The organism is Gemmatimonadota bacterium (genome assembly GCA_009838645.1).
GTDB lineage: Bacteria > JAAXHH01 > JAAXHH01 > JAAXHH01 > JAAXHH01 > JAAXHH01.
Genome location: VXRC01000029.1, coordinates 17,233 through 74,903, shown reverse-complemented (window position 1 = coordinate 74,903; position 57,671 = coordinate 17,233). Strand labels below are relative to the sequence as shown.

Below are 57,671 nucleotides of genomic sequence, written 5' to 3'. Positions count from 1 at the left end.
TTCGGGCAGGCCGTCATCTACCAGGTCGTCCACCGCGTGCTGGACGAAATAGAGGAGTTCCGAAATTGACCGGAGCCGAACTGCGAAAGTCCTTTACCGGCTATTTTGCCGACCGCGGCCACACGATCGTGCCGAGTGCCAGCGTGGTGCCCTGGGATGATCCCACGTTGCTCTTCACCAACGCGGGAATGAACCAGTTCAAGGACGTTTTCCTCGGGCGGAGCACCCGCGAATACGTGCGCGCGACGGATTACCAGAAGTGCATTCGCGCCGGCGGAAAGCACAACGACCTCGAAGACGTGGGCCGGTCGCCCATCCACCAGACCTTCTTCGAAATGCTCGGGAACTGGTCCTTCGGCGACTATTACAAGGAAGAAGCCATCGCCTGGGCCTGGGAGCTGCTCACGGAGAGGTGGGAACTCCCTGCCGAACGGTTGTGGGCGACCGTGTTCCGGGAGGACGACGAGGCCGAGGACCTCTGGCAGCGCCACACCGGCATCGCCGCCGACCGGGTCCTGAGATTCGACGAGAAGGACAACTTCTGGGAAATGGGTGAGACCGGTCCCTGCGGTCCCAACTCGGAAATCCACTACGACCTGGGTCCGGGAAGGTGCGGCCGGGAAGGTGATCCGGACCATGTCTGCGGCGTCAACAGGGACTGCACACGATACGTGGAAATCTGGAACCTGGTCTTCATCCAGTACGACCGGGGCGCCGACGGCGCGTTGACGCCCCTGCCTTCCCGTCATGTCGATACGGGCATGGGCTTCGAACGCATGCTCAGCATCCTCCAGGGCGTGGATACGAACTACGAGACCGACGTGTTCCGCCCGCTGATGGACCACATCGGAGAACTGTCGCAACATCCCTACGCGGAAGGGGATACGGCCGTGGCCTACCGCGTGCTCGCCGACCACGTCCGGGCCCTGGTCTTCGCCATAGCCGACGGCGCCCTGCCTTCCAACGAAGGAAGGGGCTACGTCCTCAGGCGCATCCTCCGCCGCGCGGCGCGGTATGGCCGCAATCTCGGCCTGGCCGATCCCTTCCTCTACCGGCTCGTTCCGACGCTCACCGAAGAGATGGGCGCGGCCTACCCTGAACTCTCCTCCGCGCAGGAGAAGGTGGAGCAGGTGACCCGGTCCGAAGAGGAGAGCTTCGGGCGCACGCTCGATCACGGCATCGAACTCTTCGAGGATATCGTCAAGCGGGCGGGCGCCGAAGGACGAAATGAAATCCGGGGCGAAGAGGCCTTCAAGCTGTACGATACCTATGGTTTTCCGGTGGATCTGACGCAGCTGATGGCCCATGAGAAGGACATGACCGTGGATATGGCCGACTTCGAGGCGGAGATGGAGGGGCAGCGGGAGCGGTCAACAAAAGCGAGGGTTACGGCTGGCACGCCATCATTCACCGCTGATGTTCAGGTTGAAAACCCAAATCCTACCGTGTTCCTGGGATACGATCAGCTCGCTGTCGAAGATGCCGAGGTCGTAACGGCTGAGGGTGATTTCGTCATCCTCACCGAAACCCCCTTCTACGCCGAATCGGGGGGACAGGTGGGCGACGCCGGATGGCTGGAGACGGAATCGGACGGCCGGATCGCCGTGATGGACACGACGCGGGAAGGCGACATCGTCATTCACCACTGCGACCCGGACTGCGCCGCCGATCTCAAGCCAGGCATGACCGTCACCGCGCGGGTCGACGCGGCGCGCAGGCAGTCCATCATGCGGAACCACACAGCGACCCACCTCCTGCACGCCGTGCTTCGGGAGACCCTGGGCGCGCACGTGGAACAGCGGGGCTCCGTGGTAGCGCCCGACCGCCTGCGTTTCGATTTCTCGCATTTCAGCGCCGTCACGCCCGATGAACGGAACGCGATCGAACGCCGGGTCAACGAGCTCGTCTGGGAGAACATCGGCGTCGAACCGTTCGAGACCGACCTGGAAGACGCGAAGCGCCAGGGCGCCATGGCGCTTTTTACGGAGAAGTACGAGGACCGGGTACGCGTGGTGCGCATCGGCGAGGTGAGCCTGGAACTGTGCGGCGGCACCCACCTCGGCGCCACCGGCGAGATTGGGTTGTTCCGGCTGGTCCGGGAATCGGGCATCGCCGCCGGCGTGCGGCGGGTGGAGGCCCTGACCGGCGCCGGCGCTTACAAAGCCGTCAAGTGGGACGAAGGACTCGTCGCGGGGGCCGCGGAAGTCCTCAAGAGCGAGCCGGAGGACCTGGTAAAAAGGGCGGGAGACCTGACCGCGCGGGTTCGCGAGCTGGAACGGCACATCCGCGAAATGGACCGATCCTCGACGCAGAACTGGGTCGACGACATGATCGGTGGCGCCAAGGACGCGGACGGCGTCGCCGTGGCCGCGGGCCGGGTGGACTGCCCGGACATGGACACCCTCCGCGCCATGGGAGACACGTTGCGCGAGCGCCTTGCGGGCGCAGCGGTCGGCGTGCTGTTCGCCAGCTTCGAGGAACGCCCCGTCTGCATCGTCGTGGTGACCGACGGCGCGATTTCCGGGCGCGGCCTCCACGCGGGCAAGCTGGCGCGGGACGTAGCCGCGTTCATCGGGGGCGGCGGCGGGGGCAAGGCGCATATGGCGCAGGCCGGAGGGAAGGACGCGTCCCGGATCGACGAGGCCGTCGAGCAGGCGCCGAAGGTCGTCGAGCAACACCTGCGGGACGCCTGATCGACAGGTGACAGGAGTAAATGCGCATCCTCATAACCGGATCCCGGGGACAACTGGGTACGGACCTGCAGCGTTCGCTGGCCGAACACGAACTGATTCCGTGTACCCACGGCGAACTCGACGTCACCGAGAAACACCGCGTTTACGGCCTGCTGAAGGACCACCAGCCCGATGCGGTGATCAATACCGCCGCGTACCACCGGGTCGACGAGTGCGAGTCCCATCCCGACAAGACCTTCGCCGTCAATGCCTTCGGCCCCTGGCACCTGGCCATGGCCTGCCGCATGTACGGGGCGAAACTGGTGCACGTCAGCACGAATTTCGTCTTCGACGGCACGGCGGACCGGCCTTACCGGGAGGATGACCTTCCCCTGCCCCTGAATGTCTACGGCACGGCCAAGCTCTCCGGCGAACACCTGGTGCGTTCGACCTGGGACCGTCATTTCATCATCCGCACCACCGGCCTGTTCGGCCACTCCGGCGGGGGCGGGAAAGGCTACAATTTCGTCGAGGCCATGATCAGGGCAGGCACGGAAAGACGGGAAGTGGTCGTGGTCGGCGACCAGGTGATGGCGCCCACGGGGACCGCCGACCTGGCCCGTTCGCTCGCGGAACTGGTGACCACCGACGCCTACGGCACGTACCATGTGACCAGCGCAGGCGCGTGTTCCTACTATGACTTTGCACGGACCATCTTTCAGAAGACGGGCATCGAAGCGGCCTTGATGCCTACGACCACCGAAGCGTACGGCGCTCCCGCCGCCCGGCCCCTGTACACGGTGCTGGACAACGGCCGGATCCGGTCCCTGGGCATCGCGGAGATGCCCACCTGGGAGGACGCCCTGGACGATTACCTGGCGCGGCGGGCGGGCGCAACCGACGCACTCGGGGCAGGCCGCGGCGACGCGCGCGGGACGCACCCGGACGCCACCGACGAAACAACCGGCGGCAATCCATGATTATCACCCAGACGCCCCTGCGCATCAGCTTCGCCGGCGGCCTCACGGATTTCGCCGATTTCTACGAACGGGAGGACGGCCTGGTCGTCAGCGCGGCCATCGACAAGTACATCTTCGTCATCATCAACGAACGGTTCGACGACCGCATCTACATCAACTACTCGAAGCGGGAGGCCGTCGATCATCCGGATGAGATCGAGCACGACCTGATCCGGGAGGCGCTGCGGCTCACCGGCGTGACCCGGGGCGTGGAGATCACGACGCTGACGGACATCCCTTCCGAGGGATCGGGCCTGGGGTCCTCGAGCAGCATCACGGTAGGCCTGCTGAATGCCCTGTATACCTATTGCGGCAACCCGCAGCCGACCGAGAAACTGGCGCGGGACGCCTGCGAGATCGAGATCGAACGGTGCGCCCAGCCCATCGGGAAGCAGGACCAGTACATCGCGGCCTACGGCGGACTGTGCGGGTTCACGTTCCGGCCCGGCGGCGTGGAGGTGGAACGCCTCGGTCTCGCCGACGGCCACGCGGAGCGGTTGAGCGACAGCCTGTTGCTGTTCTACACCAACAAGACCCGCAAGGCGGAGACCATCCTGCGCGAACAGAAAGCGAACATGACCGGCAAGTTCGCCCTGGTGAAAGAGATCAAGTCCGTGGCGCAAAGCGCGCGGTCAGCCCTCGCGGCGGGGGAGATCGACCGCATGGGCGAACTGCTGGACCGGGGCTGGACGTGGAAGTACAAAATGTCCGGGCTCGTGAGCAACGACGAGATCGACACCATGTACCGGAATGCCAGGGACGCCGGCGCCACGGGCGGCAAGGTGTGCGGCGCGGGCGGTGGCGGCTTCCTGCTCCTGTGCTGTCCGGAGTCTTCCCGGTCCCGGGTGCGCGACGCGCTGTCCGACTACCGGGAACTGCCCTTCAACCTGGAACGCGACGGCACCAAGGTGATCTTCAACATGCGAAGGCAGGTATCGAAATGATCCGCGAATACCTCGAACGGACGAAGGAGGTCCGATGATCCGCGAATACCTCGAATGGACGAAGGAGGTCCTCGGCCGGATCGAACCCGGCGAAGTGCAGACGCTCATCGACCTCCTGATGGACGCGCGGAAGAACGGGCGGGGGATCTTCGTCATCGGCAATGGCGGCAGCGCGGCCACGGCTTCCCACTTCGCCGTGGACCTGGGCAAGGGCACGCTCCGCGGCACGGAGGACGAGCCCCGCTTCCGGGTCAGCAGTCTCACCGACAACCTGCCCTACGTCACGGCCTGGGCTAATGACTTCGATTACGACCTGGTCTTCGAGCAGCAGCTGCGCAATCTCGGCGCGCCGGGCGACGTGGTCATCGGCATCAGCGCATCGGGGAACAGCCCCAACGTGGTGCGCGCCATGGATTTCGCCCGTTCCGCCGGGATGGTAACGGTCGCGGTGACGGGATTCTCCGGCGGTAAGCTGAAGGCATCGGCGGAGCATTCGGTCCACGTCCCCGTGGACGACTACGGCATGGCGGAAAACATGCACATGCTCATCGTCCACATCATCATCACGCAGACCACCTCCCGCATAGCGAACGGCGAATGACCCTTCGTTCCTTTGCCAAGATCAATCTCGCCATTCACCTGCTCGGCAAGCGGGCCGACGGCTACCACGAGATCGTCACGCTGATGGAGACCGTGGACCTGGCCGATGACCTGGAAGTGTCCGGGCTGGAGAAGGGAACGACCATAACCTGCTCCGACCCGGCCGTGCCGACGGACGGTCGCAACCTGGCGCACAGGGCGGCCGGACTCCTGCGGGAGCGCTGCGGACTCGGCGACCGGGGCGTGCGCATTCATATCGAGAAGCGCATCCCCGTGGCCGCGGGACTCGCCGGCGGGAGCGGAAACGCGGCCATGACGCTGCACGGGCTCAACGCGCTCTGGTCGCTGGGGTTGGGGGAAGAAGACCTGATGGATCTCGCCGCGGAGTTGGGGTCCGACGTGCCCTTCTGTCTCCGTGGCGGCGTGGCCGTGGCTTCGGGACGGGGGGAAAAGGTCGCCTGGCTGGATGCGCCCCGACCGCGCCACTACGTCCTGGTCTGCCCGCCCCTGGAAGTCGCGAGCGGATGGGCCTACAGCCAATGGAAAATGGAATTGACAAAAAACGCTTCCTGTATTAACTTAATCTCTTCTGTCATGCAGGCCGGAGATGCCGATGGACTGGCCTCCTGCCTGCATAACGACCTGGAACCGGCGGTCCGGGCGGCCCACCCCGAAATCGACAGGGCGAGGGACCTGCTTGCGGACGCCGGATCGAGGGGCATACTGATGTCCGGCAGCGGTCCGTCGGTCTTCGGACTGGCGTCTGGCCGGGCGGAGGCGGAACGGATAGCACAGGTCCTGCGGGGACGGGTCGAACCGTCCTGGCGGGTCTTCGCGGTCTCCTCGTCATCCCGGCGGGATGACGCGGCTTAATCGAGGTACCGGAGGAGGGCGGCACGTGGCGGTCGGTTTGAAGATTCTGAGTGGGAATTCAAACGCACCGCTTGCAAAAGACATTTGCGAATATCTCGGCGTATCCCTGGGCAAAGCCGCCGTTTCACGTTTCAGCGACGACGAGATCCGGATACACATCAACGAGGACATCCGCGGGACCGACGTGTTCGTGGTCCAGTCGACCAACTCGCCGGCGGAGAACCTCGTCGAACTGCTGCTTTTGCTGGACGCGGCCAAACGGGCATCGGCGCGAAGGGCCACCGCGGTGATCCCCTATTACGGCTATGCCCGCCAGGACCGCAAGGCGGGACCCCGGGTGCCCATTTCGGCCAAGGTCATGGCGAACCTGATCGCCGCGGCCGGAGCGGACCGCGTGCTGACCATGGACCTGCACGCGCCCCAGATCCAGGGGTTCTTCGACATCCCCCTGGACCACCTGTACTCGGCGCCGGTATTCACGCGGCGGCTCAGGGAACTGGGGACTTCGGATGACCTGGTGATCGCGTCACCGGACGCCGGGGGCATGGCCATGGCCCGGTCCTACGGCAGGCGGCTGAACTGCCCGCTGGCCCTGGTGGACAAGCGGCGGCCGAGACCCAACGTGTCGGAGGTCGTCAACGTGATCGGCGAAGTGGAAGGAAAGAACGTGATCATCCGCGACGACATGATCGACACCGGGGGAAGCCTGACCGGCGCGGCCGAGGCCCTGAAGAAGAACGGCGCGGAGACGATCTACGCGGCGTGCACCCACGCCTTGCTCTCCGGTAACGCCATGCAGAAGGTGGAGGATTCCGTACTGGACTGCCTGATCGTCTCGGATACGATACGCCTGAAGGATGAGATGCGCAACGGCAAGCTGGAACAGCTGTCCGTGGCGTCCCTCTTCGGCGAGGCAATCAAGCGCATACACGAAGAAAAATCCGTCAGCTCGCTCTTCGAATCGTCGGATCAGACCTGAGACAGGAGAAGGAAATGAACCAGGTATCGTTAAAGGCCCGTCAGCGGACGGACACCGGCAAGCAGGTCGCCAAGTCGCTTCGGCGGGACGGCGCGCTGCCCGCCGTGGTCTACGGCAGCGGGGAGTCTTCCACGCCGCTGACCCTCGACTATCGTGAGTTCGAGAGCTTACTCAGAAAGACCCGGGGCGAGAGCGTCGTCATCAACCTGGAAATCGAAGGCATGGAGGATAAGAAGGCCCTGTTGCGGGATATACAACGGGATTTCCTGAGAAACCAATTGCTGCACGCCGATTTCCAGCAGATCAGGATGAGCGACCGGATCACCACGGAGGTTTCGCTCGTGATGATCGGTGAGCCCATCGGCGTGACGAGAGACGGCGGCGTGCTCGACCAGTCCCTGCGGGTGGTCGAAATCAGTTGCGTCGCTTCCGAGATTCCCGAGCACCTGGAAGTGGATATCAGCGAACTGGGCATGGGCAATACGATCCACATCAGTGATCTTTCCTTCGAGAACGTCGAAATCGTGACCGACGGTGAGGTCGCCGTGGTATCCGTACTGACGCCGATGGCCGAGGAGCCGGAGGAAGAGGAAGTCGACCTGGAGCAGGAAGAGCCGGAAATCATTGGCCAGGCCCGGGAAGACGGCGAGGAAGAAGACGAGGACGAGGACGGCAAAGAAGACTAGGGCGGCCCGGTTATGTGTCAGCATGCCGATTCCGGTTCCTTGCGGCCTGAGGGTCCGTCCATGCATGCCTTCATCGGCCTCGGCAATCCCGGCGTCCGGTATGTGGACACGCGCCACAACGCCGGTTTCGGTGTGATCGACACCTGGCTTCGGCGCCTCGGTCTTGAACTCGCCCCGGTAAGCGAGCGGTTTCACGGCGCCGTCGCGAAAATCGGCGGACTGCCCGTGGCGCTGGTCAAGCCGGTGACCTTCATGAACCGTAGCGGATGCGCGGTCCGGGAGGCGGTGGGACATTACGAACTCGACGTCGATCGCATCGTGGTCGTCTGCGACGACGTCAACCTGCCCTTCGGAACACTGCGCCTCAGGGCGAAAGGCAGTCATGGCGGCCACCGGGGCCTGGAATCCATTATCGAGGCGCTGGGCACGGAAGCGTTCGCCCGTCAGCGCATCGGCATCGATGTCCCCCGGGACGCCGATACGCTGGTCGATTACGTGCTGGAGACGTTTTCCGAAGAGGAAGCAACGGATCTGCCCATCGTCCTCGACCGGGCCAGCGACCAACTGGAGGTGTTCGTAAGCGAAGGTTGCGGCGAGGCCGCGAACAAGTATAACGGTCCTTCATTCACGGACTGAACCGTCATTCACGGACTGAACCGTCGTTCACTGACTGAACCATCGTTTACGGACTGAAGGCCGTCCGGCTTGAGCGAACCCGCAAACAACTTAAGGAGCATGCACGTGCGGTCCTATGAAACAGTAGTGATTATCGATTCCAAACTCGAAGAAGCGCCGCTCGAGGAAGAAATCTCCGCCATCGAGGGGCTCATCGCGTCGAACCAGGGAGAAGTCCTCGACACGGAACGTTGGGGAAGCCGGAAGCTCAGCTACGAGATCAACGACGCCCACCAGGGCAATTTCACGCTGATCCGTTTCGACGGCGAACCGGCCCTGGTGGACGTGCTGGACCGGTCGTTCAAGTTGAACGGTCGCGTGCTCAGGCACATGACGAAACGGGTCAGGAAGCATCCGGCCCATGTATACGAGAAGGCGGAACAGGCCGAGAAAACCGAGCAGGCCGATAAGGCGGAACAGGCCGATAAGAAAACGGGAGCGGAAGCATGAATCAATCCAGGATGACCAGGGGGAGAAAGCAGAAGCGCATACCGGGCCGCATCAAGAACATCGATTACAAGGACCCGAAGGCGCTCCGGCGCTTCGTCACCGAACGGGGCAAGATCGTGCCGAGCCGGATTTCCGGCGCGAGCGCACTTTGCCAGCGGCGCCTGGCAAAGGCCATCAAGCGGGCCCGGGCCATCGGCCTGCTCCCCTTTATCGAAGAAACCTACAAGTAGCCGAGGAGTCGGACGTGAAGCTCATTTTGACCGAGTCGGTGCGGAACGTGGGAAGCGTCGGTGAAATCGTGGACGTTTCCAACGGGTTCGGCAGGAACTACCTGATGCTGACGAAGAAGGCCATTCCGGCGACGCCCGGTAACCTGAAGATGCTTCAGGGCAAACTGAAGCGGCAGTTGGCCCTGGAAGCCAGGACGCGGGAACAGGCCGAAGTACTCGCCGGCGTCCTCGAAGAGGTCTCCATCACCGCCGTCGTCCAGGTCGGAGAAGAAGACCGCATGTTCGGTTCCGTCACCCAGCAGCACATCGCCGATCTGCTGAAGGAGAAGGGCTACGAAATCGACCGGCGCAGGATCCATCTCGACGAGCCCATCAAGGCGCTGGGCATTTACACCGTTCCCATCGCGCTGCACGCCCAGGTAGAGGCCGGCGTGAAGCTCTGGGTGGTCAAGGAATAAAGACCTTCCGCCCGGGCCTTCCACCCGAGCCTTCCCGCCTTGATTTGGACTTGACGCGAAGCGGCGTTTTTCATATATTGGCCGATCGTGGAGGCTTAAGGAGAAATGGCGAGAAGATCGCAGTCAGCGTCCGGTTCAACCCGGTCATCCGGACGGCGGCGCGCCACGGCAACCCAGGCCTATGTCCTGCCGTTCCGTGGTGCTCACCTTCGTCTCCTCGCCATCGTACTCGGCGTCATACTGGCGGGTTTCATCGCGCTGGCTTACGAATCGATTACCCTGGCGCCGCTGCTCATGGTTTCCGGTTACTGCGTGGGCATTCCCGTGATCCTGATCTGGAGAGGGAAGTTCCCGCGGACCGGGTCGGCCAGCGACCGGGAATCGCGTCGACCGTAGCGTGGATACACCTGCGGGCGATTAGCTCAGTTGGTTCAGAGCGCATGCCTTACAAGCATGAGGTCACTGGTTCGAATCCAGTATCGCCCATGCATCAAATCGGGGGCGTAGTTCAATCTGGTTAGAGCACTGCCCTGTCACGGCAGAAGTTGCGGGTTCGAGTCCCGTCGTCCCCGTTTTATATTGACCGATAGCCCGCCTGACGCGCATGTCTCCGGCGGGCTATCTTGATTGTGCTATCTTGATTGTGCCGGAGTGGTGGAATTGGTAGACGCGAGGGACTCAAAATCCCTTGACCGCAAGGTCGTGTCGGTTCGAGTCCGACCTCCGGCATCCTCCCATTGACATCCTCCAACCAAAGAAAGCAGGCTTTAAGCGATGTTCGATCCCCTCCAGGTCACCAGGGAGCTGATCGCGTTCAATTCGATCAGCTCCAACAGCAATGCCGCCGTATCGGATTACCTCCAGGACCAGCTTGACCGTGTCGGTTTCGAGGTCGAGCGCATCACCTACCAGGACGACAACGGTGTGGAAAAGGTCAACCTCATCGGCCGCAAGGGCGAGGGGAAGGGCGGTCTCGCGCTGCTGGGCCATTCGGACACCGTTCCGGTGGACGGTTGGGAAAAGGACCCTTTTACGGCCGAGATCCGGGACAACCGGATATACGGCCGCGGGAGTTGCGACATGAAGGGCGCCCTGTCCACCATGCTGGCGGCGGGGGCGGCCTTCGAGGCGTCGGAACTCTCCGCGCCGATCTGTCTCGTGTTCACCGCCGACGAGGAGGTCGGGTGCTGGGGCGCGGCCGAAGTCAGCGAGCGGTCCGAACTCCTGACCGGCGGCGGGCTGCGCTACGGGATCATCTGCGAGCCGACGCGCATGGAAGTCGTACGGGCGCATAAAGGCGCGGTTTTCATGCGGGGCGAGACGGAGGGCAAGGCGGCCCACAGCAGTACCGGCAGGGGCGTCAACGCCCATCACGCCATGATCCCCTTTCTCGTGGAGATGAAGGCCATCCACGACGAGTTGCGATCGGACGCCAGGCATCTGAACGATGAGTTTGATCCCCCCTTCTCAGACTGGAACATCGGAGTCAACGACGGCGGCGTCGCCCTGAACATGACGGCGCCTAAAAGCACATGCACGGTCTACTACCGACCGATGCCCGGGCAGGACCAGGAAGCCCTCCTGGACCGGACCCGGCAGGCGGCCGAACGGAACGGCGTGGGACTGACGATCCAGAAGATCGGGGACCCCTTCAGCACGCCCGCGGACTCGGAGCTGGTCCGGACGGCGCTGCGGATCACCGGCACGGAGAAGGCCCACACGGTTCCCTACGGCACCGACGGCCTGGTCTTCGGCAGGACGATGGAGCTGATCCTGCTCGGTCCCGGGGACATCCGCCAGGCCCACACGGTGGACGAATGGATGGACCTGGACCAGTTCGACCTGGCAATCGACGCGTACAAGGCGATGATCCGCGCGTTTTGTGTTTGAGGGGAGGACACCGAATTGCAGATCGGCCTTGTCGGGCTGCCCGGTTCCGGGAATACCACGTTGTTCAACGCGCTGGTCAGGGCCAACGCGGAAACCGGCGGTTACGCGGGGCAGAATACGGCCAACCGGGGGACGATCCGCGTCCCGGATCCGCGTTTGGAGCGCCTTTCCACTCTGTTCAATCCACGCAAGACCACCTTCGCCACCGTTGAATACCTCGATATAGGCGGCATTACGGCCGGTTCGGGACGGCAGGAGGAACTGCAGGGCGCAGGGGGACTCGCCGACCTGCGCTCCATGGACGTCCTCGTGCACGTTTTGCGTGGCTTCCCGGACCTGACCGGCACGCCCGTCACACCGGGCGCGGATTTCGAGACGGTTGAGCTGGAACTCGCTATCGCCGACCTCGAGGTCATCGAGCGCCGGCTGACCCGCCTTTCGAAGGAGGCCCGGTCCACGAAGCAGCCCGACCTGGTGCGGGAGTGGGAACTGCTCGAACAGTGCAAGTCGGAGATCGAGGGCGGCGGGAGTATCCGGAATCTCGAGTTTTCGCCTGAGGACGAGAAGAGACTGCGCGGCTACCGGTTCCTCTCGCAGAAGCAGGTGCTTCTCGTGTTGAATATCCCCGAGGAAGATCTGGGCTCGGAAGCGGGCAGACTGAAAGAACTGGGTGAATTCACCGAAGGGCTGGATACGCTGGCGCTCTGTGCGAAGGTCGAAATGGAGATCGCCCAGCTCGACGAGGACGACGCCGGCGCCTTCCTGGACGATCTGGGCATCGAGGAATCGGCCCTGAACCGCATGATCACCGCCTCTTACCAGTTGCTGAACCTGATCTCATTCTTTACCGTGAATGACAACGAAGTCAGGGCCTGGACCGTCACGCGGGGCGTTACGGCGCCCGAAGCCGCCGGGACGGTGCATTCCGACATGGAACGGGGATTCATCCGGGCCGAAACGCTGGACTGGCAGGCGATGCTCGAACTCGGTGGATGGCAGGCCGCGAAGGAGAAAGGCACGCTGCGCGTGGAAGGCAAGCAGTACGTCGTCGCGGACGGGGACGTGATAAACGTGCGCTTTAGCGTGTGACTGTGCGCTTCAATGTCTGACGGATCGCTTCAACGTCTGCCAGCGCCGTCCAGGTCTGACCGCAACGTTCAGGTCTGACCGTGCCGCTCGAAAGGTTTACGATTTCACTTGTCAATCCGCAGGAAAGGTCGATATCATAGATAACCTGACCGGCCCGGGACGACCGGGGCTTCAGTTCACCACCTGAAAATGGATCGATGCAAATGACAAACCGAATCCGCATGATCACCGCGCTGATCCTGGCCGGAGCCCTGTCGTGGGCTTCGCAGGCCGGCGCCCAACTCAACACCAACACCGGCTTCAACCCGGAACCGCTCAGCCTCGTGGACTTCAAGAAGGCGTTCAACGGCGATACGGGCAAGATCCGCCTCGTCGTGATGTTCTCTCCTACTTGAGGCCACTGCATAAGCGGCGCCGGGGCGGTGCAGCAAGAGATATTGAAGAAGTTTCCCTCCGATGACCTCCGGGTCTACGTGGTCTGGCAGCGGATACTCAGGAACGATGCGGTCAATACGGCCAAGATCGCGGCGGAACAAGTGTTCACCGACAAACGGGTCAGCCAGATGTGGGACCCCGCGAACGCGCTGGGGTTCTGGTACAAGAAGTCGGGGGAACTGGAACACAAGGACCCCATGGTCTGGGACGCCTATTTCCTCTACGGCGCGGATGCCGAATGGAAGGACGCGCCTACCGGGCTGATCGACGCCGGTTACACGGTGTGGAATATGAAAGACAGACTTTTGAAATCGGTGGCAACGACGATGGAGACCGTGGACTGATCTCCCTGTAGCGGGGAATCAGGGTTCAACTACAGCACGAAGGAAGACTAATAGACGGGGCGGTTCGGCAAGGACCGCCTCGTTTTCTTTTCGGGATGTGGTCTGGCCGGCATATCAGGGTTCAGTCCTGCAGGTTCGATCCGGCAGGACCGGAGGGACCGGTCGGGTTAGAAGGTCCCGGCCGCCCGGTCAACCCTCCAGGCTGAGCAGGAAGGGTTCCTCGAAGGCCTGTACGAGCCACTGCATGAAGCGGGCGCCGTCCGCGCCGTCTATGAGCCGGTGGTCGTAGGAGATCATCAGCGGCAGCATGAGACGCGGCTGGAACGCGCCATCCACGTAGACCTGTTCCATGCGGCTGCGCGCCAGCCCCAGGATGGCCACGTCGGGCGCATTGATGATCGGCGCGAAGAAGGTCCCGCCGAACCCGCCCAGGTTCGAGATCGTGAAGGTGTTCCCCTGCATATCGTCCGGCGGGAGCTTCCTGTCCCGCGCCCGGGCGGCGACCTCGGAAAGTTCGACAGACAGTTCGACCATGTTCTTTCGGTCCACGTCCCGGATGACCGGCACGACCAGGCCGCGGTCCGTATCGACGGCCACGCCCACGTGGTAGTACTTCTTGTGGATGATCTCCTGGCCAGCCATGTCGACGCTGGCATTGAAGAGGGGAAAGCGCTTGAGCGCCGCGGCCACGATCTTCAGGGCGATGGCGGTCATGGTCAGCTTGCCGCCGGCGGCTTCGGCCGCGGGACCGAACTGCTTGCGCAGGGCTTCCATGTCGGTGACGTCGGCCTTGTCGGCGTAGGTGACGTGAGGGATGTTCGTCCACGCGGCGGACAGGTGTTCCGCGGCGGCACGGCGCAGGTTGCTCATGGGCTCGGTTTCCACCGGGCCCCATTTCGCGAAGTCCGGCAGCGATGCCGGAACGGATGGTGCAGGGCCACCGGGCGCGCGGCCGGCGCTCAACTGCCTGGAATGAGATTTGACGTCTTCGACGGATATGCGGCCGTCGGGACCGGTTCCCGGTACCTGGCCGATGTCGAGGCCGATCTCCCGGGCGAAGCGGCGTACGGAAGGCGCCGCGGGTACCGGCGCGCCTGAAGTGGAAGTGGCCGCGGGAACGACCGGGGCCGGCGGTGAAGGCGCTGCGGTTTTCTCTGGGGAACCCGCGTCCGCGGCAGGCGGCGTACTCGGTTCCGGCGAAGCGGTCGTTGCAGGCGGCGCAGACGGCGTCTGAGAGGACTCTGGGGTGGGCTCGCGGGTTTCCTCGGCAGGCGCTTCGGCTTCCGCCTGTTCATGTGCTTCCGCGGCGGCGGCCTCGCCGGCTGCCGGCGTCGTGGTCTCTACGGCTGCTGCCGCGGCCTCGCCGGCTGCCGTGTCCTCGCCATCAGCCGCGCCCTCCCCCGCCCCTTCTTCATACATCAGGACTGGAGCGCCCACCTCGGCCGTCGCGCCGTTCTCCACGAGGATCTCCGTCACCACCCCGCTGAATCCCGACGGCACCTCGAGGTTGGCCTTGTCGGTCTCGATCTCCAGGACGGGCTGGTTTTCTTCGACTTGATCCCCGACGGCGACCAGGATACCCACCACGGTACCCGCGTCGACGTTTTCACCCAGCGCCGGAAGATTGAAAGGCGTCGCCATAGGTCTTGCTTCTCCCTGCCATTAGCATGAGCGGATTCGGCTAGTAGGCGCCGGTCTCCGGGTCGGACTTCGCCTGTTTCAGCCTGCTACAGCATGAGCGGATTCGGCTTGTCGGCGTCGATCTCCAGGTTGGACATCGCCTGCTTCAGCGTGGAAGCCGGCAGTTTGCCGTCGCGCATCAGGCCGTAGAGCGCGGACAGCGCGATATAGCGGGCGTCCACCTCGAAGAAATCCCGCAGGGCTGCGCGGCTGTCGCTGCGTCCGAAGCCATCGGCACCGAGCGTGATCAGGTGGCCAGGGAACCAGGCGGACACCGTGTCAGGCAGCGCTTTCACGTAATCGCAGGCCGCCACGTAGGGGCCCGGCACGTCGGCCACGCAGGAAGTCACGTAGGGCACGCGCGGCGTTTCCTCGGGATGCATGATGTTCCACCGCTCCACGTCCACCGCTTCGTTGTGCAGCGCCTTGTAGCTGGTGATGCTCCAGACGTCCGCGGCCACGCCGTACTGTTCCTCCAGGATCCGGCCGGCCTTGAGCACCTCGTTCAGGATGGCGCCGCTGCCGAAGAGCTGGACGCGCAGGCCGCCGTCCTCCATTTCCGATTCGCGGAAGAGGTACATCCCCTTGAGGATGCCCTCCCGGGTCGCCTCGGGGTCGCCGGGCATGGGCGGCATGGCGTAGTTCTCGTTGTGCACGGTCAGGTAGTAGAACACGTCTTCCTGTTCCTCGTACATGCGCCGGATGCCCTCTTCGATGATCACCGCCAGTTCGTAGCCGTAGGCCGGGTCGTAGGCCAGCAGGTTCGGCACGGGGTAGGCCAGCAGGTGGCTGTTGCCGTCCTGGTGCTGGAGCCCTTCGCCTGCCAGCGTGGTCCGCCCCGACGTGGCGCCGACGAGGAATCCCTTGCATCTCATATCGCCCGCGGACCAGACCAGGTCGCCGACGCGCTGCAGGCCGAACATGGAATAGTAGATGAAGAAGGGGATGGTGTTGATGTCGTAGGTGGCGTAGGCCGTGCCGGCGGCGATGAAGGACGACATGGCGCCCGCTTCCGAAATGCCCTCTTCCAGCAACTGGCCGTCTTTCGATTCGCGGTAGTACAGGAGCGTTTCGCTGTCCACCGGGTCGTAAAGCTGCCCCACCGGGGAGTAGATGCCGGACTGCCGGAACAGAGCCTCCATGCCGAAGGTCCGGGCCTCGTCGGGGACGATGGGAACGATCAGGTTGCCGATTTCCTTGTCGCGCATCAGGTCCGACAGGATGTTGACGAAGGCCATGGTCGTCGACACCTGCCGGTCGGTCCCCTCGTAGTACTTGCGGTACTTGTCCTGCTTCGGCGCGTGAAGCGGCGTGAAGGTCGTCCGCCGGGAGGGCACGTAGCCGCCGAGGGCCCTGCGCCGCTCATGAAGATACTGGATCTCCTCGCTGTCATCGGGCGGCTTGTAGAAGGGCACTTCGGCCACGTCTTCATCGGAAACCGGGATCCGGAACCGGTCCCGGAAGGCCAGCAGGTCTCTGTCCTCCATCTTCTTGATCTGGTGGGTGCTGTTGGCGCCCTGCCCGCTGTCGCCCAGTCCGTATCCCTTGATCGTCTTCATCAGGATGACCGTCGGCGCGCCATCGTTCTCAACGGCGGCCTTGTAGGCGTGGTAGACCTTGAGCGGATCGTGGCCGCCCCGCCGCAGGTGCTGCAGCTGCGCATCGGACAGGTGTTCCACCATCTTCTTCAGGTCCGGATGGACGCCGAAGAACTTGTTCCGGATGTATTCGCCGGACGCCATGCTGTACTTCTGGTACTGGCCGTCCACCGTCTCGTGCATGCGGTTCACGAGGAGCCCGTCGCCGTCCTTTTCCAGGAGGGGGTCCCAGTCGCTGCCCCAGATGCACTTGATCACGTTCCATCCCGCGCCCCGGAAGATGGCCTCCAGCTCCTGGATGATCTTGTGGTTGCCACGGACCGGGCCGTCGAGCCGCTGCAGGTTGCAGTTGATCACGAAGATGAGGTTGTCGAGGTTTTCGACGACCGGCACGGTAATGGCGCCGAGGGACTCGGGCTCGTCCATCTCCCCGTCGCCCATCATGACCCACACCTTGGAATCGCTCGGTTTCTTGATCCCCCGGTTCTCCAGGTATTTCATGAAACGGGCCTGGTAGATGCCGGTGATGGCGCCGAGGCCCATGGACACCGTGGGGAATTCCCAGAAGTCCGGCATCAGCCATGGGTGGGGATAGGACGACAGGCCGGGCGTATTCACCTCGTGGCGGAAGTTCTTGAGCTGCTCTTCGGAGATGCGGCCTTCCAGGTAGGCCCGCGCGTAGATGCCGGGCGCCGCGTGGCCCTGGACGAAGAGGAGATCGCCTTCGTGGCTTCCGTTCCGGTTGCGGAAGAAGTGGTTGAACCCCACCTCGTAGAGCGTCGCGGACGACGCGTAGGTGGAGATGTGCCCGCCGATGGAGCCGTCGGCCCGATTGGCCCGGACCACCATGGCAAGCGCGTTCCAGCGCACGATGTTCTTGATGCGCCGTTCCAGGTCGCGGTCGCCGGGATAGGCTTCCTGCAGTTCGACCGGAAATGTGTTGACGTAGGGCGTGTTGGCGGAGAAGGGAAGGCGTACGCCGGACTCGGCGGCCCGGGACTCCAGTGCCGCGAGGATGCGGCGGGTCCGCTCCGGGTCGCCCTGCGAAATGACGTACTCAATCGATTCGAGCCATTCGTGAAGTTCCAGCGATGCTACATCGGGTTCCACGTCCGTTGTCATCAAGCTTCCCCGGGGTATTCTGCGCGTCGGCTGCGAGCCATTTTTCCATTCGAAAACAACGAAACAAAATAGGTGCGTGGCACCCCTTCTGTCAATCATTATATTGGTCTGCGGGCGCGTCCCGGACCCCTTCCGCAAGCGTGTCCGGGATACCCCAGGTATGGTACCCGGGATACCCCTGGCGCGACGTGAAAACACGGCTGAGACCGCAGTTCCGATCACAGGAGGTTGGCATGAAAAGCGACGGCCGGCATGGCTGGCACGGCATATTCACCATACCGCAGACGCCCTTTGCCGAGGATGGCACGCTGGACGAGGAGGGACTGCGAAGGCAGATCGATTTCTGCGTGGATACGGGCACCCACGGCATTGTCTATCCCGTCATGGTGAGCGAGTTCTGGCTGCTCTCGGACGACGAGCGGAAAAGGGTCGTGGACGTGGCCGTGGAACAGGTGGACGGGCGCATCCCCATGATCGCGGGCGTGGCCGGGGTGAGTACCGAGGTCGCCGTGATGTTCAGCCGCCACGCGCGCGAGGCCGGCGCCGATGGCGCCATCGCCCTGCCGCCCTACGTGCTCAAGCCCGGGCTGGACGGCCTGGTCGACTACTACCGCCGGGTCGCGGAAGCCATGGGGAAACCCGTTTTCATCCAGAACTTCGATCCGCCGCTGGGTTCCAGCCTCTCACCGGCCGTCATCCGTGAGTTGCTGCTGGACATTCCGCACGTGAAGTACATCAAGGAAGAGATGATGCCGCCGGGCCATTCGGTGACGGCGCTGCTGGAGACCTGCGGGGACGAACTGCACGGCGTCTTCACCGGGTTCGGCGGACGCTGGTTCATCGACGAGCTGAACCGCGGCGCGAGCGGCACCATGCCGGCCTGCGAGTTCACCGACGTGCTGGTCCGCCTCTACGAGCGTTACCGGTCCGGCGACGTGGAAGACGCGCGGGAGATCCACACTCGGCTGTTGCCCCTCATCAACATCGAGAGCCTGCAAGGCGTGATCTTCTGCAAGGAGATCCTGAAACGGCGGGGCCTGATCGCGTCGACCTGCACGCGGGCGCCGGGGAGGCTGGATCGGCACGACCTCGCCGAGATCGACCGGCTCTTGCGGGAAGTGAAGCCATTGTTTATACAGTGACGGTAGAGCCATTGTATATACGGTGACGGTAGTCGGCCCCGGCGTGGCTCGCCCATCGCCCGGCGTGGCTCGCCCATCGCCCTACGCGACTCGCCCGCGCCCAAGGACTTCCCACCGTGACTCTCCCCCGCACGACTACGTCCATTCGTGCAGGGCGTGCCCCTGCCCCGGGAACCAGATCCAGTCCACGACGAACCCGAGGAAAACCCCCGTAGTGTACCCCACGAGCACGCCCCAGGCAAATGGCTGGGCCCTGCGGTAGAACGTCACCCCGCCGAGCCGCAGCAGCAGCATCTTGATCAGCCAGGCCAGGAACAGCGAGAACATGAGGAGCCGGGTGACGTCGGCGAAGGCCACGGTGAAACCCACCGGCGCCAGGGGCCAGCCGGGAAACCGGTAGGTCAGTGCCGTCATGACGAGCATGATGACGCCGCCGAGGGCCATGAACAGGAACTCGGGCGGTTGCAACTGGTTGGCGTTCCGGATCCAGCGCACAATGTCGTCGTAGTAAGACTCGTTGATGCCTCCGAAGGCGTCGCGCTCGCCGAAGTTGTACGCGCCTACGGTCGTATTTCCGATGTAGACCGTGTACAGCACGGAGGTAAGCAGGCTGATAACGAAGGTGGCGATCATGAGGGCGAGGATCCCCCGCTTGTCCTGCCGCAGGTCGGACATCACCTTGTCCGACTGGGCGATCGTGCCGATGCCCATGCCCCGCCAGTTTCGGGCATAGGCGGATCCCAGGCCAAGGGTGGTGAGGCTCTGGTGGTCGATGTTCCCCGATCCCAGGGTCAGAATGGTGAAATGGTGGGCGTTGACCGGCAGATCCAGAAAGGCCAGGCCCGTCTGGGCGATGATCCGCGCCGTGCCCAGGTACAGCACGAAGAGGAAAAACAGGAATACCGGCACCACCTGCCAGGACAGCCCCGAACCCACCAGCCAGGCCACCAGGTACACTACGCTGCCCGCCAGGCCGAGCACGGCGACGCGATAGGACATCAACTCCGTGGGCGGTTGCTCACCGCCGCGCAGAGCCTGCCGAAAGACGTCGGCGATCTGCGCGCGGGCCGTCCACAGGTGCCAGAAGACGAAGACGATGAACCCGCCGAAAAACTGGGCCTTTACCACGGCGTTCACCCCCACCGGACTGTCGGAAAACTGGAGTCCGACGCGGTCGAGCAGGCCGCCTTCCAGCACGCCGCACAGGGCGAAGAACCACAGGCTGAAGGTGATCTCGAGCGGCGCCAGGAAGGCGAAGCAAAGGGCATATATGTTGACGCTGACCCGGATGGCATCGGTGCCTTCCACCAGTATCATCGTGGTTCGGTAAAGCGCACCGATGGGAATGGGCGAGATGGCCCCCCAGAACGCGGCGATGTTCCAGATCATGAGGGCCAGCGTGAGGCCGAAGCCCATCTGGAACAATCGGTCGTAGGCGAATCCCGGGAAAGTCCGTTCCGTCCGGTCGTCGTGGCGGATAAGGTCGACCGCCATCCGGACGAGCGGAAAGGTCAGCCGCTCGTGGGCCACCCACGTCCTCCGCATGATGGTGGACATGCAGGCACCCATGAAGAAGAGCATCACGAAGAAGGTCAGCCACCAGAAGAGGGGCGGGAACCAGGGTCCCCAGATGACGTCGCCGGCCCCCTCCGGGATCCCTTCGTAGAACCACACCAGCGTATTGCCCTGACCGCTCACCAGCAGCCAGTCGGGCAGGTACTCGAAAAAAGTGACCGCCCACTGGTTTTCGGGCCGCGCGAAATAGTACGGCGTCGCGATGACCCCCATGAGATAGGCGACCAGTACCTTGCCCGGCACGAGGGAGGAAACGAACATCATCACGAAGACCAGGGCCAGTTCGTTTCCGGTCAGCACCCAGGTCGGCCGCCACGTTCGCAGGGCGGGGTTGACGATGAAGAGCAGGAAGAAGAAAGGTATGAGGACGGAGATCGGCAGGTGTCCTACCGTCATGCGGGAGGACTGCAGGATGAAGGAGCCGAAGGGCACCCAGATGTTGATCAGGACGGCGAGTGCCAGCCCCAGGACGACGGCGCGGCGGGAAATGCCGGCCGATCGCAGTATGCCGGGTCGCGGTATACCGATTCGCGTAAGGGATGTCATGATTCGGTGCGCCGAAACAGGAAAACAGGTTTTAGAGGGGGAAAAGATCTGGATACTGTACGCCAATCAATATATCCGGTCTCCGTCAGGTGGCACAACCCTAGTTTTAACCGGCGTGTTACCATCCTGTAACCACGCAGGGTCGCGGGCCGGTTCGTGCACGCGTATTGTGTCCCGAGCGCGCGACCCTGAGGCCGTCAGGGGGCCGTCAGGTTTTTGCTTGAACCGTCGTATCATCCTTTTTATATTGCTTTGTTCAAGTATGCGACAACTCACTACGCTCGGGATGAATGCGACAAGATGGGCCTCTCGGCAGTCCCGGGCATACCCATGTTCCCCGGCAATGACTGACGCGGAGGCGGCGGTTCTGCGCGGCTTCCAGCATACGAGACCATCGGTTCCGCAATCGGACTGCATCTCACATACGGACTGCGGCAGCGAAGGTAAGGACTGCGCGGCGCCAGGACTGCGCGGCGCCAGGACTGCGCGGCGCCAGGACTGCGCGGCGCCAGGACTGCGGTGCGGCATGACTGCGCGGCCGCTAATCAGGGATAAATACGCATGTGGTCGAAGATAAAAACGGGCATAGGCATTACCATCGCGGTGCTGATGCTGTCCTCGGTCACCATCTTCCATCCCGAGGATATCACCGAAAATATCCTGATGAAGCTGATCTCCCTGCCGGAACCCCAGGAAGTCCAGCCTTTCCTCGGCCACGACCGCGACCTCGAGGAAGCCCTGGAGTCGGTCAGCGCGGAGTCGGTCGAGAACACGGTGCGTACCCTTTCCTCCTTCCCTTCCCGGGTGGTGGGCTACGCTGGCGCCGATTCGGCCTACCGGTACGTCAGGACCCAGTTCGAGGAAATCGGACTGCAGGACATCCGGACCGAGACCTTCCCGGTCACGGTGCCCATCGACAAGGGATCGAAACTGACGGTGCTGGAGACGGGCGAGGAGATCCCCCTCCATGCCCTCTGGCCCAATCACGTGCGCACGCCAACCACGCCCCTCGAGGGCCTTTCCGGCCCGATCGTCTATGGCGGCAAGGGAGAATTCGCCGACTTCAACGGGTACGAGATGCAGGGCAGCGTCGTGCTCATGGACTTCGATTCCCAGGACCGTTTCATCAATGCCCGGATGCTCGGCGCCAGCGCCATCATCTTCTTCGACAACGGGCGTGTGACCCGGAGCGAGGCGGAGCTCAAATTCATGGGGCTTCCTCTCAACGTGCCCCGTTACTGGGTCGACAAGGCGCACGTGCCCGGCCTGCTGGCCCTGGCCGAACCGGGTACGAACCAGGTGAACGTCCAGGCCCGCATGGACTGGGAGGTGGTGGAAGGGAAGAACATCTTCGGGTGGATTCCCGGCCTCGACGAGGAAATGCCGAACGCCAGGGACGAGACCCGTACGATGTGGAAAGACTACACGATCGTCATCTCGTCCTTCTATGACGCCATGTCGGTGGTCCCGGGCGTCGCGCCCGGTGCCGAAAGTGCCACGGGCGTCGCCGCGCTGCTCGAGGTCGCCCGGGCGGTCAAGCGCTACAACCCGAAGTATTCCGTGGTCATCCTGGCCACTTCCGCCCACTTCATCGGTCTGGAAGGCGCGCACAACTGGCTGTACCGGCACGGCCGGGCGAGTGGTTACTTCATGTCGAGGATCCCCGAGGCGGACAAGATCAATTTCGACATGTTCTTCGGCATCGACCTCTCCAGCCACGAGTCCCGCGTCGGCAGCTTCGCCTTCGGCACCTTCGACAACGCCGCCTGGGCAACCAACCACTATATCAAGAACATCTTCGCGCCCTATTCGCGGAAATTCGCGAGCTATATCCAGGAAGCCTTTGGCGCCGGCGCCGACTCGGCCCGGTACGTCAACGCCATCGTGCCGCCGCAGCGGACCTGGAAGGACTTCATGCCCGTCAAGATCGGGCTGGACAGCGAAGCCGTCACCTACATGGGCAAGAAGGGCATGTCCTTCGTCACGCCGAACGGGACGCGGGGCCTGGTGGACACGCCCAACGACCGCTTCGAATCGGTCAACATCGCCAATGTCACCGAGCAGGCGCGGTCGCTCGCGGTCATGCTCGCCCGGGCCACCACCGACGGCGAACTCTTCGAAGAGACCAAGCTCAAGATCCAGGACACAGCCCACGACTTGTCGGGCACGGTCTACGAGTTCGACCGGGACGTCAACTTCTTCGTGCCCAAGAAGCCTATCCCCGGCGCGCTGGTCACCTATTACAAGGGGCTGACCAATACAGGTGTGCGCGGCATCCTCATCACCAAGGCCGATTCCCTGGGACGCTTCGAATTCCGTCCGCTTAAGCAGCAGAAGGGGCCGATCAGGCTGCGGTCGTACGCGCTGGACGAGGACGGTGAGATCATCTACGCGCCGGACCTGGGCCAGGAGGGCGACAAGACCTTCCCCCTGAACGCCGCGAGCGGCGCGAATGAAAACACCACCCTGCAGATCGTGTTCGGGGCCCGGGCCCTCGACGTGTACGAGATCATCGACTCCCGTTACCTCACGGCGCTGGACCAGCTGACCGTCCTGGCGCAGAACGACGCCGAACCCCAGTGGTACGGCCACAGCTACATTGAAAAGCAAAGCGGCTCGGAGGGCCGCACCATACCCGCGGCGGTCGTCTTCGCCAAGCCGGGCCAGCGCGTCAAGATGCTCATGAGCACAAGCCTCTTCGGCGTCAAATACCTGTTGACCAACGCGCCGGATACCTTTCTGAAGGACCCCGTCGAACCTCAGGAAGTGACCCTGGAACTCCTGGAAGAGGCCCAGGGCCAGGGCTACCCGATCGATATGGGCCTCATCGTGAATCCGTCCTACCAGGGCACGCGGGACATGTGGGTCGTGGATGACGTAAGGCTCAAGCAACTCGCGCGCTTCGGCGTGGAGAACCAGCGCATCGAGCAACTCCACGAGCAGGCGCGCGTCACCCTCCTCGAGGCGGAGGAGCACCTTGCGAACCGGGAATACGACGCCTTTATTTCCAAGTCTCGGGAAGCCTGGGGGCTCGAAGCGCGGGGTTACCCGGAGGTCAAGTCCACGGCGGACGACACGGTCAAGGGCGTGATCTTCTATTTCATCCTGCTCATCCCCTTCTCCTTCTTCATGGAGCGCCTGGTCTTCGGGTTTCCGACGATCAACAAGCGGATCTTCGGGTTCGCCGCCTTCTTCATCGCGGTCTTCCTCGTGCTGCAGCAGGTGCATCCCGCCTTCAAGCTCAGCACGTCGCCCTACGTGATCTTCCTGGCCTTCGTCATCTTCGCGCTGGGGACGACCGTGCTCATCATCGTCCTGTCCAAGTTCAACCAGGAAGTCCAGAAGATCAAGCGGGCGCAGACCGGCATGCACGAGGCCGACATCGGCCGGTTGAGCGCCACGGCCGTCGCCCTGTCGCTGGGGGTTTCCAACCTGCGGAAACGTAAAGTTCGCACGGCCCTCACGGCGGCGACCATCACGCTGCTGACCTTCACCGTGCTATCCTTTACCTCCATCACCACGTCCCTCCGATACTACAAGCTGGAGCGGTACAACGAACCGGCCTACGAGGGGACGCTGGTCCGGGACCGTAACTGGAAAGGACTGCAGCCCTCCGTCTACGACTATCTCAAGAGCACTTTCGAGGACAAGGCCACGCTGATTCCACGGGCCTGGTACATGTCCCAGGTCAAGGGCGAAAAGGGGTTCTTCTCCTTCTCGTCGCCCCAGTCGTCACATGAGAGCTACGTGAACAGCATTCTGGGCCTGACCCCGGACGAGCCCAGGGCGACCCGCCTCGACGAATATCTGCTCGGCGGCAGGTGGTTCGAGCCCGGGGAACGGGACGCGGCCATCCTGCCCGACGACGTGGCCGCGGTGGTGGGCATCAGTCCCGAAGACGCCGGCTCCGCCTACATCGACATGTTCGGCATGCGGCTGCAGGTCGTCGGCGTGATCGATTCAAGGCGGTTCAACCAGCTCAAGGACCTGGACGACGAGAAGCTCACGCCGGTCGACCTGGTCCAGGAAAAGGGCAAGATCGCGCAGCGTATCGGCGAGGACCCCCGGCTGCAGGCCGAGTCGCCGCCGGAGGCCTTCATCCATCTCGAGTCCAACAACGTCATGATCCTGCCGTACGAGACGGTCATGGATCTCGACGGGAAGATGTACTCTGTCGCCATCACGGACTTCGTGGACGAAAGCGGACAGCCGAACCCCGCCTTCGACCGCGATATCGAGGACTTCCTGTCCCGGGTCGCCATGACCATGTTCGTGGGGAAGGACGGCACGGTCAACGTCTACAGTTCCATCGGTTCCACCTCCATCGGGGGCCTCGGCAACTTCCTGATTCCCATCCTCGTCGCCGCCATGATCGTCCTGAACACGATGATGGGCGCGGTTCACGAGCGCTTCCGGGAAATCGGCGTCTACAGTTCGGTCGGCCTGGCGCCGAGCCACATCGCGGCGCTGTTCCTGGCCGAGTCCTCCGTCTTCGCCACGGTGGGCGCCGTGCTGGGCTACCTGGGGGGACAGACCATCACCCTCGTGCTGTCGAATTACGACATCCTCGCGGGCCTGTCGCTGAACTATTCCTCCCTGTCGGCCGTCTGGTCGGTGGTCGTGGTCATGGCCACGGTGTTCCTGTCGACGGCCTACCCGGCCAAGAAGGCGGCGGACATGGCCGTGCCTGACGTGGGCCGGGAGTGGAAGTTCCCCGAGCCCGACGGGGACGACTGGAGCTTCGATTTTCCCTTCACCATCGGCAGCGTCGAGGTGCTGGGCATGTACGCCTATCTCACGCGGGTCTTCGAATCCTACGAGGAGGGTTCCCTGGGCGCCTTCGTCACGGAGAACGTCCAGCTGACGGCCGTGGAAGGCGCCACGGAGCAACCCATGTACCATATCTCGATGATGACCTGGCTTGCCCCCTACGACCTGGGCATCAGCCAGAAGGTCTCGCTCAGCGCCGCGCCGGCGGAGAATGAAAGAGACCTCTACGCCGTATGGGTGGACATCCACCGCGAGAGCGGCGACGTGGCATCCTGGCAGCGCATCAACCGGCGCTTCCTGAGCGTGCTGCGCAAACGCTTCCTGGTCTGGCGCACCCTCCCGCAGGATCTCAAGAACGACTACGCCGCGACCGGCCGGGAAATGACGGAAAGGATGGAAGAGGCGGGACAACCCGTATGAAGTTCGCCTTCTGCAACGAGATGTTCCAGGACGTCCCCCTCCGGCGGATCTTCCAAACCGCCGCGGAAATCGGATATGACGGCGTGGAGATCGCCCCCTTCACGGTAGCGCGGTCGGTGAACGAGGTCGGTCCCGACGCCCGGAAGGCGATACGCGACGACGCGGCGGAATACGGCCTCGAAATCACCGGGCTGCACTGGCTCCTGCTCAGTCCGGAAGGCCTCTACCTCAACCACCCAGACGACGGCATCCGGTACTGCACCCGTCTGTACCTCTGCGACCTTATCAAGTTCTGCGGAGACATCGGCGGCCGGGTCATGGTGGCCGGTTCGCCGAAGCAGCGCGACGTGCTGCCGGACCAGACCTGCGAGGCGACGTGGGACCGGACCCGCCAGGCGTACCAGGAGTGCCTGCCCACGGCGGAGGAAAACGGGGTCACCATCTGCCTCGAGCCCCTGGACGCCGCCCAGACCAACTTCATCAACACCCCGGACGAAGCCGCGCGGATGGTCCGCGAGATCGACCATCCCAATTTCCGCCTGATCATCGACGTCCGGGCGACCCTCTGCCAGGGGCTGGACGTCGCGGCGGCCATCCACGAACACCGGGATATCACGGCCTACATCCACTTCAACGACGCCACCGGCAACGGGCCGGGATTCGGAGATACCGATTTCGTCCCCATCCTGCGGGCGCTCCGGGAAACCGGCTACGACGGATACGGTTCGGTGGAGGTATTCGACTATTCGTACGGCGCGGAGCACATCGCCCGGAAGAGCCTGGAGACGCTGAAGGCGGCCTGGTCGGCTGCGAGCGCGGTGGGCGAGGGGGCAGCCGGAACGGCACAGGACGCGGCGAGCGCGGCGGGCAAAGGGGCGGGCTGATGAGCGAGCAGGTCCTCGACAGGGAAGGCATCGCCCGGGCGTTGTCCCGCATCGCCCGCCAGATCATGGAACGCAACCAGGGCGCTTCCGGCATCGCCATCGTGGGTATCCAGCGGCGCGGCGACTGGCTGGCGCGGCGGCTGGCCGAGGCCATACGGGAGGCGGAAGACACGGCCGTACCCGTGGGCGTACTGGACATCAACCTGTACCGCGACGACCTCCAGGTCCGCGCGGACTACCCCGTCGTCCGCACGACCGACATCCCCTTCGATATCGAGGGGCGCACCGTCATCCTGGTGGACGACGTCCTGTACACCGGCCGCACGATCCGCGCGGCGCTGGACGAGCTTAAGGATTTCGGGCGGGCAAGGCGGATCGAACTCGCCGTCCTGATCGACCGGGAAGGACGGGAACTGCCCATCCAGGCGGATTACATCGGGGAGACCATCGAAGTGGGCCCCGGCCGGACCGTCGTCGTCCACGTCCATGAGCTGGACCGGGACGACAACGTCGCGGTGGAGGAGGTGGCCTGATGGCGAAGAACCGGCCCAGCGCGCTGCGACACCGCCACCTGATCGGCCTCGAGGACTACTCCCGCGAGGAGATCGGGCTGATCCTGGATACGGCGGACTCCTTCAAGGAAGTGATCCGGCGGCCCATCCGCAAGGTCCCCGCCCTCCGCGGGAAGAACGTCGTAAACCTCTTCTTCGAATCGAGCACCCGCACGCGGCTTTCCTTCGAACTCGCCGAAAAGCAGCTCTCGGCCGACACCCTGAACTTCGCGTCCACCGGCAGCAGCGTGTCCAAGGGAGAATCCCTGAGCGACACGGCGCGGAACATCGAAGCCATGCAGGTGGACTGCGTGGTGGTGCGCCATGCCGCCGCCGGCGCGCCCCTCTTCCTTTCGCAGTGCCTGTCGAGCGCGGTCGTCATCAACGCGGGCGACGGCGCCCACGAACATCCCACGCAGGGGTTGCTGGACCTCCTGACCATGCGGGACGCCCTCGGCCGGCTGGAGGGACTGAAGGTGGCGTTCATCGGCGACATCGCCCACAGCCGGGTGGCGCGCTCCAATATCTGGGGACTCCGGAAAATGGGCGCCGACGTGGTCGTATGCGGGCCGCCCACGCTGATACCCGTCGACATCGAGGAGATGGGCGTGGAGGTCAGCTACCGGATCGACGACGCCCTCCGCGGCGCCGACGTGATCTACGCCCTCCGGATACAGCTTGAACGGCAACAGGAAGCCTTCTTTCCGTCCCAGCGCGAGTACACGCGGCTGTTCGGCATCGACCCCGAACGGCTGGAACTCGCCAAACCCGAAGCCATCGTCATGCACCCCGGCCCCATCAACCGCGGCGTGGAACTCGACAGCCGCGTGGCGGACAGCGGGAGATCGGTCATCCTGGACCAGGTGACCAACGGCGTCGCGGTGCGCATGGCGGCCCTCTATCTCCTTAACGGCGGAGGTGAGCGCGATGCGGCCTGACGGACCGGATACCATCGGCGGCGCTGCCGGAGTCGCAGGGCTTGCGGTGGTCCGCGACGGACGCATCGTCGACCCCGCTTCCGGCCGCGACGAGCAGGGCGATCTCTGGATGCGCGACGGAAGGATCGTCGACCGGCCGGCGGACGACGAGGCGAAAGGCGCCGCGGTCATCGATGCGGCCGGCCTGCTCGTCCTTCCGGGCCTGGTCGATCTGCACGCCCATCTCTGCGAACCGGGATTCGAGTACAGGGAGACCCTGGAGAGCGGCGCGCTCGCCGCCGCCGCGGGCGGTATCACCGCCGTGGCGTGCATGCCGGACACCGACCCGGTCATCGACGACGCGCCCACGGTGGAATTCGTTCGGGAAAGGGCGGCCGGCGCGGCGGCGAAGGTCCATCCCATCGCCGCGGTCACCGCGGGACGCCGGGGCGAACGCCTGACCGAAGCCGGCGAACTGGCCGAGGCCGGCGCCGTGGCGCTGTCCGATGCCGGCCGGTCCATCCGGAATCCGGCCATCCTGCGCCGGGCCCTTGAATACAGCCGGATGTTCGACCTGCCCATCCTCGTGCACTGCGAAGACCTGGCGCTCTCGGCCGGCGGGCAAATGCACGAGGGAAGCCACGCCACCCGGCTGGGACTGAAGGGCATACCCTCCATCGCGGAAGAAACCGTCGCCGCCCGGGACCTCATGCTGGCCGAGTGGACGGGCGGACGGATCCACATCACCCACGCCAGCACTGCGGTGACGGTGGATCTCATCCGATCGGCGAAGCAGCGGGGCGTGCGGGTGACCGCCGATGCCAGTCCCCACCACCTGGTGTTGACCGACGAATCCCTTTCAACATACGATACCCGCCTGAAGACCAATCCGCCCCTGCGGAGCAAAGCGGACGTGGAGGCGCTTCGCGCGGGCCTGGCGGACGGAACGATCGACGCCGTCGCTTCGGATCATACGCCGCGTTCCGTGGACGAGAAGAACACGGAGTTCCAGGAAGCGCTGCCCGGCGCCACCAGTCTCGAAACCATGCTGGCCGTCGTGTTTACCGAACTGATCCGGCCGGGCCTGCTGACCCTGGACGAAGGGATCAGGGCCCTGTCCGCATCCCCCGCGGGTATCCTGGGGGTAGAAGGAGGCAGCCTGGCGTCCGGCGGCCCCGCCGACCTCCTGCTCTTCGATCCGGATGGAACCTGGACCGTGGATCCCGCGTCCTTCAGGTCAAGATCGGCAAACTCGCCCTTCACCGGCCGCACGCTGGAAGGGTGCGTAGCCATGACCATCGCCGGCGGCCGGGTAAGCTACCGGCGCGACGCACCCGAATCACCTTGACGGACAGGTGCGAATCACTTTATTTTAGAAGATTCTCTACATCCGATCCACCGGACGCGATCATGAAGATTCAAAACCATGGCAGGCCGCGAATCAGTGTCATGGACGTACCTGTCGAAAGGAGTCCGTAATGTTCTTAAGAAAGGTTTCCATCGGCGTATTGTTTGCCCTCGGCTTCGCCCTGTTGATACCGGTCGCCGCCGACGCGCAGAAAATCGAGCTTCGTTCCGCGAAGATCTACATCCGAGAAACGCCGCCGCAGTGGGACAAGGCCCTGGCGCTGCTCGAGACCGCCCTGGAGAAAGACCCGGGCAACAACGACGCCCACTATCTCCTCGGGCTCATTCATTACTACCGGGGAAATTTCGACACGATGTTCCAGAACTGGAATGCGGTGACCTTCAATGATCTGGACAAGAAGGACAAGGAACAGTTCAGAAACACCCTGGGCACCATGATCCGCACGAACTACCAGACGGGCCAGCAAAACTATGAACAGGGGAAGTACGCGGACGCCGCCCAATTCTACGACCGCTCCGTCAACGCGACCTCGTTGCTCCAGGACATATTGCGCTCCATCGGCAAGAAGAACGAGGCCGAGGAAGCGGACAACCTGGAAGCCGCCAAGCAACAGGGGTACCTGTACTGGGGCTACGCCGCCCTGAACTCGGAAGATTATGAAAGTTCCAGGATGGCCCTCGAGAAGCTCACCGAAGCGGATCCGGACAGGTTCGAAGCCTGGGACGGCCTGATCAACGTGTACTTCAACACCCAGGTCTGGGACAAGGCGATCATGGCCTGCGACAGGGTCATCGAACTGTCGGAAGAGGTCGATATCAACACCTATCTCATCATGCGCAACGCCTACTTCGAAGTCGCCGACACGGCCGGCGTGATCACCACGTACGAGCGGGCGATCGAAGCGTTTCCGGAAGAAAAGTCGATGTACCGGGACCTCGGTTCCATCCATTCCTCCAAGAATAACCTGGAAAAGGCGATCGAAGTACTGGAAAAGGGAACCGCCGCCCTTCCGGAGGCCCAGGATCTGCTGCGATACCTGGGGATCAACTACTACAACAAAGGATTGTCCGACCGGGATGCCGGAAACGTGGAAGCGGCCTCGGCGGCGTTCAATGGTGCTGTCGAAAGCATGAACAAGCTGCTGGTGTTAGAGCCGAAGAGTATCGAAGCCCACGATGTACTCGGCGATGCCTACGCTGGACTGGCCAGTATCGAAACGGACGAGGCCAGGAAGATGGAGTTGTTTACCAAGGGAGAAGAACACCAGAAGACGAAGATGGATCTGATCACCTCGGGAGAAGGCATGTAGGTACCGGGGATGGATCCCGGCGGTGGTCGGTCGATCGTGAAACTTGTGGTTTTCAAGAGGATTCCGGGATTTCCGGAATCCTCTTTTGTTGTGACCAATTTGATTGACACCTCTGTGACCGGCTCCTATACTAACCGTTGCCTAGACCAATGCCCTTCCGCCAGGCACCGTTACCGATATGGGTACTGATCATGCGGTATGACTCTCCTTTTAAAAAGCCGTTCCAGGTTGCGACGATGGTTTTGTGTCTCCTGTTCGGCTTGAATGCGACGGGTTGCTCGTGGCTGCTCGGGAAGCGGGCACCCGCCGCGGCACCTCCTGTTCCTCAACCCGAAGCGCAAGAGCGCGAAGACGACGCGTCTCGATCCGATGAGGCGTTGATCGGTGATCCGGCCGAATCGACTTCCGACTCCCCCGTCCCCCCCACGGCAGCGGAACCCACCCTGGGATACAGAGTCCAGCTTTTTTCGTTTACGAGACGAGAAGCGGCCGAAGCCGCGCTACAACAGGTGGAGCGAACGCTGACGGAATGGTCGTATGGCATCTACGTGGATGAAGAATCCAACGGCTTCAAGGTGCGCGTGGGCGACTTCAAGGAAAAGGCCGATGCCGACATCTTGCGCGACTGGCTGAGAAACAGAGGTTTTGTCGACGCCTGGACGGTCAGGACCCTCATTCAGACACGCTGACGTATAAATCCCGGTCAGCATGCGCTCCGAAAGACATACCTGTATTCCCTAAGACATACCTATATTCGAAGGGAACGCCAACGCATGCCCCCGCATCATGATTCATTCGTACCCCTGGACCCCGGCCGACGCGTCCTCATGGGGCCCGGTCCGAGCGACATGCATCCCAGGGTCTACCAGGCCATGGGGGCTCCGCTGACCGGCCACCTGGACCCGTATTTCATCGGGGTCATGGACGATACCAAGGCGCTCCTGCGGTACGTGTTCCAGACCGAAAACGCCATGACGCTGGCGATCTCCGCCACGGGTTCCGCCGGCATGGAGACCTGCATCTGCAATCTCGTGGAGCCGGGTGACGAGGTACTCATCTGCGTGGGCGGCGTCTTCGGAGACCGCATGGCCCAGATGGCCGAGCGCCACGGCGGGAGGTTGATACGTCTCGAAGGCGAACCGGGGCGGCCTTTCACGCCGGAACAGGTCCGGCAGGCGCTGGATGGATGCCGTCCCAAGGTCGTGGGCCTCGTACACGCGGAAACGTCCACGGGCGTGCTGCAACCCCTCGAGGAGATCATCCCCGTCATCCACGCGCACGGCGCCCTCGTCCTGGTCGATACCGTGGCCTCCCTGGGCGGAACACCCGTCAAAGTCGACGAATGGGGCATCGACATCTGCTATACCGGCAGCCAGAAATGCCTGAGCGCCCCGCCTGGCCTGGCGCCCCTTACGCTCAATGTCCGCGCGCTCGAGGCCATCGCCGCCCGCAAGACACCGGTTGGCAGTTGGTACATGGATCTTGCCCTGATCAACGCGTACTGGGACGGCGACCGGACCTATCACCATACCGCGCCGGTGAGCCTGTTCTACGCCTTGCGGGAAGCCCTCGTGCTCATCCACGAGGAGGGATTGGAGAACGGCCACCAACGGCATGCCGCCAACTACGAAGCGTTCAGGGCGGGGATCGACGCCATGGGGCTCGCGTTCTTCGTCGACCCGCCGCACCGCGCCCCGACCATCAACCCCGTTCTGACCCCGGAAGGGATCGACGAGGCCGGCGTGCGGAGCCGCCTGCTGAAAGATTACGGACTCGAACTCGGCGGCGGCCTCGGTCCGTTGAAGGGCAGGGCCTGGCGCGTGGGGCTCATGGGCCAGTCCTCGCAGCGCGATCACGTCATTCTTTGCCTGGGCGCTCTCGAACAGGCCCTGCGCGCGGGAGGCCACGAAGTCGCCGGGAGCGGCGTGGCGGCGGCGAGTGCCGTGTACGCCGGGGCGGCCTAGTCAGGACGGCGTGGCGGCGTGGTCGGGACGGCGTGGCGGCCTCGCCCGACCCGATTGCGCACGACCGTTTTCACCGGGCATCCCGCCCACAGCCGGAGGAGCAATGGAGGAGCATATGTATTTCGTCGAAGAGGAAAAAATGTCCAAAAAGTCCATCGCCCCGGGCGTCAGCATCGCCGTGGCTGGAGGCGAACGGGCCCAGATGTCCTTCGTAACGCTCTCGCCGGGATCGCAGGTGCCCATGCACGACCATCCCCATGAACAGCTGGGCGTCGTGCTGGAAGGTGAATTCGTCATGGTCATCGGCGGGGAAAGCCGGACCATCCGGCCGGGCGACAAGTACGTGATTCCAGGCGGGGTCCAGCACGGCGTGACCGAAGTCATGACCAAATCCGTCGCCCTGGACATTTTCAGCCCGCCCCGGGAGGATTACGAATAAGCGAGAAAGACCGTGCCCGCGCCGATCATCCAGCGAGACCCACCGCGATCAACAGCCAACCAGTCAGGAGTCTTACATGTCCGACGCCCTACCCCAGGATCGTCCCGTACAACTCTGGAAAATGACTCGCAGGCAGTTCCGAGAAGGGATCTGCGACGGCAACCTCAAGGGAGCGATCATTCCCACGGGCAGCACGGAACAGCACAACGAGCACCTTGAAATGTCCCACGACACCGCCAGCGCCGTCCACGTGTCCGAACGCGCCGCGCAGGCGCTCTATCCGGAGGTCGTGGTCACCACGCCGCTGGCCATCGGCGTGTCGGAGCACTGGATGGACCACAAGGGTACGTTGACGACCCGGCCCGAGATCTTCACGGAACTCCTCTACGACGTGGCCGACAGCATGAAACGGGGCGGGATCAGCCATATCCTGGCCGTCAACGGCCACGCCGGGAACGCCGGTCCCGTCAACGCCGCGCTGGAGGACATCCGTTCCCGCCTGGGGGTCGATTTCACCTTCTGCAGCTACTGGGAAGCCTATACCCCGGAAATCGTCCGGAAGTACATGGACTCGAACAACTGTCCCGGCCACGCCAGCGAGTTCGAGACCTCCTTCGCCTACGCGGCCTTCCCCCGGCACGTCCACTGGGAGGGCGTCGACTACGATTCGGCCAGGCTGACCATCTCCGAGGCCGACCGGGCCGCCCAGGACCGGGAATTCCACCACGAAGCCAAACTCGCCGACGCCGTGAAGGGACAGGGCATGATCGACGTGGCGGTCGACTGGGTCGCTGCCAGGATGAAGGCGATGATCGAGGGCACCTGAGCAGTGTCTGGCGATACCCCATCCATTATCGCGTTTGAAGACGTAAGCAAGTGGTTCGGGACTTTCCAGGTGCTCCGGGACGTGGATCTCAGCATCGGTGAAGGCGAGTGCGTCGTCATCTGCGGTCCGTCGGGATCCGGCAAGTCCACGCTGATCCGCTGCATCAACCGGCTGGAAACCCACGACCAGGGCGCGGTCCGGGTCCACGGCGTCCCGCTGGGACCGGGCGAGCGGCTCCCCCGCGAACTGCGCGGCAGGATCGGCATGGTCTTCCAGAGCTTCAACCTGTTCCCCCACATGACCGTCTTGCGAAACCTGGCCCTCGCCCCCATGCGCAACCTCGGGATGGATAAGGAAAAGGCGGAGGAAACCGCCCTGTCCTATCTCGAGCGCGTGCACATCGGGGACCAGGCCGAAAAGTACCCCGACCAGCTCTCCGGCGGGCAGCAGCAACGCGTGGCGATCGCCCGGGCGCTGTGCATGCAGCCCGATATCCTGCTCTTCGACGAACCCACGTCCTCCCTCGACCCGGAGATGATCCGGGAGGTCCTCGACGTGATCTTCGAACTCACGGACAGCGGCATCACCATGGTCTGCGTGACCCACGAAATGGGTTTCGCCCGCAAGGTGTCCGACCGGGTCGTCTTCATGGACCACGGCGAGATCGTCGAAAGCGCCGCGCCGGACGTCTTCTTCGACGCGCCCAGGGAAGAACGGACCCGGGCCTTCCTCAACCAGATCCTCCACTACGAGGCTTCGGCGTGATCGGGCCATTCCGCAGGCCGTGGGTCAGGCGTGCACTGTCGAACTGGATCCAGCCGGCGGCCATCGCAGGCATCCTCGTCTTCGCGGTCATGCGCGGCGCCGAGAACATCAACTACCGGTGGCAGTGGTACCGGGTGGACGACTTCCTGTTCACGTCCGATAACGGCGCCTGGGCCGCCGGCCCGCTGATCCAGGGCCTCTTCGTCACCCTCGAAATATCCGTCCTCAGCCTCATCCTGACCCTCGTCATCGGGCTCGCGACCGCGCTCCTGCGGCTGTCTTCCTCCGTGGTGGGGCGCGGACTCGCCCGCGGGTACCTGGAACTGATCCGCAACACCCCCCTGCTGATCCAGCTCTACGTGATGTACTTCGTCCTCGGCCCGATCCTCGGCTGGGGACAGACCACGACGGCGATCGCGTGCCTCGCCGCGTTCCAGGGCGCGTACACGTCCGAGATCTTCCGGGCCGGCCTGCGGGCCATACCAAGAGGGCAGGTCGAGGCGGGGGAGAGCCTGGGACTGACGCGCCTTGACAACTACCGGTACGTCATCCTGCCGCAGGTGCTCCGGAACATGCTGCCGCCGCTCACCAACGAGGCGGTATCGCTCGTGAAGAACTCCTCGATCGTCAGCGTCATCGCCATCTTCGACCTCACCACGCAGGGCCGGAACCTCATCGCGGACACCTTCCTGACCTTCGAGATCTGGCTGACCGTGGCCGCGATCTACCTGGCCGTGACCCTTGCCCTTTCCACCGCGGCGGCCATGGCCGAACGGCGAAGGGCGGGTGCATGATGTCGATGATCGGTCAAAGGAAAAGCCGGTTCCGGTTCAATCGGCTGGACGGGATCCTGCTGGTGGGATTGGTCGCGGCGGCCGGCTGGATGTGGTACCGTTCGGCCATCGGCGTAGCGTACCGCTGGGACTGGCCCCAGGCGCTTTCGACCGTCTTTGCCACCGGCGACGCTGGCGAAACGCCCTTTTTCCTGACGGGGATCTACGCGACCCTGCGGCTCAGTCTCTGGGGGGCGGTATTGGCCAGCATACTGGGCGTGCTGATCGGTGTGGGCAGGTACGCAGGGGGGCGCACGCTGCGCATGTTCTGCGGGACCTACATCCAGATCCTGCGCAACATCCCGCCCCTGGTGTTCATCTTCATCTTCTACTTCTTCATCAGCAGCCAGTTGATGCCCCTGCTGGGCCTGGACGCCCTGTTCAGCCGGCCCGCGGAGGAAGCATCGGGATGGCAGCGCTTCCTCTTCGGCCCCCCGGCGCTCTGGGAGAACCTGGTCTCCGGCGTGCTGTGCATATCCTCCATCAGCGCCGCGTACATCGCCGAAGTCGTCCGGGCAGGCCTGGCCGCCATTCCCCGCGGCCAGTGGGAGGCCGGGGAAAGCCTGGGTATACCGGTCCTGGACCGCTACCGGTTCGTCATCTTTCCCCAGGCACTGGCCCGCATCGCGCCGCCGCTGACGGGCCAGTACATCTCCCTGGTGAAGGATTCGTCCATCGTCTCCCTCATCTCCGTCCAGGAACTGACCTTCGTCGGTTCGGAAATCGCCAATTCGAGCGGGCTGCTCTTCGAGGTGTGGCTGCTGGTGGCCTTCGTGTACTTCCTGCTCTGCCTGTCCCTCTCCATCCTGCTCAGGCAGGTTGAACGGCGCATGACCCGGCACTTCCACCAGTTCGCATAGGCGGGCTTACGCTGATACCCGGACGGGGCTTACCGGCGCCGGTTTTCCGCGTCGATCCCTCCGCGCAAAGGATCGAAAACCCGCTTCACCGTCTCGAACCGGCGTTCCAGGGTTGGGGGCCTGCCCAGCAACCGGTCGCTGAGCATGCGCGCCGCCACCGTGGCGTAGGCATTGCCCCGGCCCGTGAATCCGGCGACGATGTGTACGCCCGGCGTTTCCGTCTCGCCGACGAAGGGGCTGCTGTCGTAGGAGAAGCCCATGACGCCGCCCCAGCGGTGGGAGCGGCCGAGATTGGCCAGGTGCGGGAAGGCGCTGTTGAATGCCCGGTCGTTCGTCCGCTGAACCGCCCGCGTGGGACGCTCCTTGTACCCCCGGTACGTCCGGACCGGCTGGCCCGGCCGGCTTCGGCGCCGCAGGAAGTGGAATCCCCGCTCGGCGCGGATGTGGTGATTCCGGCCCCCGCCGAACAGCAGTCGGCCGCCCTCCCCGGGCCCGTCGTGCAGCTGCCGCCAGAATTCCCAGCCATCGTTGGCGTAGAAGACGCCGTTGAACAGCCGCTCGGAGACGGGTTCCGTCGTGAAGACCTGCCCCCGGTGGGGGATGATGCGCCGCTCGTACCGCGCATCGAGTTGCGGCGTGTAGGCGTTCATCCCGAGGAGCACCTGCTGTGTCCGGATCCTTCCACCGGGCGTATGCACGAGCAGTCCGCGGTCTTTCCGCTCGACCCCGGTGACGGCCGTGTTTTCGAAGAACCGGACGCCCAGCCCCCCCGCGGCGGCCGCGAGACCTCGCACGTATTTGACCGGATGGAGTTCGCCGTCGAACTTGTTCCAGAAGGCGCCTGCCAGGAGCGGGCTACGCTTGATCTCGTAGAGTTCCTCCTCGTCCAGGTAGGCCACTTCGAACCCATCCTCCTGGAGAAGGCGGTACGACTGGGCGATGCGTTCCAGCGGATTCCTGTGAGAACCGCGGTCCGGCCGTTTCATCGCGATCACGAAACTGCCGTGCCGGTAGTAGTCGCATTGTATGTCGTACTTCTTCATGAGACCGGCCATCAGATCGTGGTTCTCGAGGGCGATCGTCCACGCCTCCCGGGCCAGCCTCCTGCCGTCCGGGCCGTACAGGTCCGTCAGTTCCTCCACGGCCTCGGCGTAGTACTCGTGGGTCCCGGCCAGCATGAACCCCCCGTTGCGGCCCGTCGCGCCCGAAGCGATCTCCCGCCGCTCGAGTACCGCCACGCGCGCGCCGCCCTCGGCCAGGAACAGGGCGCCGGTCACCCCCGTCACGCCGCCGCCGATCACGACGACGTCCACGTCCAGGTCCCCGGACAGGGGATCGGAGGGCGTGTAGGGCATGTCCAGCCAGTAGGAGTCACGGATCATGGAGTTTTCCAGTATGAGTCGATTCCAACGCAGTTCGAATCAGAAATCAAGTCCGCAAAACAAGGGAGGACCGTCGAGAATCTTCATTGTATCCAGACTACTAAGGATATGACCACGATGTGTAACGCGTCAAGCACGACGAATGGTATTCGCTCTTAGGAACACGATTTCAAGCCGTTTGGATTGATATTGACATCTGGCGGCAGTCTACGCTACGTTACTCAACAGAATTGGTTTCCACTCATGCCGAGAAAGATCAGGGAACTAATCCGAGACCTGGAAAAGGCTGGATTCATCGACAGAGGCGGGAAAGGTAACCACAGGAATTTCGAACATCCTAGAGGGATGAGAGTGGTAGTTTCAGGGAATCCGGGCGATGACGTCAAACCCTACCAGGAAAAGGTGGTAATGAGAAACATCGAGGAGTCGCTCAAATGACAACGAGCGCGCGCTACATTAAAATCGTCGAGTGGTCGAATGAGGATGAGTGTTACATCGGCTATTGCCCTGGAATCATTGGTCCCTGCTGCCACGGTGACGAAGAAACGGAAGTTTACCGCCAACTCTGCCAAATCGTCGACGAATGGCTTGAGATCGCACAGCAAGAAAACAAGGAACTGCCTCCCCCGACTATAGGGCGTAACCTTACTGAGCTATTGATGGCTGTTTGACTCAATCTCTCCTCTAATCTGATCGCTCAGACCTCCAGCACCGCCGCGATCGTCTCGCCCTCGTGGACACGGTTGAAGGTGCGCAGCACCAGCACGTGGCCGGACTGGGTGGAAACGATCTCCTCCCGCCGGTCACCCAGCAGGTCGGTAACCACCCCGAATCCATCACCGGGCTCGACGCGACCCATCAGTTCGACCCAGGGTTCGAAGAAACCTGAAAAGGGCGCCGGGTAGTTCAGCTGGATGTGTCCCGCGCCTTCCCGGTCGTCTTCCACCGTGTGCTGTATGATCGACGGCGGCTGGTCGCGTTCAATCATACCCAGTACGCCCATGACGTTCAGGCACCCTTCGTAATAGCCGTCGACGCCCTCGGGGTCGCAGTCGCCCGCACCCATCCATTCCGAATAAATCGCGGGAACGCCGGCGTCCCGGGCGATGGAGAGCGTGCGGCCGTCGTGTCCCGCGTAGGTTCCCCAGACGACCGGCATGTTGAAAGCCCGGGCCATCTCTCGCTGCCGCGCCAGGACGTCGGCGTCGGCGTGCAGCATGTAACCCACCGTCGGGTAGAACCTCGAGATCAGTCCGCCGCTGTGCAGGTCGATGAGGTAGTCGGCCTCGCGGATCATCGCGCTGACCGCATGCGCGATCCGTTCGGTGATGGTGCCGTCTGCCCGGCCGGGGCAGGTCCGGGCCAGATCCAGGCCGTCCTCCGCGGTGCGCCGGCCGCGCCAGTAGGCCGCCTCGTTGACGACGGGGACCATGGTGACCGTGCCGCGGAGTTCACCGGGATCCATGGCCTCCTTCAGCCGCCGTATGGCCCACATGGATTCGAACTCGTCGCCGTGTATACCCCCGAGTATGAGGAGTTTCGGGCCGGGCGCCTTCCCGGTTATGGCAACGGACTTCAACTTGACGGGGCCTGACATGGCGTTCTCCTTGGATTATATTCGAGTGTAACCCGGTTTACTGACCGCGACGGCCTCCCGTATTCAGTGCGTCTCAGTGCGTCTCGGTGCGTCTCGGTGCGTCTCGGTGCGCCAGAATATAGGGATGAGGCAAATCCTGATCAAGCGATGCCCACAAACGGCATGATATCGATCCCCCTTTCGTATTCCCATGGCCCGGAACGTCACCCGGCGCAATGGCCGGTTACGCGAGGCGTACCCATTCCCGAGGGCATGCTGCGCGGGACGGAAGGTCTGGTCGTCGTGGATCCCGATGGCGACCGCGTCCCGGCCCAGATCCGGGTACTCGGTCGCTGGGCGGACGGATCGATGAAGTGGGTGCTCGTTGATTTCCAGGCGAAGTCCGGCTCATCCGGGAGGGCGTCCTACCAACTTACGGATGATACGGGCGATGAAGCGCCGGCACCCAGGCAAACCACCACCGGCAATCCCAACACATATCATTCCGTACGCGTCGAAGAAACCGAAAACGATCTCCACGTGGACACGGGCGTCCTGCGATTCAGGGTCGACCGCCATCGATACCGTCTCTACCATGACGTCTCGCTCGGCGATGCTCAGCACAGCGAGCCGGCCCGCGCGGAATTCGGCCGGGGCCGGGACCGGGCAGGCGATGCCTGGGCACGGATCAGTGAGGGCGCTTCCGACGGGGAACTGAAACGTCGGCTGTACGGTCCGGGCGGCCTGTGCAGGGCATCGCTGGCCGGTGACTCCTATTCAGTAGCCGTCGAGGAACGGGGTCCGCTGCGCACCGTGATCCGGCTGGAGAGCGCGCTGGAAGCCGACATCCCCATGCATCATTACGGCGGCTACCGGCCGGTACGGTGTATCACCCGGATCCACGCCTATGCCGGGCAGGCGTTTCTGCGGATACTCCAGACTCACGTCTTCACCTGCAATCCGCGGGAAGTGGAAATCGAAGACCTCGCCCTGGACGTCCCCACCCCGTTCACCGGATTCAGTCCGGACTACGCCTTCGGACTGAACGGGATCGTTACGGGAACGCTCGATCAGGATGAGCGTCTGCGCGTCGCGCAGAAGGAGGATAACCAGGTGCGGGTGATGCACGGCCGGCCGGGGCTAGAAAGCACCATCGCTGAAGATGAAGCGTGCGAAGGTTGGGCGACCCTCAGTGACGGGAAGTCCGGCGTCGGCGTCGCATGCCGGAACATGGCCGAGGAGTTCCCACGCGCCATCGAAATGACCGATGAGGGACGGTTGACCGTGTACGCGCGCCACGACCCGGACGGCGGCCGCCTTTCGCTGGCCCGGTACGCTGAAGAGGTCGCCTGGCACGAGGGAGAAGGGGTGTATGCCGACGGAACCGGTATAGCGAGAACCACCGAGTGCTACGTCCTGTACTTCGAGGAAGATCGCCGCGAAGAGGCGGTCGAAACGCTTCAATGCGCCCTGTCGCAGCCCCACGTTTCGGTCTCGCCCGAGTGGATGGACCGATGCGGGGCCGCGGGAGGCTTCGCGGCTTCCACTTTGGTTGACGCCGGCAGGCAGGGGATTCCGGCGGCTTCAAATCCGGCACGGGAGAGTCGGTCGGAGTCGCGTCAGGAGCGGCAGCGTCGACCGGAGTCGGATCCGGATCGGGAGCGGCGACCGGAATCCGCGCAGACGCCGCGAATCTCGCTGGAGATGATCCAATCCGCGGAGCGCATGATGACGGGTTTCGCGGACTGGCTGGCGCGTAACATCCGACTCGGACGCTGGTACGGTTACCTGGACTACGGCGATGTCCGGGCCACGTGGGACGAGGCCGAAGACGACTGGAAGTCCCAGGGCCGCTGGGGCTGGTGCAACAGCGAGTGGGACCCCCGCCACGCGGTCTGGATCCAGTACCAGCGCACGACTGATCCGCGGTATTTCGCGCTGGCCGAGGCCATGACCCGTCATTCGATGGACGTGGATACGTGCCATTGGCATCCCTTCCGGCCGTACATGGTCGGCGGCTGCTACCGCCACGGCGTCGATCATTTCAGCGACGAGCCCTGCGCTTCCCATACCTTCGTCGACAACTGGGTCGACCACTACCATCTCACCGGCGACGGCAGGACCCTTGAAGTCCTGCGCGAGGCCGGCGCGTTCTTCCTGCGTTACAGGTGGACGGAAGACTCCGCCTTCAGCTTCAGCCTGCGGTCCATCGCCAATGTGTTGCGCGGACTGCTCTATGTGTATGAAGCGACCGGGGAAGAGCGCTTCCTGCGTCGCGCCGAGGATGTGTATGCCATCGTCGCCCGGGGCCAGAACGAGGACGGGAGCTGGCACAAGCGATTCCAGGTCGCGACACCGGACCGGCTGCCGAAACCACTACCCTACGGCATGGCCACGGAAGGCACGACGCTGGCCGTTGAAACGGGTACGGCCGACCCCTTTACCGACGACGAGTTCAGGGGTCTCGGCGGACCGTTCTCCCGCATGATCCGCGACCTGCCCTACGAGGAACAGAAGGGTTACCAGACCCATTACCTGATGATCGGCCTGGAGTTGATGCACCGGATGACCGGCAGGAAGGACGTTGCCGAGGCTTACCGCCGGGCTGTGGACTGGTTCTGCGGCTTTCCGGACACTTTCGCGTCCGACCGGCCACTCAAGGAACATTACGGCGGCATCCTCTGCCGGCACCTGGGCTACGCTCATCGCCTGACGGGCGACCACCGCTACCTGGAGACCGGCCTGAAGATCCTGGAACAGCTCATCGACGTGCAGGACTGGAGCGAAGATCCCCGCAAGCGCGGATCCATCGACATGAACCCCTCGACCCTCAGCCTGCTGTTCTTCGGGGTGCCGGGCCTGCTGGCGGCACTGCGGACGCGAACCGTATCGTGATTGGCCAGGTCGGCACCCCATTGACAACTCGCCCGACCAGGGATCCGGAACCAGCGTGCGGACCGAACTGTGACCGTTCGGGCTGTGACTGTGTCTGCAAGACTCACCGGTTATCTCAGACTCGCATTGGCTGAACTCTCCTTGACGCCTGCGATTCAGCGGCACTTTTTTGTAAAATCCCACCCTACACCGGTATACATTTACATCCTGTATTTCAATTGACGATCATCTGGCCGGTTTTATTCAAAGATCACATCTCGGGATGGCATTGGATGAAATCGCTTATCTACCGTTATCTGATACTGAGTACGCTGATCATGTTGTTGTGTTTACACATCGGCATGGTTACCTGGTCGACGATTCGACTGGCCAAGATTGACCGCTGGTCGTCCGGTATCCAGCTTCGGGGAAGTGAGACGATTCCTACGGGAGGATCGTCGAGAGGTGCAGTCAGCCGTCTTCACGAAGGCACCTGGTTACAACTCATGTTTATAAAGTGGGCAGGTGGTTATATCATCGAACGCGTCACACCCGGCAGCCCGGCCGACCAAACAGGCCTGCGGGCAGGCGATAAACTCTTGTCCATCGACAGCACGGACCTGGAGTCGAATCCTTCATCCTACTTTCAGGTGCACTCAGAGTATAGACCCGGGGATCGCCTTGATCTTACATGGATTCGGGACGGCCAGATACACACCGGCATCCTCACACTCGAGCCGAATGACTACGCACGCGAAACCCGCGGGAGTGATCAACAAGAAACAGTGATCAGCAGCGAGCTAATGAGTTGGCTTCAGCGTGGCCCGTTCCTGATCTTCTCGATTGTCCTTCTGGGCTTTGGCACCTGGTTGGGATACCACGGCATGAAGAATACGGTGGCATTCCAGTGCGCGTTGCTTGTCCTCACGATGGCTATAGTATCGCCGGCTGTCTTCTATCTGATTGCCGCATGGCCGGCCTGGACGATCCCACTTAGTCTAGGCGTTGTATTTGCGGCGGTTAATCTGCAGTCCATCCTGATCCTGTTGATTTTAACCGTCTATCCCACCACTACAAAAATCGGATCATGGATCCAAAGGAGGATCTGGTTCATCCTCATTCCCCTGTTCGTCTTTGGGGTAATGGGGCTCATCAGTTTTTTGGGTTTGATCTATGATTGGGCTCACGATTGGGTTGGAGTAGTTGACAGTTTTGCGCAACTGGTACCCGCACCCGTTCCGGCGATTGTCTTAATGGCGACGGCTGGATGCCTTCTGATCGTACAACATTACGTCGCACGCCGGCAACAACGAACACGGCTGCACATCATTGAAGCCGGATTCTTCCTGGCTCTCATACTCGCACCGTCCTGGTTGATCGCACAACCCGGCAGAATGCTGGCTTCATGGGGGCTGATTCCCGACCACGGTCAGATGCTGCCGTTGATCGTATGGTTCATTGACCGGATTATCCCGGCGGGAATGCAGTGTCTGTTGGCGCTCGCATTTGCCTACGCGATTCTTGCACATCGGGTGTTCGGCCTGAGATTCGTCGTCGGAAAGACCATAAGATATCTGATCACCAATCAGGGTGTGTTTCTCATATTGAGCTTTGCAGTGTTTGTCATACTCTATTACACGATTTCATCAGAAGAGTTTGTTCTCAGAGCCTCCGACCTCATTGTGGTGAGTGTTGTCGCAGGGCTGATGTTGATTCTCATGGGAGGTTGGAACTGGGTGAAGACGCCGGTCATCCAGGCCATGGACCGGTATTTCTTACGAAATGAACTTCTGAATCGGCAGCGGCTGTTAGAACTGGGACGAGCCCTGTCGAGGTGTCAGGATTCGGATTCCCTGCTTGAAAAAACCGGACGGGAACTATTGGAGGGGCTGGACCTGTCCTGCATGGCGATTTATCTCAATGAAAGTTCGGAGAAACCACTGTCGCTTTCGTGGTACGGCGTAGAGGAAGCTTCCGAGCAAAACACGGCCCGCAACAGATCCTTTTTCATTGAGTCCACCGGTACGGTCGAGCACCTCTTGAAGACTACGGCTGTCGATAAATCCCCAATCGGATATGGAGACATCATTTCCAGCGGTATACCCGGCGATCCGCCCTTCGAGCTGATCATCTTACTGGGTGGCGAGTCCGGTTACAGAGGGGCATTGGCACTGGGAGCAAAGCGGTCGGAAGAACCGTTTAGCAACGACGAAAAAGAACAGTTGCATGTCCTGGCCGGGGAGTTGGAACTGGCAATGGAAAACCAGGAAATGGGCGCATCGCTGAAGGTGCAGGCCGATAGAATGAGGGCACTTTCACGTCGACTCGTCGACGCGCAGGAATCCGAGCGCCGTCGCATTGCACGAGACCTGCATGACGATACCGGTCAGGATCTCTTAATATTAAAGACAAGTCTGGAACTTACGCAGAAAGATTTGGCCGGTGTTTCCGAAGATACGCGGGAACGACTTCGAGACGTGGTAACGATGACCGACGAAACCCTGGAAAAACTGCGAACCATCGCCCACGATCTGCGGCCGCCAATTCTCGATACGGTCGGACTGAACGCGGCGCTGGACGGTTTGTGCAATAGCTTTGCTAATCGGACCCGTATCTCGGTTGTGTATAATGGCATTGATTGTCCCAGGTTCTCCAACACAATTGATATCTGCCTGTATCGTATTTTGCAGGAAGGACTTGCGAACTGCGCAAAACATGGTCACGCCACCCACGTCGAAGTGGGATTGAAACAGACAGACCGGACCATACAACTGTCGATTCTCGATAACGGCCGGGGATTCGATTCTGATTCGACACCTGAGGACCAGTTTGCCCCGGGTATCGGTTTAATCGACATGAAGGAACGCCTGGAACCGTTTGGGGGCGTTCTGGATATCCATTCAGATACAGGTACCGGTACACTGTTGATCGCTTCAATACCCCTGGAGGAGACATGATAAGGGTCGTCATTGCCGATGATCATCATCTGTTCCGCGAAAGCATCAAATCATTGCTTGAGACCACGGATGATATTGAAGTCGTCGGCGAAGCGTCGGATGGCCAGGAAACACTTAAATTGGTTCAGCGAAAAAGGCCTGCCGTAGCATTGGTGGACATAGCCATGCCTTTATTGAACGGCATAGAAACCACATACCGAATACAGTCATTGGATGTCGGGACGCGCGTTGTCATCCTGTCCATGTATTCCGACGAAGATATGGTGCGCCAGGCGCTTAAGAATGGTGCAAAGGGGTATCTCCTTAAGCGATCTCTAGTCGAAGAACTCCTCCTCGCTATACGTTCTGCCAGCATAGACGAAGTATACCTGTCCCCTGCGGTTGCTCAAGCGGTATTGTCGGGATACCTGCAGAATGAAACAGGAGATCGGACGCTTAGCCCCGTAGATCGACTCTCATCCCGAGAAAGAGAAGTTCTGCAATTGATTGCCGAAGGCCATACAAATCAGGCCGCGGCTAACATTCTGAACATCAGCGCCAAAACAGTCGAAACACATCGGACCAATCTTGTGAAAAAGCTGGAAGCCCGCAATCTGCCGGACCTCGTCCGTATTGCCCTGAAATATCGCCTTACTTTCCTCGATGAGTAAATCTGAAGATAGCCGGCGCGCTGCCAATCAGACAGGGCCTGGTCGATCTGTAGCAAAGTCCTCCGCAGGTTCTGTTATCCCCTCCCGACAATTCCGACAAACATACGGATTTTCTCGAGATTTAAGGGAAAATCCCGCGCCAAATCAGGTAATCGCCCTATAGGCAATCGGTCTGATCTTCCTATTGTTTAGCAGGAAGAAGGCACAGCTGCAGGTACGAGCCGGGTCGTCTGCACAATCGCATGGCCCCTTCTCTGTGCTTCAGAAACAACCTGCGTGAAGCCGAAAGGAGCAGAACGATGATCGGGAACTACCTGAAAACCGCCCTGAGAAACATCATGCGGGGCAAAGGGCACAGCGTCATCAACGTACTCGGCCTGTCCGTGGCCATGGCCTTGTGCATCCTGATCTTCCTGCTCGTCCGGCAGGAACTGAGTTACGATGGCTTCCATGAAAAGGGCGCTAACGTATTTCGCGTCACCCAAACGGCCTTCATGGGGGAGTATCGCACGATCGGGATTACGCCCGTTCCCCTTGGACCAGCGCTGGAAGACGCCTATGCGGGCATCGTCCGAACCGTTCGATATGCCAATACCGGGCCGGTTCTGGTGAGTCATGGAGACGTGACCGTCCGCGAAGAAACGGTGTTCCGTGCCGACCCTGGGTTTTTCGAGATACTTACCTTTCAGGCCGTATCCGGCTATCTCGAAGGCGCCCTCGAAAGCAGTTCCCAGGTAATACTGAATGAGAAAATCGCAGAGAAGTACTTCGGAAACGCCGACCCCGTCGGGAATTGGCTGACCATGGACGACCGGAGACACCAGGTGGCCGGCGTGGTCCGCGTTCCCGCCAATACCATCTTTCAGTTCGACTTTCTGATTTCGATGAAGACCCTTACGGAGACCGGCGACAACTGGAATCGGAACTGGAGCCAGTCTGTCGCGGCTACCCTCGTGGAATTGACCACCCCGGAGGTCGCCGGGACCCTGGAGGCCCAGTTTCCGGACTTCGTTGAAAATCACTTCCCCAGGTTTCGGGGGATAGATGCCAGCGTAATGGGACTTCAGCCGTTGGCCGGCATCTATTTGGATTCTTCGATATTGTTCGACCTCTTTCCAAAGAGCGACATTGTCGTCTCGTATGTGCTGGGAACGCTCGGTTTCCTCCTTCTGTTCATCGCGTGCATCAACTTCATCAACGTGACGCTGGGCAGGTCGGCGCTTCGCGGAAAGGAAGTCGGCGTGCGCAAGACGCTGGGCGGAACCCGCGCTCAGCTTATCGGACAGTTCTGGGGGGAGGCGTTGCTGGTGGGTGTGGCCGCGCTGATACTGGGTTTGTCATTAGCCCATCTGCTGCTTCCCGGATTCAACGGCCTGTTCGCCAAGGATCTTCGTATCGATTACTTCGACAGCGAGTCGACGCTCCTGGCGCTGATCGGCCTGACGGGTCTGGTCGTCCTCGTATCCGGAAGCTATCCCGCGCTCTACATGTCCCGCCTCGATCCCACCTCCATCCTGACGCATCATGTAAAGGCCGGGGCATTGACGATCTTGAGCAAAGTGCTTGTCACCATGCAGTTCACGCTTTCGATCTTCCTGATGATCTGCCTGTTCACCATTCTTCGCCAGCTTCAATACTTCGCCGACCAGGATCTCGGCTTCGACGCGTCGAATGTGCTTGTCGTAAGCATGCCCGACGCCGGGATGCTCGGGCCTGTGAGAGAGGCGCTGGACGACTACCCTCAGATCACCCATGTCTCGGCGGCGTCGAGCTCATTCGGACCGATGAGGGGGTTGGGTCAGATAGGCCACACCGACAGGTCGGGCAAGCGGTTTTCGGCCTACGAATACCACGTGGATTACGACTATCTGTCCACGCTGGGCATTGCGTTGGCGGAAGGACGCGATTTTTCAAGAGCACACGCCACGGATGAGACAGAAGGCGTGATCGTCAATGAAGCGCTGGTAAGGGAAATGGGGTGGGAAGATCCGATCGGAGAGGCTATTCCCGTCGACAAAGCCCGCGTGATCGGCGTGACGGAAGATTACCATTACCGGTCGTTGCAATACGACCTGGAGCCGGTAGTCCTGCGTCTTGCTCCCGACAGAATCCGGTTTCTCCTGATCAAAACAAGACCGGAGGGATTGCGGGAGACCCTGTCGACCGTCAAATCGGCCTGGGACCGAATCTCCGGGGGTTTGCCCTTTGAGTACTACTACCTGGAAGACGACATCGGCCGGTTCTATCAAAGAGAACGGTTGCTGGGAGACGTGGCGCTATACATCTCCATCATCACGCTGTCAGTCGCCCTGCTGGGCGTATACAGCCTGAGCCTGTTGAACATCAACCGGAGAACGAAGGAAATCGGTATCCGAAGCGTACTGGGCGCATCGACGTTCAACACGACGGCCCTGATCGGCAGGCAGTTCGCGCTGCCCCTGGCGGTCGCGATCCTGCTGGCCTGCCCGCCCGCCTATATGCTGCTGAGCTTCTGGCTCGGGATGTACGAATTCAATGCCGCGCTGGGCGTTGGCGAGTTCGTATTGGCTGGTTCGGCGGCCCTGGTACTTGTGCTGGGCACGGTGGCCTTTCAGGTTTTGAGGAAAAACGCGAGTCCGCTGGTGGAGTCGCTGATGTACGATTGAGAAGCAGTGAGTACCGATCTGAATCGCAAAGGGGCATATGATGATAACGACCAGCAACCTCAATAAGCTCTACACGACGGAAGAGGTGGAGACGACGGCGCTGAACGACGTGACCATGGCCGTGGACGAAGGCGAGTTCGTGGCGGTCATGGGACCCTCGGGCTGCGGCAAGTCCACCCTGCTCAACATCCTCGGCCTCCTCGACAACCCCTCGGGCCGGGAGTACTACTTCCTGGACCAGGAAGTGTCCGGCCACTCCGAGCGCCAGCGGGCCAACCTGCGCAAGGCCAACATCGGCTTCGTCTTCCAAAGCTTCAACCTGATCGACGAACTCACGGTCTACGAGAACATCGAGCTGCCGCTGATCTACCTGGGCACGTCCAAGCAGGAGCGCAAGCAGCGGGTGGACGCGGCCATGGAGCACATGCAGATCCCTCACCGCAGGAACCACTTCCCGCAGCAGCTTTCCGGTGGCCAGCAGCAGCGCGTAGCCGTGGCGCGGGCGGTCATCGGCAATCCAAAGCTGATCCTGGCCGACGAGCCGACGGGTAACCTGGACTCGGCCAACGGCGCCGAGGTGATGGAACTGCTAAGCGGCCTCAACGAGGCGGGCACGACCATCATGATGGTGACCCACGACCAGACGCTGGCCGACCACGCCCACCGGATCATCCGTCTCTTCGACGGGCGCATCGTGCGGGAAGCCGCGGCGTAGGCCCCAAATAGAAAAGGCGCCCGAAATGAATCGAGCGCCTTTTCAGCATCCCCCGGCAGCGTCCTACTCTCCTGGATATTCAATTCTTCTCCCCGGCATCGTTGTTGACTTCAGGATGCCCTACTTGAGTAAAGTAGGGTATCACACTATTGATGTTCGGTCCGTCCCGCGTTAACTTGAATTACAAACGGCGCTCTCGTACCCATTCTGAAGGAGTTACGAAATTGATTGCTCGACACTTCCTGCTGATGATTTCCGCATGCGCGATGACGCTGGAAGTGGCATCACAGCCTGCTACCGGCCAACCGGCATCTGTTGAAAGTCCTTCCCCCCTGGAAACCCCCCTCGAAACCGGCAAATCCCTTTACCAGCAGGGTCGATTCGACGAAGCCCTGCCCCTCTTCCAGCAGGCGGTGCGCGACGAGGGAAGATCAGCGCCGGCGCGTTCCTGGCTTGGTATGGCCTGGTTGGCCTTCGGAAACGATGATGAAGCGTTGAAGGCGTTCAGGCGGGCCACACAGTTGGACAGGCACTGGGCGCCCGGCCACGTCGGCATGGCCATGGTGTACATGCGCTCTCCCAACCGGCGGCTCGACGCCCGTAAGGCGCTGCGGAACGCGATCGAAGCCGAACCCGATAACGCGGATATTCACTACTACCTGGGCATGACCTACATGGACCAGGTCCGGACGAGCAGGTTGATCGGCAGCGATAAAGACGGGAGACGGTATTTCCAGAAAACCGTAGAGCTGAACCCCTCGCATCCGGACGCCTACTTCCAACTCGGCCGCTGCTACGACAGCCCGCCGGAGCCGGAACACGAGAAAGCGATCGCGGCGTATATGTACCAATACCGCGTCAATCCGGATCACGACGAATCGCTGCTGCGTTTCGCCGACGTGAATCATCGTTCCGAACGTTACGATTTCGGGGTTGTGCAACTCAGGGGGCTGGTATGGCAACTGGGTGAGGACGCGCCGGCCAGGGTCCGTACCATGCTGGCGCAATTCGAGGTGCTGTCCCTTGGATCCAAAGGAGATTACGGGCAACTGCAGGAGGCCCTGGAAGACTATGTCGCCCTGCTGGACGCGGATGAACGGGCGGTCTACAGGGATCTGCGCCATGTCGCGCCGCTGGAGGAACTGCAGGCCTGGGAATCGGCGACCGGACCGGAACGCGAATCCCTGTGGCGTACCTTCTGGAACGAGCGGGACGCGAATCCGGCAACGAAAGAGAACGAGCGCCTGGTCGAGCACTACCGTCGCGTCATGTACGCCAGGGTTCATTTCTCCGGGGGACAGCAACCCTACGACCGCCGCGGCGAGATCTACATCCGCTACGGAGCGCCCGACGACCGGCGGCGCTTCGTGTTTCGCCACTATGAAGATCCGGACATCCCCCACATGCTTACCGGAAACCCGGCCGTGGACGCGATTCGCGAAAAGAACCTCCTGACCGGCTACAGGCTGCAGCTTCATGACAGCGAGTCGCCACTGCCCATGATGCAACGGACGGTGAACCGGGTGGAAGCGGCCTGGCTCATCGCGCGAAGCGAGATGGAGACCCAGCCCGGATACGTGGTGGAAAGCTGGGTCTACGTACGGCACGACCTGGAACTGTTCTTCGTGGACACGTTGAAAGATGGGAAATTCGACTATCCACTCAAGGCCGTCAGCAACTTCACCCGGGATATGGTCCGCCAGGATCGGTTCCACCCCCGTCAACGCGCAACCGAACTGATCGCCCGCAGTCCCGAGGTCTACACCCATGACTTCGGCGGTGAACTCCTCGAGTTTGCCTTCGACGCGGTGTCCTTCCGTGGTGAGGACGGATCAACCGAAGTGGATCTCACCTACAGCATTCCGGTCTGGCAGTTCGGCGACATCACCGACGAAAAGGGCGACCGGACCTGGCTGAACAACCAGGTCACCGTGCGAGATACGGTACAGACGCCGGTCCTCTCCCGCGCGTACAGGTTCGGACCCATAGACCGCCCCGAAAGGCAGGCGGGCAACCGGGAACTCCAGGGAGCGGCCTTTACACTGGCCGCGAATCTGACTGCGCCTTCGGGCGTGTTCACCGCCGCCGTGGAAATGCGGGACGAAGCCACGAGGCGTATCGGGGTTTACAAGAAGTCCGTGTCTTTCACGGATTACAGCGGCGGCGGCCTGCTCATCAGCGATCTCAAGTTGTCCACTGCCATCACGCCCTCGGCGAGTCCCGGTCCCTTTGTGCGCAAGGGACTGAGCGTCGTGCCCAATCCGGGACGGCTGTACCCGCGAGGACACCTGGTGTACGTGTACTACGAGGTGTATAACCTGAAGATGGACGAAGACGGACGGACTTCCTACGAGACGCTGTACGAGATCACGCCGAAGGGCATGCCCGCCTTTCGAAACAGGAGGGCGAGACCTCCAGGAGACATGCAGACGGTCATGTCGTTTTTCGAAGGAGCGGGGCATGCGGAGGAAGAGGCGGAATTCACTGCCCTTGACACCACGGATCTCGAAGCCGGGGAATACGTGCTTACCGTGACGCTGACAGATCGCTACGGAGACGATTCCGTCTCCAAATCCGTCAACTTCATGGTGGTGGAGCCGTAGGCCCGGCCGCTAGTCCTGGACCAGGACGGTCCGCTCTTCACCCGCCGCCATTTCAAGCACCGGATCGAACGCCGCCTCGCCCGAATCCCCCAATCGCAGCCGCGACAGCCTGAGCGCTCCGTGGAGGACGCTCAGTTCGGTCTGCAGTCCAGCACCGTTACGCGACACCACGCACGTCCCCCACGCATATCCGGTCGACCAGAAATACCGGCCCGGCTGGTCGGTCAGGGCCATGGTCTTCGTAACCGCCGAGTAATGAAAGCCGGTCAGGGCGAGGTGGGCGGCCCAGGCGGCCATGGCCCGGGCGTAGTGATGTCCGCATTCGGCCTCGTCGAAGGGATTGCGCCGCCGTCCGTCGTACCGGTTGCGGATGTCCCGGATGCAGGCCAGGCCCTCATCGACCATGCCCTCGTAGATCATGCCGATGGCCGCGGTGTACTCGAAACCGGTCATGACCTCGGTGAAGTAGGAGAAGGGGTTGTCGGGGCGGTCCTTCGGGTAGGACGCCATGAGCAGCGCCGACTCGTCGCCGAGGACGTAGGACCGCATGACGTTGGTGTGGCGCTGGAAGCCCTCCAGCCTGTTGTACGCCAGGATGCTTTCATGCGACTTGCGTACCTTGCCGGCGTCCGCCAGGTATCCCAGGCCGCAGACATGGGCCATGTACTGGCCGACGAGCTGGTCCACCAGGCAGCCCGGACCGAGCTGGTAGTCCGGGTTCGACAGGTCCTTCGGCCCCATGCCGACGGTCAGTCCTTCCGCGATATCCTCCGCGCTCCGCGGCGTCCGGATCTCGTGTTCGTAGTAGTCGCCGTTGAAGAGATGGGCGTCGGTCCATGCGCTTCCGCGCTCGTACAGATCCCGGCAATCTCCGGCGAAGCCGTCGTCCCCCAGGTAGCGGGCCATCTCTTCCGCGGCGCGCAATGCGCCCAGGTACCAGAACTCCATCTGGGGATTGGGCCCGAAGTACTCCACGTCCATGGTATTGTGCTGGCAGCCTTCCATGACGCCGTCGCGGTCGGCGTCCCATCCGCCGGGAATCCAGCAGAAGGCCAGCGACTTCTTCACGTCGGGCCACAACGCCCGGAGCCGCTCGTCGTCGCCCGAAAGTTGCCAATCGCGGTACATCTTCATGACGCAGCCCATCTGGCCGTCGGCCGCCGCGCGACTGAAGTTGCGGGCCCGCGCCAGCGGCAGCCAGACGCGGAAGCTCATGAGGCCGTTTTCGTCGGTGGCGTGGGCGAATTCCACTTCACGCATGGTCTGCGCCAGGTCGCCGAAGAGGAAGGCCGTGGACTGCTCGTAGTTCCAGACGTGGGTGCAGGAGCCCAGGCAGCACCCCGCCGCGTCGTGGCAGCCCTCCCAGCCGTAGAAGTGGCCGTCGGGCGTGCGGAAGCAGGTCTGGCTGCGCAGTGTGCTCAGGTTGAACAGGGCCGCTTCCTTGACCGCCTCCGGCAGGTCCGAGCCGCTGAACGCCTCGACGAACCGGAGCGTGTCCACTTCCAGGCTGTCCAGATCGGGCACGACCTGCTCCACCACGTCCCACGCGTCCTCGAACCGCGTCGTATAGTAGTTTCCGATCCGGTCGCCCGTGTCGCAACAGACGTAGCCGTCGTCTCCGCCCTCGCTTCCATTGTCGCAGCATTCACCGCTGTTGTCGCCGCTATCCTCGCAGCAGCCCTCGCCCTCCTCGCAGCAGGCGTCTTCTTCGGCGGTCTCCGTATCGCCGCCCACCGTCAGGTCCTCCTTCGTCGCGGGCGTCCAGGTATAGCGGTTGGGGAAGTGCCAGGCCAGCACGAAGGTCACGCTGGACGTTTCGCCCGGCGCCAGGTCGATGCGGGCGGAAAGGGAGGCCATGGGGCGGTCATTGTTGCCGGCTTCCCGGTCCGTAAGCACACCGCCGGTGCTGAATTCATCCCAGAAGTCGAGGAGCGGAGTACCCCAGCCGGCCTCCCGCCAGGCGGTGCGGTAGCTGACCGTTTCCGCCGTCGTGGCCAGCGCCATCGTGCCCCACTGCGCGGCCTCCCGGTCCACGCCCTTCGAAGCCATGAACAGCCCGCGGTACCCGTCTCCCGCGCGGTATCGGTTCCGATTTTCGCTGCAGGCCCCGTCCGTGCCGTCCATGCCGATGAAATTGGGGATCGAGCCGCACACGGCCGCCGAAACGGGAACGTCGGTCCGGTTGGCCAGTACGTACCGGAGGACCGCCATGGGCAGTCCGCTACGGTCGGCATCGCAGGGGATGAGGGGATTGAACGCCTCCAGCCGCACGTCGACCGGCACGTCGTCGTCGGACAGATGGACCCTGCCGAAGGGGTAGGCCGCGTCGAAGGCGCACCGGGCGAAGCGGGGCAGGCCGTGATTGGCCGTGGGGCTGCCGCTGGCGCCTTCGTATTCGAAGTATTCCAGGGGGCCTTCAAGCAGGCGGGTCACTTCGGCCCCGCCTTCGGGCCGCGCATAGAGTACGAACGAAGGCGGACACCGGGTGTCCCGGCCGGGAATGAACCCCTTGCCCGGCCGGTTCATCAGCTCCCAGTCCCGGAGGTCGCCCCGCCCTCCCAGGGAAACCGTACCTGTGCCGATGCCGCCCAGGGGCAGGGCGATGCGCGCGAGATGATCCTGGTCGTAGTGATGTAAAACGGGCCACGTCATGGGTATTATCCCTTCTTATCCCAGTTGAAAGCGTTTCCGGTAGTCCCGCATCGCCGCCATCACCCTGGGTGACAGGAGCAGGGCCGAGAGCATGGTGGGGATGGCCATCAGGGCGAACGTGCCGTCGATCAGGCTGATGGCGGCATCCAGCGAAGCGACCGAGGCGGCGATGATGCAGCCTACGTAGAAGTAGTTGTACAGAAACTGCCACCGGGCTCCTACCAGGAAGCCGAGGCACTTCGTTCCGTAATAGGAATAGGTGAATATCGTGCTGGTGCTGAAGAAGAGCACGCACACGATCAGCATGTAGGAACCGAAGCCCGGCATGGCGGATTCGAAGGCGTTGGCCGTCAGCGTCACGCCGTTGTCGGAAGTCGTCTGCCATACCCCGGTCATCATGATCACGAGGGCTGTGCAGGTGCACACGATCATCGTGTCGATGACGGGCTCCATCATGGCCACCAGGCCCTCGCGCGTCGGTTCCCGGGTCTTCGTCGCCCCGTGGACGAGGGATTCGGTGCCGATGCCCGCTTCGTTCGAGAAGGCGGCGCGGCGCACGCCGGTCATGATGACCGCGCCCACGGCGCCGCCCGCCGCGGCTTCTCCGGAGAAGGCGTCGGTGACGATCAGCAAGAGGTACCGGGGCACTTCCGAGAAGTTCGCCGCGATGATCCAAAGGGCGCAGAACATGTACAGGATCACCATGGCCGGGACGACGCGGGTGGCAACGTCGGCGATCCGGGTGATGCCGCCGAATATGACGGTACCCACGAGCAGCACCAGCACCACGCCGGCCGTGAGGTCGAACCAGAAATGATCTTCGCCGACCACGCCCATGGGTGTGAAGATCACGTCACGCATGATCTGCACCAGCTGGTTGACCTGGAACAGGGGCAGGCATCCGATCACCGCGACGACGGCGAAGAAAAAGGCCAGGGGCTTCCAGCTCCGGCCCAGCCCCTCCTGGACGACGTACATCGGCCCGCCCTGCGTCTTGCCGGCGCTGTCCGTGCCCCGGTACATGATGGCCAGGGAGCAGGTGAAGAACTTGGTCGCGATGCCCACGAGGGCGCTGACCCACATCCAGAACATGGCGCCCGGCCCGCCGACCGCGATGGCGACGGCCACGCCGGAGATGTTGCCCATGCCGATGGTGGCCGCGAGGGCGCTGACCAGCGCCTGGAAATGGGTGATGTCGCCGGGTTCGTTCGGGTCGTCGTATTTCCCGCGGATGATTTCGATGGAATGCTTGAAATGCCTGAGTGGCAGGAAACGGGAATACAGCAGGAGAAACAGGCCGCCGCCGATCAGCAGGTACAGCAGGTACGACCAGGCGGTATCGGCGAAGAAGACGATACCACGTTCCATTAGCTCCATGAGTCTCCTCCTCCGTGGCGCGTCGCGATATACTACGGCTGTCTGTCGAACCTATTTCTTGGTGAAGACCAGGGTGCCGCGCTTAAGCCGAGAGACATCAGGCACGTTGGCGGCGACCAGCACTTCGCTGCGGGGCACCAGGAACACGGTATCGTCCTGTCGAACGGCCTGGCGGCCGGCGCTGTTCAACGCGACCGGCGCGTTGTACCGGACGAGCACCCGCGTCCCCGGCGGAATGCGGTTCCATCGGCGGACCTGCCTGCCGTGTTTAATCGTGCCCTTCGGAAAGATGTAGAAGGTGTCGGAGCGTCTGTAGGCGGGACCGGCGATGTCGAAGGCTGTAGTTCCCTGGATGATGACGGGCACGGTGGCGGTGACCGCCTGGACGTCTTCGGTGCGATCTCGGTTGAGATAGACCTTCGTCCCAACCGGGATCCGGTCCCAGTTCCTGATCTGGTTCCCCCGCATGACCGTCCCGTTGGGGAAGCGGTACACCGTCATGGGATCGTCGTATTCGCCCCGGGCGATGCGCCACGCCGTGTTGCGCCGGGTAATGACGTTTTCAGACAGTTGGGCGACTTCTATGTCGTACCTTCCGCGGTCCACGAGGCGGACCCTGGCGATATCGATATCGGGATCCGGTATAAGCCGCCCCGCCTTGACGTCCGGGTCGTAGAGTATGCTGTTGCGCGGATCCTTCGAGGTCAGGCCGGCCCGGGCCCGGCTGAAATTGAATACGCCGGGGTCCTTCTTGCGTCCGCGGTGAAGCCGTTTTACCCACCGGTTCGGCCTGCCGTAGGCGACGCGGTAGTGTTCCAGCACGTGGTAATCGGGGATCTTATACACCCGCTGCAATACTTCGATCAACCATTTCAGGGAATCGTACTGGGACGCGGTAAAGGGGTCGTTGTGGTATCCCACCAGTTCGATGCCGACGGAATGGTTGCTGATGTTCGTGAGGCCGTTCCACATGCTCAGTCCTGCATGGTGCGAAAGGTACTTTTTGTCCAGGAGGCGGTAAATGGTTCCATCCCTGGCGACGAGGTAGTTGGAGTACCCCCTGCGCGAAACGGTGTTCAATGCACTTCTCAATCCCGATTCCGTGCTGTGCACCACAATGAAACGGTTTGATTTGCGGAGGCGTTTCCTGAAATGCCGGGGCAGGTGTTTCTGGTAGTCGACGATTTTCGGGGACGCCGGGGACGCGGAAATTGCCGGGGCTGCCGGAGCCGCCAGGACTGCCGGGGCTGCCGGAGCCGGGGAGTCCGCCGGGGCCGACGAAGCCGCCGGAGCCGCCGTGGCCGACAGGGCCGACGAAGCCGCCGG

General features: G+C 62.6%; 48 protein-coding genes, 3 tRNA genes and 1 pseudogene (1 of these 52 running past the window's edge). 42 read left to right on the top strand and 10 right to left on the bottom strand.

The window, feature by feature from the left end:
- From F4Y38_08655 to F4Y38_08560, 20 genes are all read left to right on the top strand, one after another.
- Positions 1–69: the final stretch of a regulatory protein RecX gene (locus tag F4Y38_08655; protein ID MXY49354.1), read on the top strand. 588 nt of this gene lie to the left of the window's left edge; the window shows 69 of its 657 coding nt (coding positions 589–657); its start codon lies beyond the left edge, outside the window; its stop codon occupies positions 67–69.
- Positions 66–2,693 (top strand): alanine--tRNA ligase, encoded by a 2,628-nt coding sequence (gene alaS / locus F4Y38_08650; protein ID MXY49353.1) that lies wholly within the window; start codon positions 66–68, stop codon positions 2,691–2,693. The genes F4Y38_08655 and alaS overlap by 4 nt, the downstream gene beginning before the upstream one ends.
- 20 nt (positions 2,694–2,713) lie before the next feature.
- The gene (gene rfbD / locus F4Y38_08645; GenBank protein MXY49352.1) at positions 2,714–3,652 is read left to right on the top strand and encodes a dTDP-4-dehydrorhamnose reductase; all 939 of its coding nucleotides are present in this window, start codon (positions 2,714–2,716) and stop codon (positions 3,650–3,652) included.
- Entirely contained in the window at positions 3,649–4,635 is a 987-nt protein-coding gene (locus tag F4Y38_08640; GenBank protein MXY49351.1) for a GHMP kinase, read from the top strand. The genes rfbD and F4Y38_08640 overlap by 4 nt, the downstream gene beginning before the upstream one ends.
- A 34-nt stretch (positions 4,636–4,669) precedes the next feature.
- Positions 4,670–5,236, top strand: coding sequence for an SIS domain-containing protein (locus tag F4Y38_08635; GenBank protein MXY49350.1), 567 nt, complete (start codon positions 4,670–4,672; stop codon positions 5,234–5,236).
- Positions 5,233–6,108: a 4-(cytidine 5'-diphospho)-2-C-methyl-D-erythritol kinase gene (ispE, locus tag F4Y38_08630; protein MXY49349.1), complete on the top strand. Its 876-nt coding sequence runs from the start codon at positions 5,233–5,235 to the stop codon at positions 6,106–6,108. The genes F4Y38_08635 and ispE overlap by 4 nt, the downstream gene beginning before the upstream one ends.
- Positions 6,095–7,087 (top strand): ribose-phosphate pyrophosphokinase, encoded by a 993-nt coding sequence (locus F4Y38_08625; GenBank protein ID MXY49348.1) that lies wholly within the window; start codon positions 6,095–6,097, stop codon positions 7,085–7,087. Before ispE ends, F4Y38_08625 begins: the two co-directional genes overlap by 14 nt.
- A gap of 14 nt (positions 7,088–7,101) precedes the next feature.
- The gene (locus tag F4Y38_08620; protein ID MXY49347.1) at positions 7,102–7,773 is read left to right on the top strand and encodes a 50S ribosomal protein L25; all 672 of its coding nucleotides are present in this window, start codon (positions 7,102–7,104) and stop codon (positions 7,771–7,773) included.
- A 12-nt stretch (positions 7,774–7,785) separates the two neighbouring features.
- Complete coding sequence (locus F4Y38_08615; protein ID MXY49346.1) at positions 7,786–8,409, top strand: aminoacyl-tRNA hydrolase; 624 nt, start codon at positions 7,786–7,788, stop codon at positions 8,407–8,409.
- A 69-nt stretch (positions 8,410–8,478) separates the two neighbouring features.
- Entirely contained in the window at positions 8,479–8,898 is a 420-nt protein-coding gene (rpsF, locus tag F4Y38_08610) for a 30S ribosomal protein S6 (protein MXY49345.1), read from the top strand.
- A complete protein-coding gene (rpsR, locus tag F4Y38_08605) occupies positions 8,895–9,128 on the top strand; it encodes a 30S ribosomal protein S18 (GenBank protein MXY49344.1) in 234 nt (77 codons plus the stop codon). Before rpsF ends, rpsR begins: the two co-directional genes overlap by 4 nt.
- 14 nt (positions 9,129–9,142) lie before the next feature.
- Positions 9,143–9,586, top strand: a complete 444-nt coding sequence (locus F4Y38_08600; GenBank protein MXY49343.1) for a 50S ribosomal protein L9 — start codon at positions 9,143–9,145, stop codon at positions 9,584–9,586.
- 105 nt (positions 9,587–9,691) lie between these two features.
- Positions 9,692–9,982 carry a hypothetical protein gene (locus F4Y38_08595; protein ID MXY49342.1) on the top strand — a complete coding sequence of 97 codons (291 nt, stop codon included), beginning with the start codon at positions 9,692–9,694 and terminating at the stop codon, positions 9,980–9,982.
- A gap of 15 nt (positions 9,983–9,997) precedes the next feature.
- A tRNA-Val gene (locus tag F4Y38_08590) sits at positions 9,998–10,072 on the top strand.
- A gap of 11 nt (positions 10,073–10,083) precedes the next feature.
- Positions 10,084–10,158: transfer RNA gene (locus tag F4Y38_08585), tRNA-Asp, on the top strand.
- 73 nt (positions 10,159–10,231) lie between these two features.
- Positions 10,232–10,315, top strand: a tRNA-Leu gene (locus F4Y38_08580).
- A gap of 45 nt (positions 10,316–10,360) precedes the next feature.
- The gene (locus F4Y38_08575; protein MXY49341.1) at positions 10,361–11,476 is read left to right on the top strand and encodes a M20 family metallopeptidase; all 1,116 of its coding nucleotides are present in this window, start codon (positions 10,361–10,363) and stop codon (positions 11,474–11,476) included.
- Positions 11,477–11,491: 15 nt separating this feature from the next.
- The gene (ychF, locus tag F4Y38_08570) at positions 11,492–12,565 is read left to right on the top strand and encodes a redox-regulated ATPase YchF (protein ID MXY49340.1); all 1,074 of its coding nucleotides are present in this window, start codon (positions 11,492–11,494) and stop codon (positions 12,563–12,565) included.
- 203 nt (positions 12,566–12,768) lie between these two features.
- Positions 12,769–12,960 carry a hypothetical protein gene (locus tag F4Y38_08565; protein ID MXY49339.1) on the top strand — a complete coding sequence of 64 codons (192 nt, stop codon included), beginning with the start codon at positions 12,769–12,771 and terminating at the stop codon, positions 12,958–12,960.
- Positions 12,961–13,002: 42 nt separating this feature from the next.
- A complete protein-coding gene (locus F4Y38_08560; GenBank protein ID MXY49338.1) occupies positions 13,003–13,344 on the top strand; it encodes a hypothetical protein in 342 nt (113 codons plus the stop codon).
- A 189-nt stretch (positions 13,345–13,533) separates the two neighbouring features.
- Here the strand turns inward: F4Y38_08560 and F4Y38_08555 are convergent, their stop codons facing one another.
- Positions 13,534–14,985: a branched-chain alpha-keto acid dehydrogenase subunit E2 gene (locus F4Y38_08555; GenBank protein MXY49337.1), complete on the bottom strand. Its 1,452-nt coding sequence runs from the start codon at positions 14,983–14,985 to the stop codon at positions 13,534–13,536.
- An 86-nt stretch (positions 14,986–15,071) separates the two neighbouring features.
- Positions 15,072–17,744, bottom strand: a complete 2,673-nt coding sequence (gene aceE, locus F4Y38_08550; GenBank protein ID MXY49336.1) for a pyruvate dehydrogenase (acetyl-transferring), homodimeric type — start codon at positions 17,742–17,744, stop codon at positions 15,072–15,074.
- On the opposite strand from aceE, the gene F4Y38_08545 reads away from it, so the two are divergent.
- Complete coding sequence (locus F4Y38_08545; GenBank protein ID MXY49335.1) at positions 17,714–18,886, top strand: dihydrodipicolinate synthase family protein; 1,173 nt, start codon at positions 17,714–17,716, stop codon at positions 18,884–18,886. The genes aceE and F4Y38_08545 overlap by 31 nt on opposite strands.
- A 135-nt stretch (positions 18,887–19,021) precedes the next feature.
- On the opposite strand, the gene F4Y38_08540 is transcribed toward F4Y38_08545, so the two are convergent.
- Complete coding sequence (locus tag F4Y38_08540; protein MXY49334.1) at positions 19,022–21,007, bottom strand: hypothetical protein; 1,986 nt, start codon at positions 21,005–21,007, stop codon at positions 19,022–19,024.
- 561 nt (positions 21,008–21,568) lie between these two features.
- On the opposite strand from F4Y38_08540, the gene F4Y38_08535 reads away from it, so the two are divergent.
- From F4Y38_08535 to F4Y38_08475, 13 genes are all read left to right on the top strand, one after another.
- Positions 21,569–26,197, top strand: a complete 4,629-nt coding sequence (locus tag F4Y38_08535; protein MXY49333.1) for an FtsX-like permease family protein — start codon at positions 21,569–21,571, stop codon at positions 26,195–26,197.
- Positions 26,011–27,081, top strand: a complete 1,071-nt coding sequence (locus F4Y38_08530) for a sugar phosphate isomerase/epimerase (GenBank protein ID MXY49332.1) — start codon at positions 26,011–26,013, stop codon at positions 27,079–27,081. Before F4Y38_08535 ends, F4Y38_08530 begins: the two co-directional genes overlap by 187 nt.
- Positions 27,081–27,614 carry a bifunctional pyr operon transcriptional regulator/uracil phosphoribosyltransferase PyrR gene (gene pyrR / locus F4Y38_08525; protein MXY49331.1) on the top strand — a complete coding sequence of 178 codons (534 nt, stop codon included), beginning with the start codon at positions 27,081–27,083 and terminating at the stop codon, positions 27,612–27,614. Before F4Y38_08530 ends, pyrR begins: the two co-directional genes overlap by 1 nt.
- Positions 27,614–28,570: an aspartate carbamoyltransferase catalytic subunit gene (locus tag F4Y38_08520; GenBank protein MXY49330.1), complete on the top strand. Its 957-nt coding sequence runs from the start codon at positions 27,614–27,616 to the stop codon at positions 28,568–28,570. The genes pyrR and F4Y38_08520 overlap by 1 nt, the downstream gene beginning before the upstream one ends.
- On the top strand, positions 28,560–29,897 hold the full coding sequence (locus tag F4Y38_08515; protein ID MXY49329.1) for a dihydroorotase: 1,338 nt from the start codon (positions 28,560–28,562) through the stop codon (positions 29,895–29,897). The genes F4Y38_08520 and F4Y38_08515 overlap by 11 nt, the downstream gene beginning before the upstream one ends.
- 130 nt (positions 29,898–30,027) lie before the next feature.
- Positions 30,028–31,227 carry a tetratricopeptide repeat protein gene (locus F4Y38_08510; protein ID MXY49328.1) on the top strand — a complete coding sequence of 400 codons (1,200 nt, stop codon included), beginning with the start codon at positions 30,028–30,030 and terminating at the stop codon, positions 31,225–31,227.
- Between the two features lie 149 nt (positions 31,228–31,376).
- Positions 31,377–31,916 (top strand): SPOR domain-containing protein, encoded by a 540-nt coding sequence (locus tag F4Y38_08505; GenBank protein MXY49327.1) that lies wholly within the window; start codon positions 31,377–31,379, stop codon positions 31,914–31,916.
- A gap of 84 nt (positions 31,917–32,000) precedes the next feature.
- The gene (locus tag F4Y38_08500; GenBank protein MXY49326.1) at positions 32,001–33,191 is read left to right on the top strand and encodes an alanine--glyoxylate aminotransferase family protein; all 1,191 of its coding nucleotides are present in this window, start codon (positions 32,001–32,003) and stop codon (positions 33,189–33,191) included.
- Between the two features lie 103 nt (positions 33,192–33,294).
- On the top strand, positions 33,295–33,630 hold the full coding sequence (locus F4Y38_08495) for a cupin domain-containing protein (protein MXY49325.1): 336 nt from the start codon (positions 33,295–33,297) through the stop codon (positions 33,628–33,630).
- A 76-nt stretch (positions 33,631–33,706) separates the two neighbouring features.
- Positions 33,707–34,456, top strand: coding sequence for a hypothetical protein (locus F4Y38_08490; GenBank protein MXY49324.1), 750 nt, complete (start codon positions 33,707–33,709; stop codon positions 34,454–34,456).
- A gap of 24 nt (positions 34,457–34,480) precedes the next feature.
- The gene (locus tag F4Y38_08485; GenBank protein ID MXY49323.1) at positions 34,481–35,221 is read left to right on the top strand and encodes an amino acid ABC transporter ATP-binding protein; all 741 of its coding nucleotides are present in this window, start codon (positions 34,481–34,483) and stop codon (positions 35,219–35,221) included.
- A gap of 89 nt (positions 35,222–35,310) precedes the next feature.
- Positions 35,311–36,015, top strand: a complete 705-nt coding sequence (locus F4Y38_08480; protein ID MXY49322.1) for an amino acid ABC transporter permease — start codon at positions 35,311–35,313, stop codon at positions 36,013–36,015.
- The gene (locus F4Y38_08475; protein ID MXY49321.1) at positions 36,015–36,914 is read left to right on the top strand and encodes an amino acid ABC transporter permease; all 900 of its coding nucleotides are present in this window, start codon (positions 36,015–36,017) and stop codon (positions 36,912–36,914) included. The genes F4Y38_08480 and F4Y38_08475 overlap by 1 nt, the downstream gene beginning before the upstream one ends.
- Before the next feature lie 29 nt (positions 36,915–36,943).
- Here F4Y38_08475 and F4Y38_08470 read toward each other — a convergent pair whose 3' ends face one another.
- The gene (locus F4Y38_08470; GenBank protein ID MXY49320.1) at positions 36,944–38,296 is read right to left on the bottom strand and encodes an FAD-binding oxidoreductase; all 1,353 of its coding nucleotides are present in this window, start codon (positions 38,294–38,296) and stop codon (positions 36,944–36,946) included.
- A 243-nt stretch (positions 38,297–38,539) separates the two neighbouring features.
- Between F4Y38_08470 and F4Y38_08465 the strand changes: the two genes are divergently transcribed.
- Together F4Y38_08465 and F4Y38_08460 are read left to right on the top strand one after the other, a co-directional pair.
- Complete coding sequence (locus F4Y38_08465; GenBank protein MXY49319.1) at positions 38,540–38,734, top strand: addiction module toxin, HicA family; 195 nt, start codon at positions 38,540–38,542, stop codon at positions 38,732–38,734.
- A complete protein-coding gene (locus tag F4Y38_08460) occupies positions 38,731–38,967 on the top strand; it encodes a hypothetical protein (protein MXY49318.1) in 237 nt (78 codons plus the stop codon). Before F4Y38_08465 ends, F4Y38_08460 begins: the two co-directional genes overlap by 4 nt.
- A 26-nt stretch (positions 38,968–38,993) precedes the next feature.
- Here the strand turns inward: F4Y38_08460 and F4Y38_08455 are convergent, their stop codons facing one another.
- On the bottom strand, positions 38,994–39,893 hold the full coding sequence (locus tag F4Y38_08455; protein MXY49317.1) for a succinylglutamate desuccinylase: 900 nt from the start codon (positions 39,891–39,893) through the stop codon (positions 38,994–38,996).
- 147 nt (positions 39,894–40,040) lie between these two features.
- On the opposite strand from F4Y38_08455, the gene F4Y38_08450 reads away from it, so the two are divergent.
- From F4Y38_08450 to F4Y38_08425, 6 genes are all read left to right on the top strand, one after another.
- Complete coding sequence (locus F4Y38_08450; protein ID MXY49316.1) at positions 40,041–42,767, top strand: hypothetical protein; 2,727 nt, start codon at positions 40,041–40,043, stop codon at positions 42,765–42,767.
- Positions 42,768–43,039: 272 nt separating this feature from the next.
- Positions 43,040–45,703, top strand: a complete 2,664-nt coding sequence (locus F4Y38_08445; GenBank protein ID MXY49315.1) for a PDZ domain-containing protein — start codon at positions 43,040–43,042, stop codon at positions 45,701–45,703.
- On the top strand, positions 45,700–46,353 hold the full coding sequence (locus F4Y38_08440) for a response regulator transcription factor (GenBank protein ID MXY49314.1): 654 nt from the start codon (positions 45,700–45,702) through the stop codon (positions 46,351–46,353). Before F4Y38_08445 ends, F4Y38_08440 begins: the two co-directional genes overlap by 4 nt.
- A gap of 242 nt (positions 46,354–46,595) precedes the next feature.
- Positions 46,596–48,998: an FtsX-like permease family protein gene (locus F4Y38_08435; GenBank protein ID MXY49313.1), complete on the top strand. Its 2,403-nt coding sequence runs from the start codon at positions 46,596–46,598 to the stop codon at positions 48,996–48,998.
- Between the two features lie 40 nt (positions 48,999–49,038).
- Positions 49,039–49,713 (top strand): ABC transporter ATP-binding protein, encoded by a 675-nt coding sequence (locus tag F4Y38_08430; protein ID MXY49312.1) that lies wholly within the window; start codon positions 49,039–49,041, stop codon positions 49,711–49,713.
- A gap of 152 nt (positions 49,714–49,865) precedes the next feature.
- The gene (locus F4Y38_08425) at positions 49,866–52,316 is read left to right on the top strand and encodes a tetratricopeptide repeat protein (protein MXY49311.1); all 2,451 of its coding nucleotides are present in this window, start codon (positions 49,866–49,868) and stop codon (positions 52,314–52,316) included.
- Between the two features lie 9 nt (positions 52,317–52,325).
- Here F4Y38_08425 and F4Y38_08420 read toward each other — a convergent pair whose 3' ends face one another.
- The 5 genes and pseudogenes from F4Y38_08420 to F4Y38_08400 all read right to left on the bottom strand — a co-directional run bounded on the left by F4Y38_08420 (position 52,326) and on the right by F4Y38_08400 (position 57,581).
- Positions 52,326–54,968, bottom strand: coding sequence for a hypothetical protein (locus F4Y38_08420; protein MXY49310.1), 2,643 nt, complete (start codon positions 54,966–54,968; stop codon positions 52,326–52,328).
- A gap of 15 nt (positions 54,969–54,983) precedes the next feature.
- Complete coding sequence (locus tag F4Y38_08415) at positions 54,984–56,345, bottom strand: alanine:cation symporter family protein (GenBank protein ID MXY49309.1); 1,362 nt, start codon at positions 56,343–56,345, stop codon at positions 54,984–54,986.
- Positions 56,346–56,396: 51 nt separating this feature from the next.
- Entirely contained in the window at positions 56,397–56,951 is a 555-nt protein-coding gene (locus F4Y38_08410; protein MXY49308.1) for a hypothetical protein, read from the bottom strand.
- Entirely contained in the window at positions 56,908–57,126 is a 219-nt protein-coding gene (locus F4Y38_08405) for a hypothetical protein (protein ID MXY49307.1), read from the bottom strand. The genes F4Y38_08410 and F4Y38_08405 overlap by 44 nt, the downstream gene beginning before the upstream one ends.
- Positions 57,084–57,581 (bottom strand): annotated as a pseudogene (locus F4Y38_08400) (N-acetylmuramoyl-L-alanine amidase). Before F4Y38_08400 ends, F4Y38_08405 begins: the two are co-directional and overlap by 43 nt.
- Between the last annotated feature and the right edge of the window lie 90 nt (positions 57,582–57,671).

Coding starts and splice junctions, on each gene's coding strand:
- rfbD (MXY49352.1), top strand. CDS start 2,714: ATGCGCATCCTCATAACCGGATCCCGGGGACAACTGGGTACGGACCTG.
- F4Y38_08640 (MXY49351.1), top strand. CDS start 3,649: ATGATTATCACCCAGACGCCCCTGCGCATCAGCTTCGCCGGCGGCCTC.
- F4Y38_08635 (MXY49350.1), top strand. CDS start 4,670: ATGATCCGCGAATACCTCGAATGGACGAAGGAGGTCCTCGGCCGGATC.
- ispE (MXY49349.1), top strand. CDS start 5,233: ATGACCCTTCGTTCCTTTGCCAAGATCAATCTCGCCATTCACCTGCTC.
- F4Y38_08625 (MXY49348.1), top strand. CDS start 6,095: ATGACGCGGCTTAATCGAGGTACCGGAGGAGGGCGGCACGTGGCGGTC.
- F4Y38_08620 (MXY49347.1), top strand. CDS start 7,102: ATGAACCAGGTATCGTTAAAGGCCCGTCAGCGGACGGACACCGGCAAG.
- F4Y38_08615 (MXY49346.1), top strand. CDS start 7,786: ATGTGTCAGCATGCCGATTCCGGTTCCTTGCGGCCTGAGGGTCCGTCC.
- rpsR (MXY49344.1), top strand. CDS start 8,895: ATGAATCAATCCAGGATGACCAGGGGGAGAAAGCAGAAGCGCATACCG.
- F4Y38_08595 (MXY49342.1), top strand. CDS start 9,692: ATGGCGAGAAGATCGCAGTCAGCGTCCGGTTCAACCCGGTCATCCGGA.
- F4Y38_08575 (MXY49341.1), top strand. CDS start 10,361: ATGTTCGATCCCCTCCAGGTCACCAGGGAGCTGATCGCGTTCAATTCG.
- F4Y38_08565 (MXY49339.1), top strand. CDS start 12,769: ATGACAAACCGAATCCGCATGATCACCGCGCTGATCCTGGCCGGAGCC.
- F4Y38_08555 (MXY49337.1), bottom strand. CDS start 14,985: ATGGCGACGCCTTTCAATCTTCCGGCGCTGGGTGAAAACGTCGACGCG.
- F4Y38_08545 (MXY49335.1), top strand. CDS start 17,714: ATGCTACATCGGGTTCCACGTCCGTTGTCATCAAGCTTCCCCGGGGTA.
- aceE (MXY49336.1), bottom strand. CDS start 17,744: ATGACAACGGACGTGGAACCCGATGTAGCATCGCTGGAACTTCACGAA.
- F4Y38_08540 (MXY49334.1), bottom strand. CDS start 21,007: ATGACATCCCTTACGCGAATCGGTATACCGCGACCCGGCATACTGCGA.
- F4Y38_08535 (MXY49333.1), top strand. CDS start 21,569: ATGTGGTCGAAGATAAAAACGGGCATAGGCATTACCATCGCGGTGCTG.
- F4Y38_08530 (MXY49332.1), top strand. CDS start 26,011: ATGGGTGGACATCCACCGCGAGAGCGGCGACGTGGCATCCTGGCAGCG.
- pyrR (MXY49331.1), top strand. CDS start 27,081: ATGAGCGAGCAGGTCCTCGACAGGGAAGGCATCGCCCGGGCGTTGTCC.
- F4Y38_08520 (MXY49330.1), top strand. CDS start 27,614: ATGGCGAAGAACCGGCCCAGCGCGCTGCGACACCGCCACCTGATCGGC.
- F4Y38_08515 (MXY49329.1), top strand. CDS start 28,560: ATGCGGCCTGACGGACCGGATACCATCGGCGGCGCTGCCGGAGTCGCA.
- F4Y38_08510 (MXY49328.1), top strand. CDS start 30,028: ATGTTCTTAAGAAAGGTTTCCATCGGCGTATTGTTTGCCCTCGGCTTC.
- F4Y38_08505 (MXY49327.1), top strand. CDS start 31,377: ATGCCCTTCCGCCAGGCACCGTTACCGATATGGGTACTGATCATGCGG.
- F4Y38_08500 (MXY49326.1), top strand. CDS start 32,001: ATGCCCCCGCATCATGATTCATTCGTACCCCTGGACCCCGGCCGACGC.
- F4Y38_08495 (MXY49325.1), top strand. CDS start 33,295: ATGGAGGAGCATATGTATTTCGTCGAAGAGGAAAAAATGTCCAAAAAG.
- F4Y38_08490 (MXY49324.1), top strand. CDS start 33,707: ATGTCCGACGCCCTACCCCAGGATCGTCCCGTACAACTCTGGAAAATG.
- F4Y38_08480 (MXY49322.1), top strand. CDS start 35,311: ATGCGCGGCGCCGAGAACATCAACTACCGGTGGCAGTGGTACCGGGTG.
- F4Y38_08475 (MXY49321.1), top strand. CDS start 36,015: ATGTCGATGATCGGTCAAAGGAAAAGCCGGTTCCGGTTCAATCGGCTG.
- F4Y38_08470 (MXY49320.1), bottom strand. CDS start 38,296: ATGATCCGTGACTCCTACTGGCTGGACATGCCCTACACGCCCTCCGAT.
- F4Y38_08465 (MXY49319.1), top strand. CDS start 38,540: ATGCCGAGAAAGATCAGGGAACTAATCCGAGACCTGGAAAAGGCTGGA.
- F4Y38_08460 (MXY49318.1), top strand. CDS start 38,731: ATGACAACGAGCGCGCGCTACATTAAAATCGTCGAGTGGTCGAATGAG.
- F4Y38_08455 (MXY49317.1), bottom strand. CDS start 39,893: ATGTCAGGCCCCGTCAAGTTGAAGTCCGTTGCCATAACCGGGAAGGCG.
- F4Y38_08450 (MXY49316.1), top strand. CDS start 40,041: ATGCCCACAAACGGCATGATATCGATCCCCCTTTCGTATTCCCATGGC.
- F4Y38_08445 (MXY49315.1), top strand. CDS start 43,040: ATGAAATCGCTTATCTACCGTTATCTGATACTGAGTACGCTGATCATG.
- F4Y38_08440 (MXY49314.1), top strand. CDS start 45,700: ATGATAAGGGTCGTCATTGCCGATGATCATCATCTGTTCCGCGAAAGC.
- F4Y38_08435 (MXY49313.1), top strand. CDS start 46,596: ATGGCCCCTTCTCTGTGCTTCAGAAACAACCTGCGTGAAGCCGAAAGG.
- F4Y38_08430 (MXY49312.1), top strand. CDS start 49,039: ATGATAACGACCAGCAACCTCAATAAGCTCTACACGACGGAAGAGGTG.
- F4Y38_08425 (MXY49311.1), top strand. CDS start 49,866: ATGTTCGGTCCGTCCCGCGTTAACTTGAATTACAAACGGCGCTCTCGT.
- F4Y38_08420 (MXY49310.1), bottom strand. CDS start 54,968: ATGACGTGGCCCGTTTTACATCACTACGACCAGGATCATCTCGCGCGC.
- F4Y38_08415 (MXY49309.1), bottom strand. CDS start 56,345: ATGGAGCTAATGGAACGTGGTATCGTCTTCTTCGCCGATACCGCCTGG.